Source organism: Cellulosimicrobium cellulans (assembly GCF_007679345.1).
Lineage (GTDB): Bacteria > Actinomycetota > Actinomycetes > Actinomycetales > Cellulomonadaceae > Cellulomonas > Cellulomonas cellulans_A.
This window is the reverse complement of the sequence record NZ_VEGH01000019.1, coordinates 1-56,335: the sequence shown is the minus strand read 5'-3', so window position 1 is coordinate 56,335 and position 56,335 is coordinate 1. Positions and strand designations below refer to the sequence as shown.

General features: G+C 73.5%; 58 protein-coding genes and 1 tRNA gene (1 of these 59 cut by a window edge). 17 read left to right on the top strand and 42 right to left on the bottom strand.

The annotated features are described in order from the left end of the window. The 6 genes from FS882_RS19280 to FS882_RS19255 all read right to left on the bottom strand — a co-directional run. Positions 1–561: the start of a glycoside hydrolase family 1 protein gene (locus FS882_RS19280; RefSeq protein WP_158375615.1), read on the bottom strand. It extends 894 nt beyond the left edge of the window; 561 of the gene's 1,455 nt are visible here — the first part of the coding sequence; it begins with the start codon at positions 559–561; its stop codon lies beyond the left edge, outside the window. Between the two features lie 308 nt (positions 562–869). Further along, positions 870–3,146, bottom strand: a complete 2,277-nt coding sequence (gene yicI / locus FS882_RS19275) for an alpha-xylosidase (RefSeq protein WP_158375613.1) — start codon at positions 3,144–3,146, stop codon at positions 870–872. Between the two features lie 16 nt (positions 3,147–3,162). After that, complete coding sequence (locus tag FS882_RS19270; RefSeq protein ID WP_158375611.1) at positions 3,163–4,080, bottom strand: carbohydrate ABC transporter permease; 918 nt, start codon at positions 4,078–4,080, stop codon at positions 3,163–3,165. Further along, positions 4,080–5,048: a carbohydrate ABC transporter permease gene (locus FS882_RS19265; protein ID WP_246855010.1), complete on the bottom strand. Its 969-nt coding sequence runs from the start codon at positions 5,046–5,048 to the stop codon at positions 4,080–4,082. The genes FS882_RS19270 and FS882_RS19265 overlap by 1 nt, the downstream gene beginning before the upstream one ends. Positions 5,049–5,118: 70 nt before the next feature. After that, positions 5,119–6,429 carry an ABC transporter substrate-binding protein gene (locus FS882_RS19260; RefSeq protein ID WP_158375607.1) on the bottom strand — a complete coding sequence of 437 codons (1,311 nt, stop codon included), beginning with the start codon at positions 6,427–6,429 and terminating at the stop codon, positions 5,119–5,121. 75 nt (positions 6,430–6,504) lie between these two features. Beyond that, positions 6,505–7,548, bottom strand: coding sequence for a LacI family DNA-binding transcriptional regulator (locus FS882_RS19255; protein ID WP_187365386.1), 1,044 nt, complete (start codon positions 7,546–7,548; stop codon positions 6,505–6,507). 381 nt (positions 7,549–7,929) lie between these two features. On the opposite strand from FS882_RS19255, the gene FS882_RS19250 reads away from it, so the two are divergent. From FS882_RS19250 to FS882_RS19240, 3 genes are all read left to right on the top strand, one after another. Continuing rightward, entirely contained in the window at positions 7,930–8,934 is a 1,005-nt protein-coding gene (locus FS882_RS19250) for a LacI family DNA-binding transcriptional regulator (protein ID WP_158375603.1), read from the top strand. A 127-nt stretch (positions 8,935–9,061) separates the two neighbouring features. Continuing rightward, positions 9,062–10,324 carry a hypothetical protein gene (locus FS882_RS19245; RefSeq protein ID WP_158375600.1) on the top strand — a complete coding sequence of 421 codons (1,263 nt, stop codon included), beginning with the start codon at positions 9,062–9,064 and terminating at the stop codon, positions 10,322–10,324. A 77-nt stretch (positions 10,325–10,401) separates the two neighbouring features. Next, positions 10,402–11,658 (top strand): hypothetical protein, encoded by a 1,257-nt coding sequence (locus FS882_RS19240; RefSeq protein WP_158375599.1) that lies wholly within the window; start codon positions 10,402–10,404, stop codon positions 11,656–11,658. 72 nt (positions 11,659–11,730) lie between these two features. On the opposite strand, the gene FS882_RS19235 is transcribed toward FS882_RS19240, so the two are convergent. The 17 genes from FS882_RS19235 to rpmE form a co-directional block, all read right to left on the bottom strand. Next, positions 11,731–12,993: an N-acetylglucosamine-6-phosphate deacetylase gene (locus tag FS882_RS19235; RefSeq protein WP_158375597.1), complete on the bottom strand. Its 1,263-nt coding sequence runs from the start codon at positions 12,991–12,993 to the stop codon at positions 11,731–11,733. Between the two features lie 121 nt (positions 12,994–13,114). Beyond that, the gene (gene nucS / locus FS882_RS19230) at positions 13,115–13,810 is read right to left on the bottom strand and encodes an endonuclease NucS (RefSeq protein WP_158375595.1); all 696 of its coding nucleotides are present in this window, start codon (positions 13,808–13,810) and stop codon (positions 13,115–13,117) included. An 18-nt stretch (positions 13,811–13,828) separates the two neighbouring features. Next, entirely contained in the window at positions 13,829–14,251 is a 423-nt protein-coding gene (locus FS882_RS19225) for a DUF2550 domain-containing protein (protein WP_158375593.1), read from the bottom strand. Positions 14,252–14,267: 16 nt separating this feature from the next. Then, a complete protein-coding gene (locus FS882_RS19220) occupies positions 14,268–14,549 on the bottom strand; it encodes a F0F1 ATP synthase subunit epsilon (protein ID WP_158375591.1) in 282 nt (93 codons plus the stop codon). 65 nt (positions 14,550–14,614) lie between these two features. Then, the gene (gene atpD / locus FS882_RS19215) at positions 14,615–16,099 is read right to left on the bottom strand and encodes a F0F1 ATP synthase subunit beta (RefSeq protein WP_147795955.1); all 1,485 of its coding nucleotides are present in this window, start codon (positions 16,097–16,099) and stop codon (positions 14,615–14,617) included. Between the two features lie 64 nt (positions 16,100–16,163). Then, positions 16,164–17,057 (bottom strand): F0F1 ATP synthase subunit gamma, encoded by an 894-nt coding sequence (locus tag FS882_RS19210; RefSeq protein ID WP_158375589.1) that lies wholly within the window; start codon positions 17,055–17,057, stop codon positions 16,164–16,166. Positions 17,058–17,060: 3 nt separating this feature from the next. Continuing rightward, complete coding sequence (atpA, locus tag FS882_RS19205; RefSeq protein ID WP_158375587.1) at positions 17,061–18,689, bottom strand: F0F1 ATP synthase subunit alpha; 1,629 nt, start codon at positions 18,687–18,689, stop codon at positions 17,061–17,063. An 84-nt stretch (positions 18,690–18,773) separates the two neighbouring features. Continuing rightward, on the bottom strand, positions 18,774–19,586 hold the full coding sequence (locus tag FS882_RS19200) for a F0F1 ATP synthase subunit delta (protein WP_158375585.1): 813 nt from the start codon (positions 19,584–19,586) through the stop codon (positions 18,774–18,776). Beyond that, on the bottom strand, positions 19,586–20,170 hold the full coding sequence (locus tag FS882_RS19195; RefSeq protein ID WP_410053301.1) for a F0F1 ATP synthase subunit B: 585 nt from the start codon (positions 20,168–20,170) through the stop codon (positions 19,586–19,588). Before FS882_RS19195 ends, FS882_RS19200 begins: the two co-directional genes overlap by 1 nt. After that, a complete protein-coding gene (atpE, locus tag FS882_RS19190; RefSeq protein WP_276509384.1) occupies positions 20,167–20,421 on the bottom strand; it encodes an ATP synthase F0 subunit C in 255 nt (84 codons plus the stop codon). The genes FS882_RS19195 and atpE overlap by 4 nt, the downstream gene beginning before the upstream one ends. Before the next feature lie 104 nt (positions 20,422–20,525). Then, on the bottom strand, positions 20,526–21,395 hold the full coding sequence (gene atpB, locus FS882_RS19185; protein ID WP_410053300.1) for a F0F1 ATP synthase subunit A: 870 nt from the start codon (positions 21,393–21,395) through the stop codon (positions 20,526–20,528). Between the two features lie 41 nt (positions 21,396–21,436). Further along, complete coding sequence (locus tag FS882_RS19180) at positions 21,437–21,943, bottom strand: hypothetical protein (RefSeq protein ID WP_158375583.1); 507 nt, start codon at positions 21,941–21,943, stop codon at positions 21,437–21,439. Beyond that, entirely contained in the window at positions 21,940–23,325 is a 1,386-nt protein-coding gene (locus tag FS882_RS19175; RefSeq protein WP_316043657.1) for an MraY family glycosyltransferase, read from the bottom strand. Before FS882_RS19175 ends, FS882_RS19180 begins: the two co-directional genes overlap by 4 nt. After that, positions 23,322–23,981, bottom strand: a complete 660-nt coding sequence (locus FS882_RS19170) for an L-threonylcarbamoyladenylate synthase (RefSeq protein ID WP_262348417.1) — start codon at positions 23,979–23,981, stop codon at positions 23,322–23,324. The genes FS882_RS19175 and FS882_RS19170 overlap by 4 nt, the downstream gene beginning before the upstream one ends. Continuing rightward, positions 23,978–24,901: a peptide chain release factor N(5)-glutamine methyltransferase gene (gene prmC, locus FS882_RS19165; RefSeq protein WP_158375633.1), complete on the bottom strand. Its 924-nt coding sequence runs from the start codon at positions 24,899–24,901 to the stop codon at positions 23,978–23,980. The genes FS882_RS19170 and prmC overlap by 4 nt, the downstream gene beginning before the upstream one ends. Positions 24,902–24,945: 44 nt before the next feature. Then, positions 24,946–26,037, bottom strand: a complete 1,092-nt coding sequence (gene prfA, locus FS882_RS19160; RefSeq protein WP_158375581.1) for a peptide chain release factor 1 — start codon at positions 26,035–26,037, stop codon at positions 24,946–24,948. A gap of 150 nt (positions 26,038–26,187) precedes the next feature. Then, a complete protein-coding gene (gene rpmE / locus FS882_RS19155; RefSeq protein WP_154731021.1) occupies positions 26,188–26,403 on the bottom strand; it encodes a 50S ribosomal protein L31 in 216 nt (71 codons plus the stop codon). A 149-nt stretch (positions 26,404–26,552) separates the two neighbouring features. Here rpmE and FS882_RS19150 point away from each other — a divergent pair, with 149 nt between their 5' ends. Together FS882_RS19150 and FS882_RS19145 are read left to right on the top strand one after the other, a co-directional pair. Next, complete coding sequence (locus FS882_RS19150) at positions 26,553–27,320, top strand: hypothetical protein (RefSeq protein WP_158375579.1); 768 nt, start codon at positions 26,553–26,555, stop codon at positions 27,318–27,320. A 67-nt stretch (positions 27,321–27,387) separates the two neighbouring features. After that, on the top strand, positions 27,388–28,578 hold the full coding sequence (locus tag FS882_RS19145; RefSeq protein WP_262348416.1) for a glycosyltransferase family 4 protein: 1,191 nt from the start codon (positions 27,388–27,390) through the stop codon (positions 28,576–28,578). 244 nt (positions 28,579–28,822) lie between these two features. On the opposite strand, the gene rho is transcribed toward FS882_RS19145, so the two are convergent. The 7 genes from rho to FS882_RS19110 form a co-directional block, all read right to left on the bottom strand. Next, a complete protein-coding gene (rho, locus tag FS882_RS19140; protein WP_158375575.1) occupies positions 28,823–30,925 on the bottom strand; it encodes a transcription termination factor Rho in 2,103 nt (700 codons plus the stop codon). Positions 30,926–31,169: 244 nt separating this feature from the next. Next, complete coding sequence (gene thrB, locus FS882_RS19135) at positions 31,170–32,123, bottom strand: homoserine kinase (protein ID WP_158375573.1); 954 nt, start codon at positions 32,121–32,123, stop codon at positions 31,170–31,172. Between the two features lie 8 nt (positions 32,124–32,131). Further along, positions 32,132–33,223, bottom strand: a complete 1,092-nt coding sequence (thrC, locus tag FS882_RS19130) for a threonine synthase (protein ID WP_158375571.1) — start codon at positions 33,221–33,223, stop codon at positions 32,132–32,134. Then, positions 33,223–34,545, bottom strand: a complete 1,323-nt coding sequence (locus tag FS882_RS19125) for a homoserine dehydrogenase (RefSeq protein ID WP_262348419.1) — start codon at positions 34,543–34,545, stop codon at positions 33,223–33,225. The genes thrC and FS882_RS19125 overlap by 1 nt, the downstream gene beginning before the upstream one ends. Before the next feature lie 339 nt (positions 34,546–34,884). Further along, a complete protein-coding gene (gene lysA, locus FS882_RS19120) occupies positions 34,885–36,276 on the bottom strand; it encodes a diaminopimelate decarboxylase (RefSeq protein WP_158375567.1) in 1,392 nt (463 codons plus the stop codon). Beyond that, the gene (gene argS / locus FS882_RS19115; protein WP_158375565.1) at positions 36,273–37,952 is read right to left on the bottom strand and encodes an arginine--tRNA ligase; all 1,680 of its coding nucleotides are present in this window, start codon (positions 37,950–37,952) and stop codon (positions 36,273–36,275) included. Before argS ends, lysA begins: the two co-directional genes overlap by 4 nt. 54 nt (positions 37,953–38,006) lie before the next feature. Beyond that, entirely contained in the window at positions 38,007–39,305 is a 1,299-nt protein-coding gene (locus tag FS882_RS19110) for an MFS transporter (protein WP_158375563.1), read from the bottom strand. Positions 39,306–39,411: 106 nt separating this feature from the next. On the opposite strand from FS882_RS19110, the gene FS882_RS19105 reads away from it, so the two are divergent. The 8 genes from FS882_RS19105 (at position 39,412) to FS882_RS19075 (ending at position 43,050) form a co-directional block, all read left to right on the top strand. After that, positions 39,412–40,065 carry a FadR/GntR family transcriptional regulator gene (locus tag FS882_RS19105; protein ID WP_158375561.1) on the top strand — a complete coding sequence of 218 codons (654 nt, stop codon included), beginning with the start codon at positions 39,412–39,414 and terminating at the stop codon, positions 40,063–40,065. A 60-nt stretch (positions 40,066–40,125) separates the two neighbouring features. Then, a tRNA-Arg gene (locus tag FS882_RS19100) sits at positions 40,126–40,201 on the top strand. Between the two features lie 195 nt (positions 40,202–40,396). Further along, positions 40,397–41,167 carry a DUF3800 domain-containing protein gene (locus tag FS882_RS19095; protein WP_158375631.1) on the top strand — a complete coding sequence of 257 codons (771 nt, stop codon included), beginning with the start codon at positions 40,397–40,399 and terminating at the stop codon, positions 41,165–41,167. Between the two features lie 183 nt (positions 41,168–41,350). Next, positions 41,351–41,539: a helix-turn-helix domain-containing protein gene (locus FS882_RS19090; RefSeq protein ID WP_187365385.1), complete on the top strand. Its 189-nt coding sequence runs from the start codon at positions 41,351–41,353 to the stop codon at positions 41,537–41,539. Positions 41,540–41,558: 19 nt separating this feature from the next. Further along, positions 41,559–41,708, top strand: coding sequence for a hypothetical protein (locus tag FS882_RS21200; RefSeq protein ID WP_187365384.1), 150 nt, complete (start codon positions 41,559–41,561; stop codon positions 41,706–41,708). Continuing rightward, positions 41,708–41,992 carry a hypothetical protein gene (locus FS882_RS19085; RefSeq protein WP_158375557.1) on the top strand — a complete coding sequence of 95 codons (285 nt, stop codon included), beginning with the start codon at positions 41,708–41,710 and terminating at the stop codon, positions 41,990–41,992. The genes FS882_RS21200 and FS882_RS19085 overlap by 1 nt, the downstream gene beginning before the upstream one ends. A 126-nt stretch (positions 41,993–42,118) precedes the next feature. Then, positions 42,119–42,430 carry a hypothetical protein gene (locus FS882_RS19080; RefSeq protein ID WP_158375555.1) on the top strand — a complete coding sequence of 104 codons (312 nt, stop codon included), beginning with the start codon at positions 42,119–42,121 and terminating at the stop codon, positions 42,428–42,430. Between the two features lie 41 nt (positions 42,431–42,471). Further along, complete coding sequence (locus FS882_RS19075; protein ID WP_158375553.1) at positions 42,472–43,050, top strand: hypothetical protein; 579 nt, start codon at positions 42,472–42,474, stop codon at positions 43,048–43,050. Positions 43,051–43,571: 521 nt separating this feature from the next. Here the strand turns inward: FS882_RS19075 and FS882_RS19070 are convergent. The 12 genes from FS882_RS19070 to FS882_RS19025 form a co-directional block, all read right to left on the bottom strand. After that, positions 43,572–44,348, bottom strand: a complete 777-nt coding sequence (locus FS882_RS19070) for a hypothetical protein (protein WP_158375551.1) — start codon at positions 44,346–44,348, stop codon at positions 43,572–43,574. Continuing rightward, positions 44,345–44,554: a hypothetical protein gene (locus tag FS882_RS21195; RefSeq protein ID WP_187365383.1), complete on the bottom strand. Its 210-nt coding sequence runs from the start codon at positions 44,552–44,554 to the stop codon at positions 44,345–44,347. The genes FS882_RS19070 and FS882_RS21195 overlap by 4 nt, the downstream gene beginning before the upstream one ends. A gap of 3 nt (positions 44,555–44,557) precedes the next feature. Next, positions 44,558–44,875, bottom strand: a complete 318-nt coding sequence (locus FS882_RS19065; protein ID WP_158375549.1) for a hypothetical protein — start codon at positions 44,873–44,875, stop codon at positions 44,558–44,560. Then, complete coding sequence (locus tag FS882_RS19060) at positions 44,872–45,336, bottom strand: hypothetical protein (protein WP_158375547.1); 465 nt, start codon at positions 45,334–45,336, stop codon at positions 44,872–44,874. Before FS882_RS19060 ends, FS882_RS19065 begins: the two co-directional genes overlap by 4 nt. Before the next feature lie 9 nt (positions 45,337–45,345). Further along, complete coding sequence (locus FS882_RS19055) at positions 45,346–46,863, bottom strand: glycosyl hydrolase family 28-related protein (RefSeq protein WP_158375545.1); 1,518 nt, start codon at positions 46,861–46,863, stop codon at positions 45,346–45,348. Between the two features lie 199 nt (positions 46,864–47,062). Continuing rightward, positions 47,063–47,194 (bottom strand): hypothetical protein, encoded by a 132-nt coding sequence (locus FS882_RS21700; RefSeq protein ID WP_262348415.1) that lies wholly within the window; start codon positions 47,192–47,194, stop codon positions 47,063–47,065. Continuing rightward, complete coding sequence (locus FS882_RS19050) at positions 47,191–47,901, bottom strand: hypothetical protein (protein WP_158375543.1); 711 nt, start codon at positions 47,899–47,901, stop codon at positions 47,191–47,193. The genes FS882_RS21700 and FS882_RS19050 overlap by 4 nt, the downstream gene beginning before the upstream one ends. A 4-nt stretch (positions 47,902–47,905) precedes the next feature. After that, positions 47,906–48,109 (bottom strand): helix-turn-helix domain-containing protein, encoded by a 204-nt coding sequence (locus tag FS882_RS19045; RefSeq protein WP_158375541.1) that lies wholly within the window; start codon positions 48,107–48,109, stop codon positions 47,906–47,908. A gap of 339 nt (positions 48,110–48,448) precedes the next feature. Next, positions 48,449–48,823 carry a hypothetical protein gene (locus FS882_RS19040; protein WP_158375539.1) on the bottom strand — a complete coding sequence of 125 codons (375 nt, stop codon included), beginning with the start codon at positions 48,821–48,823 and terminating at the stop codon, positions 48,449–48,451. Positions 48,824–48,933: 110 nt separating this feature from the next. After that, complete coding sequence (locus FS882_RS19035; RefSeq protein ID WP_158375537.1) at positions 48,934–50,049, bottom strand: tyrosine-type recombinase/integrase; 1,116 nt, start codon at positions 50,047–50,049, stop codon at positions 48,934–48,936. A gap of 235 nt (positions 50,050–50,284) precedes the next feature. Then, complete coding sequence (locus tag FS882_RS19030; RefSeq protein ID WP_158375629.1) at positions 50,285–51,271, bottom strand: Gfo/Idh/MocA family protein; 987 nt, start codon at positions 51,269–51,271, stop codon at positions 50,285–50,287. 51 nt (positions 51,272–51,322) lie between these two features. Continuing rightward, positions 51,323–51,625 (bottom strand): hypothetical protein, encoded by a 303-nt coding sequence (locus tag FS882_RS19025; protein WP_158375535.1) that lies wholly within the window; start codon positions 51,623–51,625, stop codon positions 51,323–51,325. 242 nt (positions 51,626–51,867) lie between these two features. On the opposite strand from FS882_RS19025, the gene FS882_RS19020 reads away from it, so the two are divergent. From FS882_RS19020 to FS882_RS19005, 4 genes are all read left to right on the top strand, one after another. Next, positions 51,868–53,115, top strand: coding sequence for an MFS transporter (locus FS882_RS19020; protein ID WP_158375533.1), 1,248 nt, complete (start codon positions 51,868–51,870; stop codon positions 53,113–53,115). Positions 53,116–53,259: 144 nt separating this feature from the next. Then, on the top strand, positions 53,260–53,784 hold the full coding sequence (locus tag FS882_RS19015; protein ID WP_158375531.1) for a YcxB family protein: 525 nt from the start codon (positions 53,260–53,262) through the stop codon (positions 53,782–53,784). Between the two features lie 136 nt (positions 53,785–53,920). After that, a complete protein-coding gene (locus FS882_RS19010; protein WP_158375627.1) occupies positions 53,921–54,718 on the top strand; it encodes a CPBP family intramembrane glutamic endopeptidase in 798 nt (265 codons plus the stop codon). A 171-nt stretch (positions 54,719–54,889) separates the two neighbouring features. After that, the coding region (locus tag FS882_RS19005; protein WP_158375529.1) for a DUF222 domain-containing protein at positions 54,890–56,335 on the top strand (1,446 nt) is incomplete at its 3' end.

Genomic DNA, 56,335 nt, shown 5'->3' with positions numbered 1-56,335 from the left:
CGGGGCGTGCACGCCGGAGGCGTAGCCCAGGTACGCGGAGCACCACGGCTCGTTGAGCGTGGTCCAGACGGTGACCTTGTCGCCGAGCACCTCGGCCAGCTTGCGGGCGTAGTCGGCGAACCGGTAGGCCGTCTCGCGGTTCGTCCAGCCGCCCTCGTCCTCGAGGGCCTGCGGCAGGTCCCAGTGGTAGAGCGTGACGACGGGCTTGATGCCGGCGGCGATGAGTCGGTCGACCAGGTCGGTGTAGAACGCGAGGCCCTCGGCGTTCCACTCCCCCGACCCGGTGGGCTGCACCCGCGGCCAGGCGATGGACAGGCGGTAGGCCTGCAGACCGAGGGACTGCATCAGCGCGACGTCCTCGGGGACCCGGTGGTAGTGGTCGGCGGCGACGGCGCCGGTGTCGCCGTTGAGCACGGCGCCCGGGCGCGCGGAGAACGTGTCCCAGATGGACGGCGCGCGGCCGCCCTCGGTGGCGGCCCCTTCGATCTGGTAGGCCGCGGTGGCCGATCCCCACAGGAAGTCGGCGGGGAACGTGCGCCCGGAGGGGCGGGATGTGGTCATCAGGAGCTTCCTCGGTTCAGGGTGAGCCGCGGGACGGCGATGTCGAATCGATACGATACACGAACGTGGGAGCGCTCCCGCGCCCCCTCGCCCACGGCCGCCCGCTCCGCTCCGCCGACACCGCCGGCGTCGCCGACACCGCCGGCGTCGCCGCCGCCGACACCGTCGCCGTCGCCGTCGCCGAGTCTCCGGTACGGAACTGTGTCGCACGGCATGGACACAGACGCGAGACGGAGACTCGGCGACGACTGGCGGGCGAGGGCGGGCGGAGCGGGCGTGGGCGGGCGGAGCGCGCGAGCGCGCGCGGGTCAGGCGGCGGGGAGGGTGAGCTCCGCGCGGTCGCCCACGGCCGCCCGCGGCGTGCCCAGGGCCGCCGCGACCTGCCACTCGGCCGGGACGGCGCCCGTCGCCTCGACGGTGACCGTCGCGCCCGAGCGGCGGGCCACGAACTCCACGTCCCCCGCCGTGCCGCGGACCGTGGTCCGCGCCTCGGCGCCGTCCGCCAGGCCGAACACCCGCAGCGTGACGCCGTCGGCGTGGTCGTAGTCCGGGCGGTCGGTGCGCGCGCCGACGGGCAGCAGGGTGCCGGGCCGGACCAGCACGGGCAGCGAGTCGAACCCGTGCCGCTGCCGGTGCCACCGCGGGCCGGACACCGTCGAGCCGTCGAGCAGCGACGTCCACTCGCCCTCGGGCACGTAGACGTCCACGTCGCCCTCCGCGGTGAACACGGGCGCGACCAGCAGCGACGGGCCCAGCGCGTACTGGGTGTCGACCGTCGCGGCGCCCGGGTCGTCCGGGAACTCGAGGAACAGCGGCCGCATGACCGGCAGCCCGTCCGTGTGCGCCTCCCGGCCCACCGCCGACAGGTAGGGCATCAGCGACAGCTTGAGCTCGGTGAACCGCTGCGTGACCTTGACTGACTCCTCGTCGAACGCCCACGGCACGCGGTACGACGACGAGCCGTGCAGCCGGGAGTGCGAGGACAGCAGGCCGAACGCGAGCCAGCGCTTGAACACCGCGGCGTCCGGGGTGCCCTCGAAGCCGCCGATGTCGTGCGACCAGTAGCCGAAGCCGGACGACGCCAGCGACAGCCCGCCGCGCAGCGACTCCGCCATGGACACGAACGTCGACTCGCAGTCGCCGCCCCAGTGCACCGGGAACTGCTGGCCGCCGGCGGTGGCCGACCGCGCGAACAGCACGGCCTCGCCCTCGCCCTTGACCTCCTCCAGCAGCTCGAAGACCGCCTTGTTGTACAGGTGCGTGTAGTAGTTGTGCATCCGCTCGGGGTCCGAGCCGTCGTGCCAGACGACGTCCGTCGGGATGCGCTCGCCGAAGTCGGTCTTGAAGCAGTCGACGCCCATGTCGAGCAGGGCCCGCAGCTTCTCCTTGAACCAGGCCGTCGCGTCCGGGTTGGTGAAGTCGACCAGGCCCATGCCCGCCTGCCACATGTCCCACTGCCACACCGAGCCGTCGGCGCGCTTCACGAGGTAGCCGAGCTCGGCGCCCTCGGCGAACAGGTGCGAGCGCTGCGCGATGTACGGGTTGATCCACACGCACACCTGCAGGTCGCGGTCGTGCAGCCGCCGCAGCAGGCCCTCGGGGTCCGGGAACGTCGCCGGGTCCCACACGAAGTCGCACCAGTGGAACCGGCGCATCCAGAAGCAGTCGAAGTGGAACACCGACAGCGGCAGACCGCGCTCGGCCATGCCGTCGATGAACGACATGACGGTGGCCTCGTCGTAGTCCGTGGTGAACGAGGTCGACAGCCACAGGCCGTAGGACCAGTCCGGCACCGCGGCCGGGCGGCCCGTGAGCGCGGTGTACCGGCGCAGCACGTCCTTCGGGTCCGGCCCGGCGATGACGTAGTACCGCAGCCGCTGCCCGGCGACGCTGAACTGCGTGCGGGACACGACCTCGGAGCCGATCTCGAACGAGACGTGCCCGGGGTGGTCGACGAACACGCCGTAGCCCGCGTCGGTCAGGTAGAACGGCACGTTCTTGTACGACTGCTCCGAGGACGTGCCGCCGTCCGCGTTCCAGATGTCGACGGTCTGCCCGTTCTTCACGAACGGGGTGAACCGCTCGCCGAGGCCGTAGACGTGGTCGCCCACGCCGAGGCCGAGCTGCTCGCGGACGAACGGCCGGCCCTCCGCGTCCGTGACGACGCCGACGCCGCGGGAGGTGGCGCCGGTGACGACCCGGCCGTCGACCTCGACGTCGAGCGCCCACTCGCCCGTCGTCGACACGCGGGCGGTGAGGTTGCCCGTGGTCAGCGAGGCGCGGGGGTCGTCGTCGGTCGGCCCGGCGACCACGACGTGCGGCGCCGCGTCGGCGAGCCCGAACGCGGGCCCGTGGTCGACGCCGCCCTGGTGGTGCTCGATCGTCACGCCGAGCACCCCCTCGGCGGGCGAGTCGAGGGTGATCGTGATGAGCGGGTGGTTGAGGGTGTCGCCGCGCGTGGCGAGGCGGCCGGTGCCGGCGTAGGCGGTGAGCGACCGCTCGCCCAGCACGACCTCGTCGACCGCGCGCGGGCGCTGCACCGTCACCCCGGGGAGGGTCTGCCAGTAGCCGTCGGTGAACTTCATGGATGCTGCCCTTGCCTTACTTGACCGCACCCGCGGTGATCCCGCGGGTCAGCGTGCGCTGGAAGATGAGGAAGAAGACGATCGCCGGGATCATCGAGACGAGCGCGCCCGCGTTGGTCGTGGGGGCGTCCATCATGCGGTCGCCCTGCAGCGAGGCGAGGGCCACCGGGATCGTCTGGGTGGCGTTGGTCGTGAGCATGACCAGCGGGATGAAGAACTCGTTCCACGTCCAGATGAAGAAGAAGATCAGCAGGACGCTGAGCGTCGGCCGGACCACCGGGAACACGACGCCCCACAGGGTCCGCCATCGGCCCGCGCCGTCGAGGGACGCCGCCTCGAGCAGCGCCTTCGGGAACGTGCCGAGCACCGAGGACAGCAGGTACGTGCCGAACGCCGCCTGGATGACCGTGAAGATGATGATGACCGACCACTGGTTGTTGGACAGCCCCACCTCCTGCGCCATCTGGAACAGCGGGTAGACCAGCACCTCCTGCGGCAGCATGTTCGCGAGCAGGAACAGCGTGACGATCGACATCCGCCCCTTCACCCGGCCGACGCCCAGCGCGTACGCGCTGAACAGCGACAGCACGACGGCGAAGACCGCGACCGCGCCGGAGATCCAGACGGAGTTGACCAGCTTCTCGGGGAAGTTGACCCGGGTCCAGAAGTTCCGCAGGCCCTCGGTGTAGAACTCCGCCGGCCAGGACAGCGGGCCGTTCTGCGAGTAGTCCGCCGGGGCCTTGAACGCGTTCAGCACCATGATGACGAACGGCACCAGCATCACCACGGCGACCAGCACGGCGGCGGCGAGCACGAACCAGCGCGCGGTGCCGCGGCGGTGCCGACGGTCGGTGTCGGTGGCCTTCGCGCGCGGCGGGCGCGGCGGGCGTCCCGCGGCGACGGGCGTCGGCAGCGTCTCGATCGGGGCGGCCATCAGCGACCCTCCTCCTCACGGCGGGCGCTGCGGGCCTGCAGCACCATGATGACGACGGCGATCAGGATGATGAGGACCGTCAGGACGTTCGCGATCGCGGCGCCGTAGCCGACCTTCGACTTGTCGAAGAAGTTCAGGTACGAGTAGTACGACGGCACGAGGGTCGACGACTCGGGGCCGCCGCGGGTCAGCACGTAGATCGGGCCGAACACCTTGAGCGCGGCCACGGTGCAGGTCAGCGTGATGACGAACGTCTCGGGCTTGATCTGCGGGATCGTGATGGCGCGGAACCGGTGCCACCAGCCGGCGCCGTCGAGCTCGGCGGCCTCGTACAGCTCGGGGTCGACCCGCTGCAGCGCGGACATGAAGATGACGACCGGGTAGCCGATCTGGATCCAGATCAGCACGAGCATGACGGTCGGCAGCGCGGTGTCGGTCGAGCCCAGCCAGTTGGGCGGGTTCGCGACGCCGATCTCCCTCAGGATCACGTTCACCGCGCCGGTCTGGGAGTTGAGGATCCAGTTCCACAGCACGCCGGCGACGGCGACCGGCAGGATCTGCGGCAGGTAGTAGGTGGCGCGCAGCACCGAGGCCACGCGCGGGCCGAACCGCTTGCCGAGCACGTCGAACAGGGTCGTCGCGAGCAGCAGGCCGATCAGCGTCGGCACCACCACCATCGCGAGGATCATCGCGATCGAGTTCCGGAACGACGTCCAGAACTGCTCGTCCGCGAGCAGGTCGGTGTAGTTGCCGAGCCCGTACCAGCGCAGCGGGGCGTTGCCGCCCTTCCACTTGTGCAGGCTGTACCAGATGTTCATCCCGAACGGGATCAGGATGACGACGGTGAAGGCGATCAGGCCGGGCAGCAGGTAGGGCAGGTACCCGACCCAGTCGCGCGAACGGCGGCCGCGGCGGCTGCCGCGGGTGCGCGGCTCCTGCGGCGGCGCGGCGCGGTCGACGGTGGTCAAAGCGGCTCCTCGCGAGGTGGGGCGCCCGGGCCGGCGGCGTGCACCGCCGGCCCGGGCAGGGGGTGGGGGCTCAGCCCTCGAGCAGGTCCGTCTTGCCGTCCTGGTAGGCGGCGGACAGGCCATCCAGCACCTCGGACGGGGACTTCGACTGGTTGACCAGCGACTGCAGCTCGCTGACGATCACGTCGTAGTAGCCCGGGACCGGCCAGTCGGGGTAGAACGCCAGGCCGTCCTCGTCGAGGATCGACTCGAAGTTCTCGGTCATCTCCTTGGTCTTCTCGTCGGTGATCGACGAGGAGTCGCCGGCGACCGGCAGGCCGCCCTTCTGGCCGAGGATCTCCTGCACCTCGGGGCGCAGCGTGATGTCGATGAACTCGTACGCCAGATCCTTGTTGGCGGCGTTCTCCGGGACGACCCACAGGTTGCCGGAGGAGCCCGGGTGCATGGTGTTGTCCGGGAACAGCGCCTGGGTCCAGGTGAACGGGATCTCCTCGACCAGGCGGCCGAACCACCAGGAGCCGGAGACCATGATCGGGTAGGTGCCGTTGATGAACGACACGCCCATGTCCTCGGCGGTCAGCGCGGCCGAGTCGGACGCGATGTAGCCGGCCTTGATCCACTCGTCGAGCTTCTCGGTCGCCTGCGTGAACGCCTCGTTCTGGAAGTCGACGTCGTCGGCGAACAGCTGGTAGTCGTCGATCAGGTCGCGGTCGCCGTAGTGGAGCACCAGCTCGTACCAGAGCTGGCCGAGCGGGTACTCCGCGCCGGCCTCGGCGAGCGGGGTGATGCCGGCGGCCTTGAACGTGGCGAGCGCGGCCTCGAACTCCTCGAAGGTCGTCGGCTGCGCGATGCCCTGCGCGTCCAGCATGTCCTGGTTGTAGTAGACGCCGACGAACTCGCCGTAGTTCGGCACCCCGTACCAGTCGCCGGAGCCCATGAGGCCCTGCTCGTCGTACATCGCGGTCGTCTGGATCGAGTCGGGCAGGGTGTCCGCCCAGCCGCGCGAGTCGGCCTCCTCCGTCAGCGGGGTGATCAGGCCCTGCGAGGCGAGCTGGCCCGCGGTCGCGTTGCCCTTGTTGTACTCCATGACGTCCGGCACGTCGTCGCCGGTGAGGAAGATCTTCGCGTTCTTCTGGATCTGCTCGAACGTCTGGTTCTCGACGTTCACCGTGACGTCCGGGTTCTCGTCCTCGAAGATCTCGATGGCCTTGGCCCACGCCTGGCCCATCGCCGAGTCGTCGTTCTCGTAGTGCCAGACGGTCAGCGTGTCGCCCTCCGAGCCACCGCCCCCGCCGCTGCTGTCTCCGCCGCACGCCGCCAGGGCGAGCGGCAGGGCGAGCGCCAGGGCGCCGGCCACGTACCGCTTCCGCTGAGATGCCATCACACGTCCTCCTCGTCGAGTTCCTGCTGTGCTGCTCGGGGCCCGGCGGTCGCCGGCGCCCCGTCGTCGATCGGTCTAGGGGGTCCCGGCCCCGGCGAGCGCGTCGGCTCCGCGGGGCGCGGGTCCGGTGCTGCCGAGGTCCACGAGCCGGCACGGCTCCAGGACGGGCGCCGGCACCTCGCCGGTGCCGAGGAGGGCGAGCAGGGCGTCGACGCCCGCCCGCCCGAGCTGCGCGCCGGGGGCGTGCAGCGTCGTGAGCGGCGGCACCGTCTGCCCGGCGACCGCCGGGGACGACACCACCGCGAGCACGGACAGCTCCGCGGGCACGGCCACGCGGCGGACGGCGAGCTCGGCGGCCACGCCGAACGTCGCGTCCTCGTTCATGGTGATGACCGCCGTGGGCGCCGGGGTCGCGTCGAGCAGACCCGCCAGCGCGGCCCGGCCGCCCGCCACCGACTCCTCGGCGTACACCTGCACGGGGTCGAGGCCGCGGGCCAGCATCTCGGCCGTGTAGGCCGCGGCGGCGCGCACGGTCGGGCCGTGGCCCTCGGCGAGCCGGTGCTCCGCGTGGTTCACGAACGCGATCCGGGTGTGGCCGAGCCCCGCGAGGTGCGCGACGGCGTCGGCGAGCGTGGCGGCGAAGTCGACGTCCACGGTCGGCACCTCGGGGTCCGCCTCGTCCGCGGTCCGGCCGATGAGCGTCACCGGGACGCCGGCACCGCGGAGGGCGGCGACCCGGGCGTCCCAGGCGTGCACCTCCATGACCAGCACGCCGTCGGCCAGCCCGCGCCGCGCGACGTCGAGCACGCCGTCGGCGTCCTCGGCCGCGAACGGCCAGAGCACGAGCTGGTACCCGCGCTCCTGGGCGACCGTGGCCGCGCTGAGCACGAACTCGGCGGACGTCCGGCTGAGGCCCGAGTCCGCGACGGGGTAGGTGAGCGCGAGCACCCGGCTGCGGCGCGTGGCCAGGCCGCGGGCCAGGGCGTTGGGGCGGTAGCCGAGCTCGTCCATCACGGACTCGACCCGGGCGCGGGTCGCGGCGGACACGGGGCGGGCGCCGGTGAGGGTGGCCGACACGGTGGACAGCGCGACGCCGGCCCGGCGTGCCACGTCCTGCATCGTCACCATCGTCGTGCGGCCCTCTCCCTCGAGTGTCCGGCGGCACCTCGTCCGTGAGGTGTCGAAGCGCTTCGCGCGGTCGTCACTGTAGGCCCGTCCTAGCGGACGCGTCCAGTGCCTGATGTCTCGAATCGATCACGGTGCGTGTCGAATCGCTTCGATACTATGTGCGGCGCATCGTGGCACGTCAAGGCCCGTGATCGCGCGGATGCTCGCATCGAGCGCCGACACCGGACCTGACCAGCGTGATTACCATGTCGAATCGCTTGCACAGTGCGAAGCGCTTCGCTCCGGGCCCGCCGTGTGGCAGCCGCGACCGGTGCCGCCCACGGCCCCGCCCACCTGCGCACCGACACCCCGCACCCCCACTACCCTGGGCGGATGGCGACCATCGGGGACGTGGCCCGCGCGGCGGGGGTGTCCGTGTCGACCGTCAGCTACGTGCTGAGCGGCAAGCGCACCATCTCCGGCCCCACCCGCGACCGGGTGCAGCGCGCGATCGCCGAGCTCGGGTACCGCCCCCACGCCGGCGCCCGGGCCCTGGCGTCGAGCCGGAGCAACGTGATCGCCCTGATGGTGCCGTTCCGGCCGGGGATCAACGTGCAGATCATCATGCAGTTCGTCGGCGGCGTCGTGACCACCGCGCGCGAGCACGACCACGACGTCCTCGTGCTCACCCAGGACGACGCCCAGGGCATCGACCGGGTCGCGGCGAGCTCGACGGCCGACGCCCTGATCGTGATGGACATCGAGTCCGAGGACGCCCGGCTCCCCGCCCTGCGCGCGCTCGCCCTGCCGAGCATCCTCATCGGCGTCCCCGACGACACCACGGGCCTGAGCTGCGTGGATCTCGACTTCGCCGGGGCGGGTCGGCTGGCGGTCCGCGAGCTCGCCGCCCACGGCCATCGCCGGCTCGTCCTGGTGGGCGCGTCGCAGGACCGGCTCGACCACCGCGCCAACTACGCCGTGCGGATGCGGCAGGGCGTGCTGGAGCAGGCCGCCGCAGCCGGTGTCGAGGCCGCGGTCGTGCCCGCCGAGCCGACCTTCTCCGGCGGCGCCGCCGCGCTGGACGCCGTGCTCGCCGAGCACCCGGGGACGACCGGGCTCGTCGTGCACAACGAGGCGGCGCTCGGCGGGCTGCTCGCCCGGGCGGCCGAGCGCGGGCTCCGCGTGCCCGAGGACCTGTCCGTCGTCGCGGTCAGCCCGGCCGAGATGGCCGCGGGGCTGCCCGTGCCGGTGTCGCTCATCGAGGTGCCCGGCGAGCGGATCGGGCGGATCGCGGTCGAGATGGTGATGGCCCGCCTGTCCGGCGAGGACCTGGCGGAGACCCGCCTGGTCTCCCCCGCCTATGCCGACCACGGCAGCGTGGCGGCGCCCCGCGGCTGACCTGCCCGAACGCCCGGAACTGGCGTTGACACGGGCCCGTGCGGGTCCCCTAGCCTCGTCACCGTCGCCACCGCCCGGTGACGATCAGCCGCGCCGCACACCGACTCCGCCCCCGGAGGGTTCGCGCATGCGACGCACCACCAGGACCGCCGTCGGCCTGACCACCGCTGTGGTCATGGCAGTGACCACAGCGGGCACCGCCCAGGCGACCGACACATCCGCCCGTGAGGCCCGGCAGGCCGCCGACGCCACGACCGGGCTGCTGACCGAGATCACCCGCACCGAGTCCCTGCTGGGCGAAGCCGGACTCTCGCTGCTGGACTTCGCCGGCGTCGAGGAGAAGAGCCCGGAGTTCCTCGCCGAGCTCGAGCGGCTGCTCGACGACTGGGAGCCGGAACCGGCACCCGAGCCGGAGCCGGAGCCCGACGAGGCCCTTCGGTTCGACGCCCTCCCTCTGTGCTACCGGTGGTATCGGGACGGCAGGTTGGAGCAAGTGCCCTGCCCGATCACCACGCCCTCTGAGCAGGCCCCCCCGCCCGCTGAGCCCGACCGCACCTGCGACTTCTACACGGTCGACGGCGAGTGGATACCGATGCCCTGCCTCTCCGCTCTGGCAGCGGAACCTGCCACGACCGCGAGCGGGTCGGACGCCGCTCGGGCCGAGATGATCGCCCAGTGGCTCGCCCACGCGTACACGATGGCCGAGGTCAACTCCGCCCGCGACCGCGATGCGCGCGACATCGGCACCGAGACGGTCTACATGTACCTCTCGCACTACGTCGACCTGCCCCAGGACCCGACCCAGTACCCCGTCGACCACAACTCCAACGCGAACCGGTACGCCGCCTGGATCACCCCCGACGACCGCCGGGTGTTCGACCAGTACCTGCGCTACGACCGGCACGTCGAGATGGCGTACCAGGTCACCCAGCTCGGCGAGGCGCTGCGCGGTCTGACGGGCGTGCAGGGCGCGGCAAGACACGCGTGGCAGAACGCCCACAGGTGGGGCGCCAAGATCCTCGGCCTGACCTCCGTCGGATGGAACGCCGGAATCGACGGCGTCTCGGGACAGGAGGTGAAAGCAGTCCTCACCGACGCGTGGAACGCCACCGACGATCCCGAGGCGGCCATCCGCATGGTCGAGGAAGGGCTGAAGAGCCAGTACGGAACTGCGATCGGCACGAAGGAGATGACCGGTCTCATGCTGGCGGCGGCCGCGACAGTGGCCGGCGCGCCCGTCGGGCTCGTGGCCGCGCTAGTCACCACGTCGCTGACCGTGAGCCTCGCGAGGATGAAGGACGTCGTCGACCAGGCCATGCTGGCCGGCCTGCTCGCCACCGCCAGCAGCCGCGTCACCCTGCGCTACTTCCGTTCCATCGGGATGGACTGACGCAACGGGTGGTCGCTGCTCGCCCGGCCCGGCCCTCCCCGCGGGATCGCACGTGCGAGGAGGGCCGGGTACTGCTCGTGCTGGAGTCGGAACGGCTGCGGAGCCTGCGCCGCGCGCGCGTGCGCCTCGGCGCCGCGCTCCTGCTGTGCAGTGTCCTGTCGATCTCGTTCGCCCAGCTCTTCCTGCCTCGCGGCATCTCGCTCCGGACCGGCGGCGCGTCCGCTGAGTGGGCGATGTTCGCCGTCGCCGTCGCCGTCGTCCACCTCATCGCGGGCGGGCTCTTGGACTGGTGGTCCCGTGCTCGGTCACACGTCGTCGCCGGGTTCGCTCTCGCCGTGCTGGCGGCGTCGGCCGCCTGCACGGGCGCGTGCACGCTCGTGCTGATCGCCTTGGACCCGGACGACGGCCGGCAGCGCATCGAGCGCTGGTTCGGCCCTTCGCCGCCCAGGCATCCCCCCGCGGTCGGCCCTGAGACGGTGGCCGCTCTGCGCCCCGCGCTCGTCGTGCTGCTGCTCGTCGTCCTCCCGCTTCTCCTGACAGGGATCGGCGCCGTGCTGACCCGCCGGGATCGCCTGCGACTCGAGCGGCTCGAGGACGACGTCCGCCTGGCGGGGGGCGATCCGGCGCGCCCGCCGGGCTCCGGGAAGTCCAGCGCCGAGAACGCCGATCTCGCCCGGTGGGCGGCCGAGGCCCGGGCGCACGCGAACCGGGGGCCCCGGACACGGTTGGGAAGGCCGGTGGCGCGCGTCCGTACCCGGGTCCTCGTCGTGCTCGTCGCGCTCGTGACCCTGGCCGTCCACGTCCTCGCCATGCCGCGGGCGGCCGGGTTCCGGCCGGCAGACCTCGGCGGCACCGTCTACCTGCTGACGGCCGGGTTCACCGCGCTGGCCGCCTTCCTCATCCTGCACGGCTGGGCACGCAGCCGGTCGGCGTCCCGCCGGGGCCTCGTCGGCGCGCTGCTCGGCACGGCGACGATCGGGGCCGCCGGGTGGTGGCTCACGTCGTCCGTCATCGCGGGCGTCCACCTGCGGCCCGACGGGCTCGGCTACCTCGCCGACCCCGAGCTCGTGGCGGAGCTCGACTCGCTGTACGCCGCCCCGGCGCTGGTGGAGCACACGTCGTGGCAGCAGTCCGTGCTCCTGGCCCTGCCGTACCTGGTGCCCGTGGTGCTGGCCGCGTGGAGCGCGCGGCGCGACCGCCGGAACTGGGAGGCCCTGCGGCGGCGCGAGGACGAGACCCTCTCGGGCGCTGCGCCGGGCACGGTCGCCGGCGCGGGGGCAGCTCGGCGGGCTCCCGCCCAGCCTGCCGCCGACCCGTGGGAGGACGGCCGCTGACGGCGGGTCCCGGTCCCCCACCCACTCCCCTGGGCGAGGACGAACCGCCCTCTCCCCCCCGGGGCCACCACGTCAGGCCGTGACCAGCCGCCCCGCGCGGTACACCGCGACCGGCGCCAGGTCCTCGTCCGTCACGACCACGTCCGCCCGGCGACCGACCGCCAGCGCCCCGAGGTCCGGCCGGCCGAGGACCTCCGCGGGCGTCGTCGCCGCGGCGCGCACCGCGGCCACCAGCCCGATCCCGGCACCGACCACCGTCCGCACGACGTCCAGCAGGTGCGCCGTGCCGCCCGCGATCGCGCCCGCCGAGCCGTCCTCGGCCAGGATGCGCGCGACCCCGCCGCCCACCCGGACCGCCATCGGGCCGAGCCGGTAGTCGCCGTCCGCCATGCCCGCCGCGGCCATCGCGTCGGTGACCAGCGCGATCGAGCCCGGGCCGACCAGGTCGAAGACGGCCCGCACGGTGCCGTCGGCCAGGTGGGTGCCGTCCGCGACCAGCTCGACCACCAGGTCCCCGCGCGCGGCGGCGGCCAGGCAGGCGGCGATCGGGCCGGGGTCGCGGTGGTGCAGCGGGCGCATGCCGTTGAACAGGTGCGTGGCGGTGGGGCGCGGCGACCGGCCCGGCGCGCCCAGGCGCCCGGTCAGCAGGGCCCGCGCCCGGTGCACCGCGACGTCCACCTGCTCGGCGGCCGCGTCGGTGTGCCCGACCGACGGCACCGCGCCACCGGCGACCAGGGCCGCGAGCACGTCCCCGCTCCCGGCACCGGCGCCGTCCGCGACGCCCGGGACCTCCGGCGCCACCGTCATCGTCACCAGGTGCCCCCGCGCCGCCGCGACCAGGTCGGCCACCAGCGCCGGGTCGCCCGGCAGCATGTCCGCCGGGTTCTGCGCCCCGCACCGGTCGGCGGACAGGAACGGCCCCTCCGCGTGGATGCCGACCAGGTCGCCGGACTCGACCAGGTCGGCGAGCAGGGCGGCGCGGGCCAGCAGCACGTCCCGGGGCGCCGTGACCAGCGAGGCGACCAGGCTCGTCGTGCCGTGCCGCAGGTGCTCGCGCACGGCGACCAGCGCCTCGTCGCGGGTCGTCGCGTCGGGGAAGCTCGACCCGCCGCCGCCGTGGTCGTGCAGGTCGACGAGGCCGGGGAGCAGGGTCGTCCCGGGTGCCGGGGCGGGCGGGACCTCGTCGGCCCAGCGCCCGGGGACCTGCGCCGCGGGTCCGACCCAGGCGATGCGGCCCTCGGCGAGCACGACGGCCCCGTCGGGCACGACCTCGGTCGGCGTCACCACCTCCCCGCGCAGGACGACGGCGGCGGTGGCGGTGTCGGCGGTGGTCACGGCCCCATCATGGCGCACGTCCCGCGCCCCGCGGGGCCACCTGGAGTGGCGACGGGTGGAGTGTCTCGCCCGACACGCCCCGGCGTGTCCGGCCGAACGCTCCGCACCAGCGGGAACCCCGTCAGAACAGCCGGGAGTCCACGTCGTCGACGCCGCGCATGGCGTCGTAGTCCAGCACCAGGCACGCGATGCCGCGGTCCGTCGCGAGGACGCGCGCCTGCGGCTTGATCTCCTGCGCCGCGAACACGCCCCGCACCGGCGCGAGCAGCGGGTCGCGGTTGAGCAGCTCCAGGTAGCGGGTCAGCTGCTCGACGCCGTCGATGTCGCCGCGTCGCTTGATCTCGACCGCCACCGTCGCGCCGGCCGCGTCCTTCGCGAGGATGTCGACCGGGCCGATCGCGGTCGGGAACTCCCGGCGCACCAGCGTGTGGCCCGCGCCGAGCACGTCGATCTGCGCGGCCATGAGCTCCTGCAGGTGCGCCTCGACGCCGTCCTTGATCAGCCCCGGGTCGACGCCCAGGTCGTGGTCGGAGTCGTGCAGCACCTCGTGCACCTCGATGACCAGGCGGTCGTCGCTCTTGGTGTGCTGGACGGTCCACACCTGGGCCACGCCCCGCTCGAGCGCCTCGCCGGCGGCCTCCTCCGTGCGGAGCGTGCACGGCGGGCTCATCCAGTTCAGCGGCTTGTACGAGCCGCCGTCGGAGTGCAGCAGCACCGAGCCGTCCGCCTTGACCACGACGAGGCGGGTGGCCAGGGGCAGGTGGGCGTTGAGCCGGCCGCTGTACCGGGCCGAGCAGCGCGCGACGAGCAGGCGCATGGGGTGGGACCTCCGCGGTCAGATGACGTGGTGCGCGACCGGCGGGGCGGCCTCCAGCCAGGACGTGAGCCCGGCGTACGCCTCGGGCGTCATGACGAGCTCGACCTCCTCGGCGCCGCGCGGTCCGCCCACGCGGCACCGCACGAGGTACGGCCCGCCGACCACCGTAGCGTCCATCGCGGTGCGCTCCAGGACCTCCATGCCGCCCCGGGACCAGACCTGCTCGGGGCGCGGCGCGAGCGACCGGAGCCGCCACCAGTACAGGTGCCGGGCGCCGTAGTGCGCGATGCCACGCGACCAGCGGCCGCGCACCCGCAGGGCGCACCGGAACGACCCGACCCGCCGGGTCAGGCTGCTCCACCGGGACAGCCCGAGGCCCACGACCACGAGCGCGGCCACGACGAGCAGCAGCGCGAGGAACGCGATCTGGTGCCCGGTCACGGCCTGCCCGCCGACGTCAGCGGCCGGACGTGCCGGAGGCCACCGCCTCGGCCGCGTCGACGACGACGGTCACCTGGTCGCCGTCGACGGAGAGGAAGCCCCCCTCGACGGTCCACCGGTGGACGGACCCGCCGGCCTCGATCACCCGGACCTCCCCGCGCCGGAGCACGGAGAGGACCGGGGTGTGCCCGGCCAGGATGCCGATCTCGCCGTCCGAGGCGGGCGCGCTCACCTGACGCGCGTCGCCGGACCAGATGGTGCCGTCGGTGTCGACGAGGTCGACCTCGAGCTGGGCCATGGGACGAGAACCTCCTGGAAGGGGGTGGATCGGGGTCGTGCGGGGTGGAGCGACGGGCGTCCGTGTCAGACGCCGTACTCCTTCTGGATGCGGGCCCAGTTGCGCTCGAGGTCCTCGAGGCCGCCGATGTTGAAGAAGGCCTGCTCCGCGATGTGGTCGAACTCGCCGTCGGCGATCTTCGCGAACGCCTCGACGGTCTCGGACACCGGGACCGTGGAGCCCACGACGCCGGTGAACTTCTCCGCCATGTAGGTGTTCTGCGAGAGGAACTGCTGGATGCGGCGGGCGCGCGCGACGACCGTCTTGTCCTCCTCCGACAGCTCGTCGACACCGAGGATCGCGATGATGTCCTGGAGCTCCTTGTTGCGCTGCAGGATCGACTTCACGCGGGTGGCGACGTCGTAGTGCTCCTGGCCCACGTACCGCGGGTCGAGGATGCGCGAGGTCGACGCCAGCGGGTCCACCGCGGGGTACAGACCGCGGGACGCGATCTCGCGGGAGAGCTCCGTCGTCGCGTCGAGGTGCGCGAACGTCGTGGCCGGGGCCGGGTCGGTGTAGTCGTCGGCCGGCACGTAGATCGCCTGCAGCGAGGTGATCGAGTGGCCGCGGGTCGAGGTGATGCGCTCCTGCAGGAGGCCCATCTCGTCGGCGAGGTTCGGCTGGTAGCCCACCGCGGACGGCATGCGGCCGAGCAGCGTGGAGACCTCGGAGCCGGCCTGCGTGAACCGGAAGATGTTGTCGATGAACAGCAGCACGTCCTGCTTGGCGACGTCGCGGAAGTACTCCGCCATCGTCAGGGCCGACAGGGCGACGCGCAGACGCGTGCCCGGCGGCTCGTCCATCTGGCCGAAGACGAGGGCGGTCTTGTCGAAGACGCCCGCCTCCTCCATCTCGACGATGAGGTCGTTGCCCTCGCGGGTGCGCTCGCCGACGCCGGCGAACACGGACACGCCGCCGTGGTCCTGCGCGACGCGCTGGATCATCTCCTGGATGAGGACGGTCTTGCCGACGCCCGCACCGCCGAACAGGCCGATCTTCCCGCCGAGCACGTACGGCGTCAGCAGGTCGATGACCTTGATGCCGGTCTCGAACATCTGGGTCTTCGACTCGAGCTGGTCGAACGCCGGCGCCTTGCGGTGGATCGGCCAGCGCTCGGTGACCTCGAACGTCTCGCCCTCGGCGAGGTTCAGCACCTCACCGGTCACGTTGAAGACGCGGCCCTTGGTGACGTCGCCGACCGGCACCGAGATCGGCGCGCCGGTGTCGGTGACCTGGGCGCCGCGCACGAGGCCGTCGGTGGGCTTCAGCGCGATCGCGCGCACCAGCGAGTCGCCGAGGTGCTGCGCGACCTCGAGCGTCATGTCGAACCCGCCGGACTCCTCGCCCTCGCCCTGCGACGACAGGTCGATGTGGACGGTCAGCGCGTTGTAGATGTCGGGGATCTGGTCCGCGGGGAACTCGATGTCCACGACGGGCCCGATCACACGGGCGACGCGGCCCACGCCCGGCGTGGCCGTGGAGTCCTTCGCGTCGACGGTGGTCGCGGTCATGTCTGCCTGCCTTCGGTCGTCCGCCGGTGTCCGGCGGGCTGGTTCGGGTCGTGCGTCGGGCGGTTCAGGAGGCGAGCGCGTCGGCGCCCGACACGATCTCGCTGATCTCCTGGGTGATCTCGGCCTGGCGGGCCTGGTTCGCCAGCCGCGTGTACGTGCGGATGAGGTCCTCGGCGTTCTCCGTCGCGGTGTGCATCGCACGCTGCCTCGCGGCGAGCTCCGAGGCCGCGGCCTGCAGCAGGCACGCGAAGATCCGCGTGCGCACGTACCGCGGGAGCAGCGCGTCCAGCACCTCGGCCGGGTCCGGCTCGAAGTCGTACAGCGGGAGCGCCTCGTGCTCGCCGGCGGGCGCGACGCCCTCGACGACCTCGAGCGGCAGCATCCGGATGACCTGCGGGCGCTGGCTCACCATGTTGACGAACTGCGTCGACACGATGTGCAGCTCCCCCACGCCGCCGTCCGCCGGCGCGGCGTCGAAGGCCTCGAGCAGCGTGCTCGCGATCTCCTCCGCCAGATCGGACGTCGGGGCGTCGGACTGGCCGGTCCACACGGCCGCGAGCTCGCGCTGGCGGAACCGGTAGTAGGACTCGGCGCGGCGGCCGCTGACGTACAGTGCGACCTCCTTGCCCTCCCCCTCGAGCCGCTCGATCAGCCGCTCGGTCTCGCGGATGACGGACGCCGAGTAGGCGCCCGCCATGCCGCGGTCCGAGGCGATGAGCAGCACGGCGACGCGGTTGGTGTCGTCGCGCTCCGCCAGCAGCGGGTGCGAGACGTCCGAGTGCGTCGCGACCGCCGAGACCGCCCGCGTGATCGCGCGGGCGTACGGCGACGCGGCGGCCATCCGGTCGCGGGCGCGCCCGATGCGGGACGCCGCGATCAGCTCCTGCGCGCGGAACATCTTCTTCAGCGACTGGGTCGACCTGATCCGCTGCCGGTAGACCCGCTGCTGTCCGGCCACGCGTCAGGCCTTCTTCTGCCGGACGATCTGCTCCTGCTCGACCGGCGTCTCGTCCTCGGGCTGCTCGGCGCCGACCAGCGCCGTGCCGTCACCCTTGAGGAAGCCGTGACGGAACTCGTCGACGGCGGCGGACAGCTTGTCCTCCAGGTCGTCGCCGAGCTTGCCCGTCTCCGCGATCGTGCTGAGCACGTCCGTGTTGCGGCGCAGGTGGTCCAGCAGCTCCGACTCGAACCGGCGGACGTCCTCCACCGGCACGTCGTCCAGCTTGCCCTTGGTGCCGGCCCAGATCGACGCCACCTGCTCCTCGACCGGGAACGGCGAGTACTGGGGCTGCTTGAGCAGCTCCATCAGGCGGGCGCCCCGGGTCAGCTGCGCGCGGGACGCGGCGTCCAGGTCGGACGCGAACATCGCGAACGCCTCGAGCGACCGGTACTGCGCCAGGTCGAGCTTCAGCGTGCCGGAGACCTGCTTCATCGCCTTGACCTGCGCGGCACCACCGACGCGGGACACCGAGATGCCGACGTCGACGGCGGGGCGCTGGTCCGCGTTGAACAGGTCGGACTGCAGGAAGATCTGGCCGTCGGTGATGGAGATGACGTTGGTCGGGATGTACGCCGAGACGTCGTTGGCCTTGGTCTCGATGAACGGCAGGCCGGTCATCGAGCCGCCACCGAGCTCGTCGGACAGCTTCGCGCAACGCTCCAGCAGGCGGGAGTGCAGGTAGAACACGTCGCCCGGGTACGCCTCGCGGCCCGGCGGGCGGCGCAGCAGCAGCGACACGGCGCGGTACGCCTCGGCCTGCTTCGACAGGTCGTCGAACACGATGAGGACGTGCTTGCCGCCGTACATCCAGTGCTGGCCGATGGCCGAGCCGGTGTAGGGGGCGAGGTACTTGAAGCCGGCCGGGTCGGACGCCGGGGCCGCGACGATCGTCGTGTACTCCAGGGCACCGGCCTCCTCGAGCGCGCCGCGCACGGCCGCGATCGTGGAGCCCTTCTGGCCGATGGCGACGTAGATGCAGCGGACCTGCTGCTGCGGGTCGCCCGTCTCCCAGTTGGCCTTCTGGTTGAGGATCGTGTCGATCGCGATCGCGGTCTTGCCGGTCTGGCGGTCGCCGATGACGAGCTGCCGCTGGCCGCGGCCGATCGGGATCATCGAGTCGATCGCCTTGATGCCGGTCTGCAGCGGCTCGTGCACCGACTTGCGGGCCATGACGCCCGGCGCCTGCAGCTCGAGGGCGCGGCGCGCCTCCGGCTCGATCGCGCCCAGGCCGTCGATCGGCTGACCCAGCGGGTCGACCACGCGGCCGAGGAAGGCGTCGCCGACCGGGACGGACAGGACCTCGCCCGTGCGGCGGACCTCCTGACCCTCCTCGATGCCGGTGAACTCGCCGAGGACGATGACGCCGATCTCGCGGACGTCGAGGTTGAGCGCGAGGCCCAGCGTGCCGTCCTCGAAGCGGAGCAGCTCGTTGGCCATCGCGCCCGGCAGGCCCTCGACCCGGGCGATCCCGTCGCCGGCCAGGGTGACCCGTCCGACCTCCTCGGCGGCGGCGCCGGTGGGCTCGTACGTCGTGACGAAGCTGTCCAGCGCGGCGCGGATGTCCTCCGGCCGGATCTGCAGCTCGCTCATGGCATCTCTCCTGTCGTGCAGCACGCCCGCGGCATGCGGTACCACGTGGGTGAACTGGTCGTTGACGGCGGGCCGTCGGGCCCGTCAGCTGGCAAGTCGTCGGCGTGCGTCCGCCAGCCGTGCGAGCACGGTCGCGTCGATCACCTCGGGGCCGACCTGCACGCGCAGGCCGCCCAGGACGTGCGGGTCCACGAGGACCTGCACCTGGATCTCGCGCCCGTAGGCGCGACCGAGGATCTCGGCGAGCCGCGCCCGCTGGGCGGGGCCCAGGTCGGCCGCGGTGGTGACCGTGGCGACCGTGCGGCTCCGGCGCTCGGCGATCAGGTCGCCGAGGTGCCCGAGGGTCGCGACGTACCGGCGGCCGCGCGGCGCCACGGCCGCCCGGCGCGCGAGCACCTGCGTCACGCGGGCGCCCGTGCCGTTCAGCAGGCGGTCGACGAGCTGGCCGCGCGCCTCGGCGTGCAGCGTGTCGTCGTACAGCCGGCGGCGCACCTCGCGCTGCCCGGCGAGCGCGCGGCCGATCCGGAACAGCTCCTCCTGGACCTGCCCGATCGTGCCGTCCGCCTCCGCCGAGGCGAGCACGGCCGAGAAGGCCAGCTGCTCGGCGGCGTCGGCGAGGTCGCCCTCCTCCGACCACCGCGCCCGCACGAGCCCCTGCGCGGCCTCGGCCGCGCGGGGGTCGGCGCCGGCCAGCAGCCGGGTCACGAGCGCGGCCTTGGCCTCGCCCGCGGCCGACGGGTCGGTGAGGGTGCGCCGCAGCGAGCCGGACGAGTCCAGCGCGTCGACCAGCGCGAACAGCTGCTCTCCGAGCAGCAGCCCCTCGGCGCCGGCCGTGCGCAGCACCGGCTCGAACCGGCCCTCCGCGGCGGCCAGCGACGCCCGGCTCGTCCCTCGCATCAGTTCCCCTTACCCGCGGTGGCGGTGGTCTGCGCGTCCAGGTCGTCGAGGAACCGCTCGACGACGCGCGAGCGACGCGCCTCGTCCTCCAGCGACTCGCCGACGATCTTCGACGCGAGCTCGGTGGCCAGGGAGCCGACGTCCGCACGCAGCTGCACGGCGGCCTGCTGGCGCTCGGCCTCGATCTGGCGCTGGGCCGTCTCGGCGATCCGCGCCGCCTCGGCGGTGGCCTTCTCGCGCGCCTCGGCGACGATCTGGCCGGCCTCGGAGCGCGCGTCCTCGCGGATGCGCGCCGCCTCGGCGCGGGCGTCCTGGAGCTGCTGCTCGTACTCCGCCTTCGCGGCGGCAGCCTCCTCCTGCGCGCTGGCGGCCTTCGCGAGACCGCCCTCGATCTTCTCGGTCCGCTCGTCGAGCACCGCCTGGAACTTCGGCAGCACAAGCTTGTAGAAGACGACGCCGATCACGATCAGGACGACCGACGACCACAGGATGTCGTAGCCCGCGGGGATGAGCAGGCGCCAGCCCTCGACCTCTTCGGTCTCCGCGGCCAGGATGCTCGCCGCGGGGAGCGCGGCGGTGATCACGAGAAGAGGAAGCCGGTGATCAGGCCGAGGAGGCCGAGGACCTCGACGAAGCCGATACCGATGAACATGGTGGTCCGGAGCTGGCCGGCGACCTCGGGCTGGCGCGCCATGCCCTCGACGGTCTTGCCGATCAGGATGCCGAGGCCGATGCCCGGGCCGAGAACCGCGAGGCCGTAGCCCACGGTCGCGATGTTGCCCGAGATGGCGTTCTCGGCCGCAAGGATGACGCTGGGGTCCGCGAGAAGAGACACGCTGTGCTCGTTCCTTCCGTTTGGCCGCCGACCGGTCGGCCGGCGGTCGTCTGGTGACGAGGGCCCGTCGAGGCCCCCGTGGGGGTGGTGCTGGTCAGATCAGGTCAGTGCTCGTCCTCGATGGACTGGCTCAGGTACACGGCCGTCAGGACGACGAAGATGTAGGCCTGCAGCGCGGCGACGAACACCTCGAACAGGGTGATCGCGAAGCCGCCCGCGAGGGTCAGCGCGCCGAAGGGCTTCAGGCCGCCGCTCGCCTCGAACAGCAGGAACTGGGTGGCCGAGAAGCAGAGCACCAGCATCAGGTGCCCGGCGACCATGTTGGCCATGAGCCGGATCGCCAGCGTGACGGGCCGCAGGACGAACACCTGCAGGAACTCCACCGGCGCCAGCAGGATGTACAGCGGCCACGGCACGCCCGGGGGGAACAGGCTGGTCTTGAGGAAGCCGCCCACGCCGTGCGCCTTGACGCCGGCGCCCAGGTACATCACGTAGACCCAGAGGGCCAGCATGACCGGCAGGCCGATCAGCGAGGTGCCCGCGATGTTGAGGAACGGGATCACGCCCGTGATGTTGAAGGCGAAGATCGCGAAGAAGATCGTCGTCAGGAGCGCGACGTACTTCGGCGCCTTCTCCTTGCCGAGGATGTCCTGGGCGACGTTGATCCGGACGAAGTCGAGCAGCATCTCGGCCATGTTCTGGCCGCGGCGCGGGACCAGGCGCGCCCGGCGCGCGGCGATGACCATGACGGTCAGCAGCACCGCGACCGCGACGAAGCGCACGACCTGGATGCGGTTGATCTCGAAGATCGTGCCCTCGAACCAGATGGCGGGAGGGAAGAACTCGGCGATCGACGGCTTGTGGAACCCGGACTCGCCTTCGGCAGCGAGCGGCAGGATCGTCGCAAGGCTGGACAGAGCAGTCTCCTGTAGGTCGAAGGCTCGCGGCGTCGGGTGCCTCGAGGTGCGGGTCACCGCGCCGGGACCCGGCCGTCGTGGGTGGTTCGGCTGGAAGCCTAGCCTACGGAACGGGTCGACCCGTCCGGCTCGTCCCCATTCGGGACCTTCGACCCAGCACCAGTGGGCGACACATAGGGGACCCTGCCCCGCGCGACCGCCCGGTAGTCGAGCAGCGCGGAGCCGATGACGGCGACCGCCACGACCACGGCGAGCACGTACCGGTCGTAGAAGTCCATGCCGCGCAGCACCGCGAGCACCACGATCACGACCACGAGCTTGCCCAGCCAGGTGCCCATGATGACGGCCATCATCCGGCCCGGGGCCGACGCGTCCGTCTTCAGCATCGACAGCGTCGTCGTCCCGGAGAACACCAGCGCGATGGCCGCGCCGATCAGGGCGCCCCAGACGCCGGGCAGGCCGGCGACCAGCCAGCCCACCGCGACGCCGAGGACGGTCACGCCGGCGACGAGCCAGATCATGTCGCGCAGCGCGCGGCGGAACACGGCGGCCACCTCGGGGCTGTCCCCGCGGCGGGGGGTCGGCTCGGCGGTGGGGTCGGTCATCGGTCCGTCCTCGGGTCGGCGTCGTGCAGGGCGTCGGTCAGGCGGGTCAGGGGGTGCGCGGCGGCGGGTCCGGCGGCGGCGCGGCCGCCGGGGAGGGCGTGACCGCCGGCGACGGCGGGCCCGGCGGACGGGGCGTGCCAGGCGTGGCGGCGCGCGTCCGCGGCGTGCCGGGCCGCGGCGGCGCGGTGCTCGACCGCGGGGTGGGGCCCGGGTGCCGGTCCGGCCGGGGGCGTCGGCTCGGGTCCGGCCGGCGGGCGGAGGCCGGGTCCGCCGCCGGGGGTGCCGCCGCCTGCGGTGCTGCGGCCGCGCAGCGGGCCGAGGGTCAGCGCCAGCGCGGCCAGCACGCCGACGGCGAGGCCGATGAGGACCGCGGTCGTGGAGAACCAGACGAGCGCGGTGGCGGCACCGGCGAACACGAACGTCCACACGTACAGGATGATCACGGCGCGCCGGTGCGAGTGGCCCAGCGCCAGCATCCGGTGGTGCAGGTGCATCCGGTCCGGGTGGAACGGCGACTTGCCCGAGCCGACCCGGCGGATCACCGCGAGCCCCATGTCCAGCAGCGGCAGCAGCAGCACCGCCAGCGGCAGCAGGATCGGCAGGAACGCGGGGAACGACTGCCGGGTCGAGGCGACCGCCGGGTCGATCTGCCCCGTCACCTGGATGCCCGCAGCGGCGATGACCAGGCCGATCAGCATCGAGCCGGAGTCGCCCATGAAGATGCGCGCCGGGTTGAAGTTGTGCGGCAGGAAGCCCAGGCACGCCCCGACCAGCAGCGCGACGACGAGGGTGGCGAGGTTCGAGTAGTCGCCCGGGCTCGCCTCGCGGGTCAGCTGGTACGAGTACAGGAAGAAGCCGGCGCCGCCGATCGCGATCAGCCCGGCCGCCAGCCCGTCCAGCCCGTCGACGAAGTTGACGGCGTTCATCGCGACGACGACCACCAGCACCGTCAGCCCGAGCCAGATCCGGTCCGAGCCGAGGACCACCCCGTCGATCGGCAGCTGGTAGAGCTGCACGCCCATCGACGCCATCACGAACGCGGCGAGCACCTGGCCCACCAGCTTCGTCATCCAGTCCAGGTCCCAGATGTCGTCGGCGACGCCCAGGGCGCACACGATGGTGGCGGCGGCCGCGATGCCGATGATCGGCTCCGGGCGGTCGAAGACGTCGCCGAGGAACGGCAGCTGGCTCGCCATCAGCAGGCCGACCATGATCCCGGCCCACATCGCCAGCCCGCCGAGGCGGGGCGTCGGGATGGAGTGCACGTCCCTGCTCCGCACGGCCGTGATCGCGCCCCAGCGGAGCGCGCACCACCGCGCCAGCGGCGTCAGCACGTAGGTCGCCGCCGCGGCGATCAGCAGGAGCAGGAGGTACGCCCTCACCGGCCGGCGTCACCCTCCCGGACGGGGGCGACCTCGCGGAGGCGCTCCAGGGAGATGGCGCCCTGCCGGACCACGCGCAGCTCGTCGCCGGTGGCGTCCACGATCGTCGAGGCGACCTGCCCCGGGGTGCGGCCGCCGTCCAGGTACGTCTGCACGCGGTCGCCGAGCTGCTCGTAGGCCTCGCCCACCTCCAGCGCCGACGGCTGGCCCGTGCGGTTCGCGCTGGACACCGCCATGGGGCCGGTGCGACCGAGGAGCGCGAGCGCGACCGGGTGGTCCGGCACCCGCAGGGCGACCGTGCCGTGCGTCTCGCCCAGGTCCCAGGCCAGCGACGGCTGCGCGACCAGGATGATCGTCAGGCCGCCCGGCCAGAACGCCTCCGCGAGGTCGCGCGCCGCGGGGGGCACGCCCATGGCCAGGCCGTCCATCGTGCGCGCGTCCGGCATCAGCACCGGCGGCGGCATCTGGCGGCCGCGACCCTTCGCGGCGAGCAGCGCGTTCACCGCCGCCGGCGTGAAGGCGTCGGCGCCGATCCCGTACACCGTGTCGGTCGGCAGCACGACGAGACCGCCGCGGGAGACGGTGTGCACGGCGGCGTCGAGGGCGGGGCCCCAGGTCGCGGGGTCGGTGGCGTCCAGCACGGCGTCGGCAGTCACGGCTGCGAGTCTCCCACGCCCGGCTGGGCGTCCGGACGCGGCTCGCTGGCGGTGACCTCGGCGGCACGCCGCCGGGCGACGAGCATCCGGGGCCGGCCGGTCAGGTCCGGGCGGGACGCGACCGCCTCGAACGCGCCGGTCGCCTCCGCGGCGGCGCGCGCCGCGGCGTCCTGGACCTCGGCGTGCTCCATCACGAGGAGCCCGCCGGGCACCAGCAGGCGCGCGGCGGCGGCCAGCACCGCGCGCGGCACCTCCAGCCCGTCCGCCCCGCCCCCGTACAGCGCCAGGTCGGGGTCGTGGTCGCGGACCTCGGGATCGACGGGCACCGCGTCCGGCGGGATGTACGGCGGGTTGGACACCACCACGTCGACCGTGCCGTCCAGGTCCGCCAGCAGGGCGGCGTCGCGGACGTCGCCGAGCTCCACCCGGACCCCGGCGGCGCCCACCCGCTCGCCGTTGGCCCGCGTGAGCGCCACGGCGGCCGGGGACGCGTCGACCGCGGCCACCCGCGCCTCCGGGACCTCGGTCGCCAGGGACAGCGCGATGCCGCCCGCGCCGCAGCACAGGTCGACGACGACCGGGGACCGGCCCTCGGTGGCGAGGCGGGCGGCCTCGTCGATCCCGACCTGCGCGACCGTCTCGGTCTCGGGCCGCGGCACGAACACGCCGGGCTCGACGCGCAGCGTGAGGTAGCGGAACACCGTCGACCCGACGATGTGCTGCAGCGGCTCGCGCCGGCGGCGCCGGTCGACCAGGCCCGCGTACTCCTCCGTGAACCCCTCCGGCACGGGCGGCGCCAGCACCAGGTCCAGGCGCGGCAGCCCGAGCGCGTGCGCGGCCAGCTCGGTGGCGTCGTGCCGCGGCGAGCCGACCCCCGCCTCGGTGAGCACCCGGGTGGCGGCGTCCACGAGCACGCGCATGGTCGGCGCGCCGGAGCCCGCGGCGGGCGCCGGGCCCGGGGCCGTCACCGCTCCCCCGCGGCGGCCAGCCGGGCGGCCTCGTCGGCGTCGACCGCCGACTGCACGACCGGGCCGAGATCGCCGTCGAGCACCGCGTCCAGGTTGTACGCCTTGTAGCCGGTGCGGTGGTCGGCGATCCGGTTCTCCGGGAAGTTGTACGTGCGGATGCGCTCGGAGCGGTCCACCGTGCGCACCTGCGACCGCCGGGCCTCGCTGGCCGCGGCGGCGGCCTCCTCCTGGCGGGCGGCCAGCAGCCGGGCGCGCAGCACGCGCATGGCCTGCTCGCGGTTCTGCAGCTGCGACTTCTCGTTCTGCATCGACACCACGATGCCCGTCGGCAGGTGGGTGATCCGCACCGCCGAGTCGGTCGTGTTCACCGACTGCCCGCCGGGGCCCGAGGACCGGTACACGTCGATCCGCAGCTCGTTCGGGTCGATCTCGACCTCGCCCTCGTCCTCCACCTCGGGGAAGACCAGCACACCGGCCGCCGACGTGTGGATGCGGCCCTGCGACTCGGTGACGGGCACCCGCTGCACGCGGTGCACGCCGCCCTCGTACTTCAGGCTCGCCCAGACGCCCTCGGCCGGGTCGGTGACCGCGCCGCGGGCCTTGATCGCGACCTGCACGTCCTTGTAGCCGCCCAGGTCGGACTCCGTCGACTCGAGCGTCTCGGCCCTCCAGCCCCGGCGCTCGGCGTACCGCAGGTACATCCGCAGCAGGTCGCCGGCGAACAGGGCGGACTCCTCGCCGCCCTCGCCGGCCTTGATCTCCAGGATCACGTCGCGGGCGTCGTCGGGGTCGCGCGGCACCAGCACCCGGCGCAGCTTCTCCGCCGCCTGCTCCTCGGCCTCCGCCAGCGCCGGCAGCTCGGCGGCGAACGCGGCGTCGTCCTGCGCGAGCTCGCGCGCGTCCGCCAGGTCCTCCGCCGCCGCCCGCCACGCGCCGTGCGCCTGCGCGACCCGGCCGAGCTCGGCGTACCGCCGGCCGAGGGTGCGGGCCAGCGCCTGGTCGGCGTGCACCGCCGGGTCGGCGAGCTGCTGCTCGATCCGCGCGTGCTCGTCGAGCAGCGGGCGGGCGGCCGCGAACGGGTCGGTCATCGCGGGGATCTCCTGGGGGGCGGGCGCCGCGGCGCGGGGCGTCGCCGGTCGCCCGGCGGCCTGCGGGGACGGCGGACCCGGCCCCGGACACGCGAAGACGCCGGTGCCCGGCGGTCCTCGGGGGACCGCCGCGCACCGGCGTCAGGACGGCTAGTTCGCCGAGCGCTTGCCGTAGCGCGCCTCGAACCGGGCCACGCGGCCGCCGGTGTCGAGGATCTTCTGCTTGCCCGTGTAGAACGGGTGGCAGGCGCTGCAGACGTCGGCGCGGATCTCGCCGGAGGTCTCGGTGGAGCGCGTGGTGAACGTGTTGCCACAGGTGCAGGTCACCTGGGTCACCACGTACTCGGGGTGGATGTCAGTCTTCACAGGTGTTCTCCTCGGGTTGGGCCTCCGGGTCGTGCGCGCGAGCCGCGCACGTGAACCGCAGACCGACGGAACAGTCTGCCAGAACAGCGGGCGGGGCGGAAATCTTCCCGGCTCGCGGACGCCACCGCGCCGACCTAGCGTCGACGGCGATGAGCACGCGACGCGCCCCGCTGACCCTGTCCGCCCTGGCCGCCACGGCCCTGCTCCTCGCCGGCTGCGGCGGCGAGGACGACCTGGCGTCCGGCACCCCGACGGTCACCGCACCGGCCACCACGCCCGCGGCACCCTCCCCCGGCTCCCCCGGCGGCACGCCGCAGCCGAGCGCCCCCGCGACCGGCTGCACCGGGACCGGCGGCGTGGCTCCCGCCACCGCGGCCACCGTCGGGACGATCGACCTCGACGGAGACGGCGCGGGCGACGAGCTGTGGATCGCGGACGACGCGGGCGCCCGCACCGTCGGCGTCACCACGGCGGGAGGGGCGACGCTCAGCCACCCGATCGACCTCGCCGGCCCCGCCGGCGCCACCGCGTTCGCGCTGCGCCCCGACCCTGCCGGGCCCGCGATGGTCCTGGTCTCCGACAACCGGGTCGCCGACCTCCTCGTCGTGCAGGACTGCGCGCTGGTCGACGCCACCGACACCCGCGGCGAGCCGTGGCAGTTCGACCAGGGCTTCGCCGGCCAGGGCACCGGCGTCGGCTGCGTCGACCTCGACGGCGACGGCACCCTCGACCTCGTCGGCCTGAACCTGGTGGACGACACCGTGACGCGCACCCGGATCCGGGTCGACGGGACCGTGGCGTCGGCCGGGGCGTCGGACCAGGTGTCCGCCGGCACCGACGCCGCGCGGGCGTCGGCCCGGGCGATCACCTGCGGCGACCGCACGCTGGCCGCCGACGGGGTGCACGAGCCCGCCTGAGGCGGCGCGGGTCGCCCGGCGTCGACGCCGGGGCCGGGCCCGGGGCGGCACCCCTACGATGGCGCGCATGCTCCGCATCGGCCTGGTGATCGACGACGGCCTCGACAAGCCGGACGGGGTGCAGCAGATCGTGCTCACGCTCGGTCGGCGGCTCGCCGCCCTCGGCCACGAGGTGCACTACCTCACCTCCACCACCGAGCGCACGGACCTGCCGCACCTGCACGTGCTGGGGCGCACCGTCTCCGTGCGGTTCAACGGCAACCGGCTGCGCAGCCCGCTGCCCGCCCGCCGCGGCGACGTCCGCCGGCTGCTCGCCGAGGTCCCGTTCGACGTCCTGCACGTCACCATGCCGTACAGCCCGCTCCTCGCCGGACGGGTGGTCTCCGCGGCGTCGCCGCGCACCGCCGTCGTCGGGCAGTTCGTGATCTACCCGCAGGACCGGGCGACCCGGTGGGGCATCCGGGCCCTCGGCCTCCTGGAGCGGCGGCGGCTGCGGCGGTTCGACGCGATCAGCGCGCTGTCCGAGGCGGCGCGGGAGTCCGTGCGGGAGGGCTACGGGCGGGACGACGCGCCGATCATCGGCGGTCCGGTGGAGCTGGGCGGGCCCGGTGGGCGGGTCGGGCCGGGCACGCCGGGCGGCACCGTGGAGCCGGGCGAGCCCGGGGACCCGGGCGGCCCCGGGGACCGCCCCGTGCGGATCGTGTTCCTCGGTCGGCTGGTCGAGCGCAAGGGGCCGCGCGAGCTGCTCGCCGCCGTCGCCGCGATGCCGGCCACCCGCCCGTGGACGCTCACCCTCGCCGGCCGCGGCCCCCTCCTGGAGGACCTGCGCGAGCGCGCCCGCGCCGCGGGGATCGCCGACCGGGTCGACTTCCCGGGCTTCGTCGCCGAGGAGGACAAGGCCGGCCTGCTCGCCGGCGCGGACGTCGTCGCCCTGCCGTCGACCGGCGGCGAGAGCTTCGGCATGTCGGTCGTCGAGGCCCTGGCCGACGCCGGCGGTGTCGTGCTCGCCGGCGACAACCCCGGCTACCGCACCCCGATGGCGGGCCTGGAGGACCAGCTCGTCGACCCCCGGGACACCGCGACGTTCGCCCGGACCCTGGCGCGCTGGGTCGACGACCCCGGGGCACGGGCGGCGGCCCGCGCGCCCCAGCGCGTCGCGGCGCAGCGGTTCGAGGCCGGCGAGATCACCGCCCGGACGCTGGCCTGGTACGAGGCGGCGATCGCCGCCCGCCGCTCCGGCGCCCGCGCCCCGCGCTGACGCGCACGCCCGCACGCCCGCCGCACCCCGCGCCCTCCTGCGCGCCTGGCGCCCTCCCCGCGCCCTCCGCGCGCGCACCCCGCGCCCTCCCCGCACGCATCTCGCCGAGTCTCCACTTCTCGCCTGTGTCCGACAGTCCCGGCACAGGCGACAAACGGAGACTCGGCGTCCGGGCCGCCGGGGGCGCCGGGGGACGCGCGACGGGGCGGCACCCCCGGAGGGTGCCGCCCCGTGAGGTGCGTGGTCAGACGATCGCGCGGGTCTGGGCCTCGTCGTGGTGACCGTGGCCGTTCTGCGCCGGGGTCGTCTTCTGGACCTGGAGCAGGAACTCGACGTTGCTCTTGGTCTCGCGGAGCTTGCCGAGCAGCAGCTCGATCGCCTGCTGCTGGTCGAGCGCCCCCATGACGCGGCGGAGCTTCCAGATGATCTTGAGCTCGTCCGGGGCGATGAGGATCTCCTCGCGGCGGGTGCCGGACGCGTTGACGTCCACCGCCGGGAAGATCCGCTTGTCCGCGAGCGACCGGGAGAGCCGGAGCTCCATGTTCCCGGTGCCCTTGAACTCCTCGAAGATGACCTCGTCCATCTTGGAGCCGGTCTCCACCAGCGCCGAGGCGAGGATCGTCAGCGAGCCGCCGTGCTCGATGTTGCGCGCGGCGCCGAAGAACCGCTTCGGCGGGTAGAGCGCCGAGGCGTCCACGCCGCCGGACAGGATGCGCCCGGAGGCCGGGGCCGCCAGGTTGTACGCGCGGGACAGCCGGGTCAGCGAGTCGAGCAGCACCACGACGTCCTGGCCGAGCTCGACCAGGCGCTTGGCGCGCTCGATCGCCAGCTCGGCAACCATGGTGTGGTCCGAGGCGGGGCGGTCGAAGGTCGAGGCGATGACCTCGCCCTTCACGGTCCGCTCCATGTCCGTGACCTCCTCGGGGCGCTCGTCGACGAGCACGACCATGAGGTGGACCTCGGGGTTGTTCGCGGTGATCGCGTTGGCGATCTGCTGCATGATGATCGTCTTGCCGGCCTTCGGGGGCGCGACGATGAGGCCGCGCTGGCCCTTGCCGATCGGGGCGACGATGTCGATGACCCGGGGCGTCAGGTGGTTCGACTCGTTCTCGAGGCGGAGCCGGTCCTGCGGGTACAGGGGCGTCAGCTTGGTGAACTCGGGGCGGGTGCGCGCCTGCTCGGGCGCCATCCCGTTGACGGTGTCGAGCCGCACGAGCGCGTTCGCCTTGTTCGGCCGGCCGGCGCCGCCCTGGCCCTGCGGCTCGCCCTCGCGGGGAGCGCGCACGGCACCGGTGATCGCGTCGCCGCGACGCAGGCCGGCCTTGCGGACCTGCGCGAGCGGCAGGTACACGTCGTTCGGGCCGGGCAGGTAGCCGCTGGTGCGGACGAAGGCGTAGGAGTCCAGCACGTCGAGGATGCCGGCGACCGGGACGAGGACGTCGTCCTCCGCGATCTCCACCTCCTCGTACGGCAGGTCGCCCACGCCGCCGCGCTGACCGCGCCCGCGCTTGCGGCCGTCGCGGTCGCGGTACCGGTCGCGCGAGCGCCGGCGGCGACCGCCGCGCTCGTCGTCGTCCTGGCCGGCGTCCTGCTCGGACGCCTGGCCGGCCGGACGCTGCTGGTCCTGCTGCGGGCGCTGGCGCTGGCCGTCGGGCTGCTGCTCGCGCCGCTCGCCACGCTCCGGGCGGTCGCCGCGCTCGCCCCCGGAGGTGGGGCCCTCGGGCAGCGTCACGTCGACCGTGGGCGCCCCCGCGCCGCGGCCCGCGCGACGGGAGCGGCGCTCGCCGGTGACGGTGCCGACCGCGTCGGCCGCGCGCGCGGCGCGGTCGTCCGCCTGGTGCCGGGAGTCGAGCGAGCGCTCGACGGCCTCGAGGCCGGCCAGCACGTCGACGACGCGCCCGCGCCCCTCGGCGGACCCGTCGGCGGCCGGGGCGGACGCCTCGGGCGCGGCGGCCTCGGCGCGCCCGGAGCGGCGGCGCTGCCCGCGGGGCGCGGCGTCGTCGGCCGGGGCGCTCGCGGCCGGCGCGGTGCGCTCGGACGGCGCGGTGCTCCCGGCCGGGGTGGTGCTCGCGGCCGGCGCGGTGGTCTCGGCGGCCGGCGCGGAGTCGGCGCGGCCCGCGTCGCGCGTCGCGGCACGGCGGGTGCGGCCCGCGGGGCGCTCGCCGCCGCCGGCGCGCTTGGCCTGGATGGCGTCGACCAGGTCGCTCTTGCGCATCCGGGACGTCCCGGTCACGCCGAGCTCGGCCGCCAGGGCCTGGAGCTCCGGCATGCGCATGGCGGACACGGCGCCACCACGGGCGGAGCCGCCGGAGGCGCTGCTCACGGCCGGCTCGATGGTGTCTGTCACGAAGGACCCTTCCCCCTCGTCGGGGACCGCCGCCCACGGTCGGGGCGCGCGGTCCGCGTCCGGCCCCGTCTCGGGGCCGTCGCGTCGGTGAAGCCGCACGGGTCGCGCCGATCGCGTCGACTCGCGTGGGCTGGATCGCTCCCGGGCTCGGATCTCCTGAGCGACGCTGCACCGGAAAGAGGCTGAGCGGATGTCAGGACGAGGCCCGGGGAACGGCGCCCAGCATACCACCGGGCCGCCTCGATCACGGCAGTCTCCGGGCCTCCGCGCCGGTGGTGTCGATCGCGAGCGGGACGATGCGCCAGCCGCCCATCACCCCGCCGAACACCTGCTGCAACGCGGCGTCCGCGTCGGTCGGCCGGCCGCCGTCCGCACCGGGCTCCCCGGCCGCGCGGGCCAGCACGAGCACCGTCGGACCCGCCCCCGAGACGACCGCCGCCACGCCCCGGGCGCGCAGCGCGTCCACGAGCGCCAGGCTCTCGGCCATGACCGGGCGGCGGTAGCCCTGGTGCAGCCGGTCCTCGGTCGCCGGGAGCAGCAGGTCCGGGCGGCGGCCGAGCGCCTCGACCAGCAGCGCCGCGCGGCCCGCCTGGAACGCGGCGTCGCCGTGCGGCACCTGCGCGGGCAGCACGCCCCGGGCGTGCGAGGTCGACAGCCGGGTCGACGGCACCACCGCGACGGGCGCGACGTCCGGGTGCACGGCCAGCCGTGCCGCGCGCACCGCGTCGTCGCCCTCCGACCAGGCCACCGTCGCGCCGCCGAGCAGCGCGGGCGCGGCGTTGTCGGGGTGACCCTCGAGCTCGGTCGCCAGCCGGAGCACGACGTCGTCGTCCAGCGACTCGGGCTCCGCGACCAGCGCCCGCGCGGCGAGCAGGCCCGCGACCACGGCGCCGGCCGACGACCCGAGGCCCCGCCCGTGCGGGATCCGGTTCCGGCACGTCAGGTGCAGTCCGGTCTGCGGTGCGCCGACGTGGTCGAGGGCGTGCCGCATCGCGCGGACGACGAGGTGGTCGTCGCCCGAGGGCACCTCGTCGGCGCCCTCCCCCACGACGTCGACCACGACGTCCGCCGAGCCGAGCGCGCGCACCTCGACCTCGTCGTGCAGCGCCAGAGCGAGGCCCAGCGCGTCGAAGCCCGGGCCGAGGTTCGCGCTCGTCGCCGGGACGCGCACCCGCGCCCGGTCGGCTCCCAGTCGCACGGCGAGCCTCAGCCGAGGCCGAGCGCGGTGGCGATCTCCACCACGTCCGGGCGCACCCGGGTGGTCTCGACCTCGGTGCCGTCCGCCGTGCGCAGCGCCCACTGCGGGTCCTTGAGGCCGTGCCCGGTGACGGTCACGACGATGCGCGCGCCCGCGGGCACGCGGCCCTCCTGCGCGAGCCGCAGGATCCCGGCGACGCCAGCGGCCGACGCCGGCTCGACGAACACGCCGACCTGCGAGGACAGCACGCGGTGCGCGTGCAGGATCTCGTCGTCCGTGACGGCCTCGATGAGGCCGCCGGACAGGTCGCGCGCGGCCTCGGCCTGCGTCCAGGACGCGGGGTTGCCGATCCGGATCGCGGTCGCGATCGTCTCGGGCTCCATGATCGGGTAGCCGTGCACGATCGGCGCGGCCCCGGCCGCCTGGAAGCCCCACATCGCCGGCGTGTGCGTCGCGACCGGGTCGAGGTCCGCCCCCGCGTCCAGGCCCGCGTACTCGCGGAAGCCCTTCCAGTACGCGGTGATGTTGCCGGCGTTGCCGACGGGCAGCGCGTGGATGTCGGGGGCGTCGCCCAGGGCGTCGACGATCTCGAACGCGCCGGTCTTCTGGCCCTCGATGCGGTCCGGGTTGACGGAGTTCACGAGCTCGACCGGGTACGCCTCCGCGAGCTTGCGCGCGGCGACCAGGCAGTCGTCGAAGTTGCCGTCGACCTGCAGCAGCGTCGCCCCGTGCGCGACCGCCTGGCTGAGCTTGCCCATCGCGATCTTGCCGTCCGGCACCAGCACGGCGCACACCATGCCCGCGGCGGTCGCGTACGCGGCGGCCGAGGCGGAGGTGTTGCCGGTGGACGCGCAGACGACGGCCTTCGCGCCGCGGCCGGCGGCGGCGGACATCGCCGTCGTCATGCCGCGGTCCTTGAACGACCCGGTCGGGTTCATCCCCTCGACCTTGACGAACACCTCGGCCCCGGTCAGCCGCGACAGCGCGGGCGCCTCGACCAGCGGCGTGCCGCCCTCGCCGAGGGTGACCACGCGCTGCTGGACGTGCGCGGGCAGGCGGTCGGCGTACTCGCGGATCACGCCGCGCCACTGGTGTGCCATCAGGCTCCCTCGACTCGCAGGACGGAGACGACCTCGCGGACGGAGCCGAGGTCGCGGATCGCGGCGACCGTCGCCGCGAGCGCGGCCTCCGGCGCCTCGTGCGTGGTGATGACCAGGCGGGCCACGCCGGGGGCGTCGCCGTCGGCGCCGGTCGCGTCGGCGGGCGCGGCGTCGGCGGGCGACTGCCGGACGGCCTCGATCGACACGCCGTGCTCGGCGAGCACCGCCGACACGTGCGCGAGCACGCCGGGCTTGTCGTCCACGTCGAGCCGCACCTGGTAGCGGGTGCGCGCCGACTCGGCCGGCAGCACGGGCAGCGCCGCGTACCAGGACTCCGCCGGGCCGCGTCCGCCGTGCACCCGGTGCCGCGCGGCCGACACGACGTCGCCGAGCACCGCGCTCGCCGTCGGGACGCCGCCCGCGCCGCGGCCGTAGAACATGAGCTCGCCTGCGGCCTCCGCCTCGACGAACACCGCGTTGAACGCACCGCGCACGCCCGCGAGGGGGTGGCTCAGCGGCACCAGCGCGGGGTGCACCCGCACCTGCACGCCCTCGGCGCCGTCCGCGGTCGCGCGACGGTCCGCGATGGCCAGCAGCTTGATCACGTGGCCGGTGCGCGCCGCCCACGCCACGTCGTCCGCCGTCACCTGCATGATCCCCTGGCGGTCGACGTCGTCGATCGAGACCCGGGTGTGGAACGCGAGCGAGGCGAGGATGGCGGCCTTCGCGGCGGCGTCGAAGCCCTCGACGTCGGCCGTCGGGTCGGCCTCCGCGTAGCCGAGCGCCTGCGCCTCGGCCACGGCGTCGGCGAGGTCGAGCCCCTCCGTCGCCATCCGGTCCAGCACGTAGTTGGTCGTGCCGTTCACGATGCCGAGCACGCGGTGCACGCGGTCGCCGGTCAGCGACTCCCGCACGGGGCGCACCAGCGGGATCGCGCCGGCCACGGCGGCCTCGAAGTACAGGTCCACGCCGGCGGCGTCCGCGGCCTGGTAGAGCGTCGGGCCGTCCTCGGCGAGCAGCGCCTTGTTCGCGGTGACGACCGCGGCACCGTGCTCGATCGCGCGGAGCAGCAGCCCGCGGGCCGGCTCGATTCCGCCGACGACCTCGACCACGACGTCCGCCTTCGCGACCAGCCCCTCGGCGTCGGCCGTGAGCAGCGCGCGGTCCACGACCGGGTCGCGCGGCGCCTCGACGTCGCGCACGGCCACCCCGACGACCTCCAGCGGCGCCCCGACCCGCGCGGCGAGGTCGGACGCCTGCGTCGTGAGCAGCCGGACGACCTCCGTGCCGACGACGCCGCAGCCGAGCAGCGCGACGCGCACCGCGGGGCGGGCGGTCGCGCCCGGGGCGGGCGAGGTGGGGCTGACGGACTCGTCGCGTGCGGTCACCGCGTGCACCTTCCGATCACGCCCGGTCGGATCCGGGCCTGCTGGGGTGGGGTCCGGCGCAGGGGCGCCCGACCGGACCACAGGATAGGGGCGCCGCATCGGCGGGCCGCCCGGTATCCACACCGTGGGCGTGGCGGTCCGGCGGGCAGATGCCCGTCAGGTCTCCGGCTCCGGTCGAGCCACGAGCGCAGAGCACCCAGCCCGGACCCGGTCACCCACGCAACGCCGTGCCTGCCGCGCGGTGCGAAGCGTCCCCGAGCGCGAGCGCGGCGGTCAGCCCAGGTCGAGCGCCAGCAGGTCGTCCTCGGTCTCGCGCCGCACGAGCACCCGCGTCGCCCCGTCCCGCACGGCGACCACCGGCGGCCGCGGCACGTGGTTGTAGTTGGACGCCATCGACCGCCCGTACGCCCCGGTCGCGGCGACCGCGAGCAGGTCCCCGGCGGCCACGTCGGCGGGCAGCTGCACCTCGTGCACGACGATGTCGCCGCTCTCGCAGTGCTTGCCGACCACCCGCGCGAGCACCGTCTCGGCGACACCCTCCCGGGACACGATCGCCGCGTGGTAGTGCGCGCCGTACAGCGCCGGGCGGATGTTGTCGCTCATCCCGCCGTCGACGGAGACGTACAGCCGGGACCGGCCGTCGTCGAGCGACACCGGCTTCACGGTGCCGACCGTGTACAGCGTGAGCGTCGTGGGACCGACGATCGCGCGCCCCGGCTCGAACGACAACCGCGGCAGCGGCGTGCCGAGCGCGGCGCAGGTCGCGTCGACCGCCGCGGCGATCTCCTTCGCGATCCGGTCGACGTCGAGCGGCACCTCGCCGGGCAGGTAGGCGATGCCGAACCCGCCGCCGAGGTCGACCTCCGGCACCAGGTACCCGGTCCGCGCGGCCAGGTCGGCGCGCAGCCCGAGCACCGACTGCGCGGCGACCGCGAACCCCGCGGGGTCGAGGATCTGCGAGCCGATGTGCGAGTGGATGCCGAGCAGCCGCAGCTCGGGGTGCCGCAGCACCAGCTGCAGCGCGGTGAGCGCCGGGCTGTCGCCGCCGTCGGCGGGCGTCGCGACGGACAGGCCGAACTTCTGGTCCTCGTGCGCGGTCGAGATGTACTCGTGGCCGCCCGCGTGCACGCCGGTCGTGACCCGGACCATCACAGGAGCCGGCTCGGCGCCGGCGCCGCGCGCCCGGACGGCGGCGGCGACGCGCTCGACCTCGCCGAGCGAGTCGACGATGATCCGCCCCACCCCGGCGTCGATCGCCCGGGCGATCTCCGCGTCCGACTTGTTGTTGCCGTGCAGGCCGAGGTCCGCGCCCGGCACGCCGGCCCGCAGCGCGACGGCGAGCTCGCCGCCCGTCGAGGTGTCGACCCGCAGGCCCTCCTCGTGCGCCCACCGCGCGACGGCGACGGACAGGAACGCCTTGCCCGCGTAGTAGACGTCGACGCCGGCGCCGACCTCCGTGAACGCGGCCTCGAACGCGGTCCGCAGCGCCCGGGCGCGCGCCCGGAAGTCGGCCTCGTCCAGCACGTACGCCGGCGTGCCCTGCTCCGCCGCGAGGTCGCGCAGGTCCACCCCCGCGACGCGCACGGCCCCGTCGGCGCCGCGGCCAGCGGAGGCGGGCCAGGGCAGGCCGAGCGGGGCCGGCGCGGCGGTCGGGCCGCCGGTCACATGCGCTCCGGGGCGCTCACGCCGAGCAGCGCCAGCCCGTTCGCGAGCACCTGGCGGGTCGCGTCGTTGAGCCACAGCCGGGTGCGGTGCACGTCGGACACCTCCTCGTCGCCGAACGGCAGGACGCGGCGCTGGTCGTACCACTTGTGGTACGCCCCGGCGAGCTCCTCCAGGTACCGGGCGACGCGGTGCGGCTCGCGCAGCTCGGCCGCCTGGGCGACGATCCGCGGCAGCTCGGCGATCTTGCCCAGGAGCGCCGACTCCGTCGGGTGGTCGAGCAGCGACGCGTCGAAGCCGTCCTCGCGGCGCACCCCGGCGTCGGCGGCGTTGCGGCCGACCGCGCAGGTGCGGGCGTGCGCGTACTGCACGTAGAACACCGGGTTCTCGTTCTTCGCGCTCGCGAGCAGGTCGAGGTCGAGGTCGATCGACGAGTCCGCGGACGACCGGGCGAGCGAGTAGCGGGCGGCGTCGACGCCGACGGCGTCCACCAGGTCCTCCAGCGTGACGACGGTGCCCGCGCGCTTGCTCATGCGCATCGGCTGGCCGTCCTTGAGCAGGTTGACCATCTGCCCGATGAGGATCTCCAGGTTGACGCCCGGGGTGTCGCCGAACGCGGCGCACATGGCCATCATCCGGCCGATGTACCCGTGGTGGTCCGCGCCGAGCATGATGATGACGCGGTCGAAGCCCCGCTCGCGCTTGTCCAGGTAGTACGCCAGGTCGCCCGCGATGTACGCGGCGTCCCCGTCGGACTTGATGATGACCCGGTCCTTGTCGTCGCCGAAGTCGGTGGTGCGCAGCCAGGTGGCACCGTCCGCCTCGAAGATGTGGCCGTTCTCGCGCAGCCGGGCGACGGCGCGGTCGACGGCGCCGGTCTCGTGCAGCGTGTCCTCGTGGAAGTACACGTCGAAGTCGACGCCGAAGTCGTGCAGCGCCTGCTTGATCTCGCCGAACATGAGGTCGACGCCCCGCGCACGGAACGCCTCCTGCGCCTCGGGGTCGGGCAGCGTGCGCGGGTCGGGCTCGCCGGCCGCGGCGGCCTGGGCGATCACGGCGTCGGCGATGTCGGCGATGTACTGGCCGCCGTAGCCGTCCTCCGGCGCCTCCTCGCCCCGCGCGCGGGCGAGCAGCGAGCGGGCGAACCGGTCGATCTGCGCGCCGTGGTCGTTGAAGTAGTACTCCCGGCCGACGCGCGCACCGGACGCCTCCAGCACCCGCGCCAGGCTGTCGCCCACCGCGGCCCAGCGCACGCCGCCGATGTGGATCGGGCCGGTCGGGTTCGCGGAGACGAACTCGAGGTTGATCGACTCGCCGGCCAGCGTCTCGTTGCGGCCGTATGCCGGACCGGCCTCGACCACCGAGCGCGCGAGCCCGCCCGCCGCGGCGGCGTCGAGCGTGATGTTGAGGAAGCCGGGCCCGGCCACGTCGACCTTCGCGACGCCCGGCGCGTCCGCCAGCCGGCGGGCGAGCTCCTCGGCGAAGGCGCGCGGGTTGGTCCCGGCCTTCTTCGCGAGCTGCAGCGCGACGTTGGTCGCCCAGTCGCCGTGCTCGCGCTGCCGGGGTCGCTCCACGTGCACGGTGGCGGGCAGGTCGGCGGCGTCCAGGGCGAAGGTCCCGTCGGCGACGGCGCCCGCGAGGGCGGCGCGCAGGGACTCGGAGAGCTCAGCGGGGGTCACCGGACAAGCGTATAGACACAGGGGCGTTCCCCCGACCGCGACAGCGCCCCCGGCTCAGGCTGCGTCTGCGGTACCCGCCTGTCCGCCGGCCGGCCGCCGCGGCCCCCAGGTGTCCTCCAGCATCACCGGCCGGCACGCCACCGTCGCGGCGCCGAGCAGCACCACCAGCGTCCCCAGCAGGAACAGCAGCGCCGCCGTCCACGTCCCGGTCGCGTCGTACAGCGCGCCGACCAGCAGCGGCCCGGTCCCGGCGATCGCGTACCCGACCCCCTGCGTGAACCCGGACAGCGAGGCCGCGCCCGCCGACGTCCGCGTGCGCAGGTTGATCAGCGCCAGCAGCACCGGGAACGCGCCCGGCCCGATCCCGCCGAGCAGCACCCACAGCCACACCGGCCCGCCCGGGGACACCAGCAGGCCGACGTACGACACCGCCCAGCAGGTCACGAACACCACGACCAGCCCGATGGGGTTCCGCATCCGGGCGGCGGCGATCGGCGCGATCAGCGCGGGCGGCAGGCCGAGGATCGCGAACACCGACAGCCACACCCCGGCGGCGTGCGCCGACGTCCCGCCGTCGACCAGGATCTGCGGCAGCCAGGCGAACATCACGTACGAGTCGAGCGAGTTCATCGCGAACGTGATCGCCATGCCCCACGCGAGCGGGCTGCGCCACACCCGGCCGCCCGACCGGTGCCGTGACGTCAGCGCGGGCGTCGTCGCCGGCGCCCGGCGCAGCAGGCCGGACAGGTGCGCCCGCGCGGCCGTGGACCGGACGATCACCACGACCCACGGCACCGCCGCCAGCACGCCGACCACCGCCCACACCGACAGCGCCGTCCGCCAGCCCAGGCGCTCCGCCACCGGCAGCGCCAGCAGCGCGGGGAGCGCCGTGCTGAACGACATCGTCACCGAGTAGATCGAGGTGACCACGCCGATCCGGTCCGGGAAGTACCGCTTCACCACCGGCGGGAGCAGCACGTTGCCCATGCCCATGCCGGCCAGCGCGATGACCGACCAGCCGAGGAACCCCGTCGCCGACGTCGACGCGGACCGCACGACCTCGCCGGTGACCGACAGCAGCATCGCCGCGACCAGCAGCGGCTCCAGCCCGACCCGGCGCGCGAGCACCGGGGTGAGCGAGCCGAACGCCGCGAACGACGCCACCGGGATCGTGCCGAGCAGGCCCGCCTCGGTCGGCGACAGCGCCACGTCGGCGCGCACCAGGTCGAGGATCGGCGACACCGACGCCACCGCGATCCGCAGGTTCAGCGCGACCAGCACCACCCCGAGGAGCACGACGCGGCGGCCGCGCCAGGGTGCGGCGGATCCGGCGGACGGGGCGGTGGACGACATGCGGCCTCGGTTCTGCACGGGAGACTGCGCGCGTCGGCGGGCGCTGGCGGACGGGTGCCCCGGTCGTGTTGAATCGCGGCACAACTGACCAGGGAGACTACCCCGCATGACGCGACGCACCGGACTCATCGACGCGACGGTGGCGCAGCTCCGAGCGCGCATCACCTCGGGCGACTGGCCGGTCGGCACCCGCATCCCGCCGGAGCCCGCGCTGGTCGAGCTGCTCGGGGTCGGCCGCAACACCGTCCGCGAGGCGGTCCAGTCGCTCGTGCACGCCGGGCTCGTCGAGCGGCGGCAGGGCTCGGGCACCTACGTGCTGTCCACGTCCGAGCTCGCCGTCAGCATGGGCCGGCAGATCGCGGACGCCCGGCAGCGGGACGTGATCGAGGTCCGGCGCAGCCTGGAGGTCGAGGCCGCCCGGCTCGCCGCCCGCCGCCGCACCACCGCCGACGTCGCGACCATCACGCGCCTGCGCGACCAGCGCGCCGAGGCGTACCGGTCGGGCGCGCTCGACCGGATGGTCGCGGCCGACCTGGCGCTGCACCGCGCGATCGCCCGGGCGGCACGGAACCCGGTGCTCCTGTCGCTCTACGAGAACCTGATCGACGCGATCACCGACAACATCCGGTTCAACTTCGCGCAGATCCTGCAGGACGGCGACAACCACGACGGGCTCGTCGAGGCGATCGCGGCCGGGGACGACGCGCGCGCGGTGGCGGAGACCAGCGTCTACCTCTCGGGGCTGCTCGGGGAGGACTGAGAGCCTGGTAGTCTCGTGCACCGCGCCGCTGGTTCGCCGGTCGGCGTGCGGCGGTACCCCGCCCTCGTAGCTCAGTGGATAGAGCGTCTGCCTCCGGAGCAGAAGGTCGTAGGTTCGAATCCTATCGAGGGCACCATCTGACCTGCGGGTCTGCGCCCCCGTGTCACACACGTGTCACGGGGGCGTTTGCGTTCTATCAGGCGGTGCCGCATGGAGGGGGCTCAGTGCAGGTGGGCAGGGTCGTCGCGTCTCATGAAGAGGCGGGACCGCACACCGTGCGCTCCGCCAGCCAGCTGCCGGCCAGCGCGGGGGTGCTCCGGTGCCTGGTGTGATGCTGGCCTACGTTGATGAGACCGGCGATACAGGATCAGTGACGGAGACCAAGGGCGCCACCAAGTGCTACGGCTTGGGTTGCGTACTGGTCCCCGTGGATCACTGGCCCGCCGCGTTCAACGGGCTCACTGAACTGCGCCAGGCACTCCGCCACGCCTACCGGTTGCCCGTCCGCGCGGAGGTGAAGGCGAACTACCTCATCCGCGGCGGAGGACCTATTCGGCCCCTGGGGCTGTCCCCGAGGGAGCGCCACCTCATCTACCGAGCACACCTGCGCTCACTGCATGACCTCAGCATGCGCGCCTTCTCGATCGTGATCGACAAGGAGCAGGCCGGCATCTCGGGCCGCGAATGCCTCGAGATGGCATGGCAGACGCTGCTGCAGCGCCTCGAGCGACTCTCCACGTCCGAGGGCGTCGCGATCATGGTCGTCCACGACGCGGGCGAGAACGACGAGATCCGGAAGTACTTCCGGAAGGCTCGCCGCTTCCTCACCGCAGGCCGAGCCGCCGGCGGCGGAGGCTTCCAGTTCGCCGCAGACCGGTTCATCGACGATCCGACCCCTCGGGACTCGGCCGCGTCGTACTTCATCCAGATGGCTGACCTCGTCGCCTACGCCGGATGGCGCACGTATCAGCGTCCGGGTCGAGGCGTCGCGGCGGTGGTGCCGCACGACATGTGGGACGAGCTCGGGGCTGCCAACCACCGCGTCGTGAACTACCTCAAGCCGAACGGCTCCGTCCCCGGAGTGGTCCTCCGGACACGCTAAAGCCCCCCGGACGCACTCTCTGGCGTCGCGGGGGGCCGGGAAGCACCTACCCCGAGCAGAGGCTCGGATCAGCGCTTACCCGACACCCTACCCACGTGGAACCGGTCGCGCAGTGACCTGCTCAACATTCGCACCTGCGTGTTGTCGGCCAGGAGTCGGTCCCCGATGGGGTACGCCAGGCGTATGCCACGACTCACCCCGCAGCAGCTCGTCTACACCCGCGAGGAGGCGGCTCAGGCGCTTCGCACCTCCAAGGACCGCATCGACAAGGCGATCCACTCCGGGCAGCTGCAGGCCAAGCAGCTTGGCCGCCGGATCGTCATCCCGGCCAAAGCGCTCGAGAAGTACCTCGACGAGCTCCCCGACGCCTAGAGCCCTGCAGCACGGCGGCGTGCAGCCGTCGGCCGCCGCCGCCGTCACGCTCGCCGTCCTCACCATCGTGTTCGCCGACCGGTACCCCGGCGCCTGGATCGCGCTCTGGGCCGTCTGGGCCGCGACCACGGCGGCCGCGGTCACCAACGCCGCGCGGAGGGCCGGCTGATGCCGCGCCCCGGCCCGCGCCGCGAGCTCGTCGGCGCCAAGATTCTGCCCGACACCGTCGCGCGCCTCGACGCGAACGCGGTCGCCGGCGCCGGTAGCCGCTCGGACGTCGCGCGCCTTGGGATCGAGCTCGCCGCAGCTGGCATCGTCAACCGCCGACCCGGACTGTGCCACCTGCACAACCAGCGGGAGGACGCGATGTTCGTCCTCGTGCTGCCGAACGACGACGAGTGGTGGTTTTGCGAGACCACGCAGCGGCTCACCCAAGGTACGGCGGTGCCGTAGGGCCCAGACGTCACCCGAACGGCTGGTGCGCTGGTGCGCACGAGAGTGAGATCGTCAGCGCCGACTCGGATTCAGCGATGCTGCTCCCGATCTAGGGCATGACGAGCAAGGGGGCGCAGGTACCGCATGGCTGACGACAATCGGTTCCTCCTGGTCGTCCTGTCGATCACTAGGGTGGCAGGATGGCTGATCCTTGCCGGTGCGGCGTGGCTCGTGATTCACGAGCTCCGTCCCCTGGTCGAACTGGTGGCCGGCCGGGAGACGCTCGTCAGCGTGAGTCTGTCGACGACGATCAGCGTCGGCCTGAACGTTGCAGGCCTGGCGGCGATCATGAAGCTCCGCTCGGACAACACGAAGTTGCGGGGCGAACTACAGCAGCGTAAGTCGCAGAAGCGCATCAGTTCACAGCGAAATCAGCGCGCTCGGCCCAAGAAGTAGCCGTAGAGTCGAACCGATCAGACACTCCGGGGGTGTGGTAGATGGATGTCGGACAACTGTGGTCCCTGTTCGCGATCCTCTTCAGCGTGGTCTTCGCGGGGACTCTTGTGTTCGTGGTCGTCCCGGAGATCGCCAGGAACCGCCTCACCCTCCGAGGTGCGGCGGTACTCGATGCGATTGCCGAGCTCGAAGACCTGAGGCTCACGCGGGTCGAGCGCGGCGCGCTTACCAACCTCGGTGACCGGGGCCGGCGTCTCATCCAGATCGGGGCTCCGCCCGCGAGCTTCGTGGTTGCCGGCGCCGCGGTGTATCGGCGTCAGCACCGACGTGGTTCGCACGTGGATGAACTGGATCCGGTGTGGGCGGCGTTCGAAGCGAGCGACGACTGTCCCAACCGAACCGCAATCGAGAACCTCGAGAGGGAGCTCGTTCGGGAGACGTTCCGAGCCACTGTGTTCTGCGGCAGGTTCTGGCTCATCTTGTGGCCCGCTTGGCTAGTCATCCGGCACGCGTTCGCCGCCACGGCACAGCCCGTTGCGACCACCGCCTCCGAAGCGCGCGTGGAGTTCGCGGTCTTCGAGGCGCTGGAGATCAAGTCGCGCGCGCTGGTCCCCGCGTAGCCGCCCTCACTGCCGTATACCCCTTCGCGACAGCGCCCCCGCCCTCCCGGAGGAGGACGGGGGCGCTGTCGTGTGCGGGTGTCGCTACTCCCCGCCTCTGGGGTGGCATCGCCGGCGCCGTCCTGGCTGCGCACCCGAGGACCCGCTCCGTACAGGCACGGCTCGGTGATGACGGTGACCGCGTGCGTCCCTCCAGGGGTACGCACTGAACGCGTACCTCTCGTCGGGGCCCAGGCACCGGGTCTTCTTCTCGGCGTGGACGACCACCGATCTGTGAGACTGTCTCTCCCTCTCGCGCGCGCGTGCGCGCGACCCCCCTCAGCAACCCCGGGGAGAGAGGACGGCTCCCCCCGGCAGTCGGCCCCCCACGGGCCTGACCGGCTTTTTTGGGGGCGAGGACGTGCCGGCAGCAACATACCGCCAGCACGTCCTCGCCGTTGCGCCCGAGTGCGTGGTGCTCGTCCGAAGCTCGCTCTCGGGCATGTGCGGCGCCCGGCTCCCAACCGAACCGGGCGCCACGTTCAGGCCGCCCGCCCCGAGATCTTGGCCTCGACCTCGCTGGGGGTATTGAGCCGCAGCCCGCCGGCGGCGAGGGCGAACCAGTCGATGCCCCCCTGGGTGCGCTGCTCGATGTGGTAGCCGCCGTTGTCGGACCAGATCTCGCCAGCTGCGAAGTAGGCCGAGAGGTCGGGCGGGTCGCCGATGGCGCGGTTGCGCGGGTCAAGCGGTGTCGCGATGTCAAGGGCAGCGAGCAGGTCGCGCAGGCCGCGCTCGATGCGGACGAGTGCACGCCATGCAGGCCGGGTCTCGCGGAGCGCACGAACGGCGTCGGGGTTGTCCATGTCGATGACGTCGTTGGCGGTCGTGTTGTAGGTGAACCCGAACTCCTGGACGGCCGTGACCATCACGTCGGCGGCCATGTCGAAGTCGCCGCGGACCTCGGCGATCAGGTCGGGCACGCGGCCTCGGACGTCGGCGAGCAGCTCGACCACAAGCGCCCGCTTGAACGTCTCGAAGCCTGCCTCCGCACCGACAGGCGGTGACATCTGCAGAGGAGCGTGGGAGACGTGCGCGCGCCACGAGCGCTGGATGATGTTCTCGGCGACATGATCGTCGGTGAGGCTCAGGACGCTGCCGGCCTCCTGGTCGACGAAGGCCTGGCCAGCCAGCAGAAGTTGCTCGGCGCGAGCGATCGAGTCGGGAACGGTCGCTCCGAACTGTTCGATGGCAGCGCGGAGAGTGCTGATGCGTCCGACGTGGAACTCGGGACGGTAGTCGGACTCGAGCCATCCGTTCATGCGGGAATCTCCTGGACCAGGTCGACTGCCCGGAGGTGCTCGAGGCAGTCCGGACGGGTGTTGGTGGGGATGAGCGCGCCGCGCTCGAGGTAGGCCCTCCCGCCGCCGATGAGGTCGACGATGACCATGCTGCCAACGACCTGGTAGCGGGTTCGGGGAGCGATGGCGTAGGGCTGAGCCTGATGAGTCGTGGTGGGCAGTCCCATGGCTCAGGCGACCTTGGTGCCGTAGATAGCGGTGTAGAGCTGGTCCTCGGTCTGCGTGGTGAGGGCCACGGAGCACGTGGGCCGCCTCGCGGCGGGCTCGCCGTAGATCGCCCGGTAGATCGCGTCCTCGGAGCTCGCGGCTCGGGAAGGAGTGGTGCGCCCCGCGGTCGTCGCGGGATGCGCCGAGGGTTCCGCTTCGGCGCGTTCGGCCTTCTCCGTGAGTGACGCGGCGATCGCTACGTTCAACGTGGTGGGGTTGTCGACGGCGGCCGCGCGTGCGCGCGCAGCGCGCTCGGCGAGGGTGAGGGTGCTGCGGGTCATGGTTCCTCCATGAGCGGTGTAGGTGCACGCGGGCCGCTGGCCTGGGGCGTGTCCTCCGCTGGAGGTGAGGGCTCGGACTCGGGCACCACGGGTGCGGTCGAGTCCGGCGCCTTCGAGTTTACCCTGAAGAGATGTGGTTTGCGGCGTCGTAGGTCACCGATTCGAAGGGTGAACTCGCGGACGTTGAGAGAGCCGTCGGGGCTCGTGATGGCGTCCATGCCGATGAAGGCGTGGAAGTCGTCGACGTCGGTCAGTTGCTCCTGGAGGAGAACGGTGACGATGACGCGGTTCTGCTCGGCGATGATCTCGCGAGCACGGCGCAGCTCCACGCGTTGGCGTGCGGCCTGCCGCGAGGCGCGCAGCGCACCGGTCTGCCCGGCCCGGGTCGTCGTTCCGGAGGCGGCGACAGCCGAGGTCGCGACGCCGTGCGGGTGGAGCTTCGGGGCGTAGGTGTCATCCATCGCGCACCCTCAACTCGTGCGGTTGTTGGCGACCACGGAGGCAGTGAGGGCGACACCCGCGCCGGTCGCCGCGCCGCCCGAGCTCCACCCGCCGAGGTCGTTCCCGACGACGAGCACACTGTCGACCGTCGTGTACTCACCCCACTGCTGACCCCATGCGGTGCACCCCGTCATAGTGAGCCGGCCGGCGCCGTTGTAGACGGCCGCGTTGTGGTCCGCGCCGGCCACCGCGTTCTGGCCGTTGCTCTTGAACAGGACGCCCGAGACGTTCGTTCGGCCAGCGGCGGTGTAGATACCGCAGTCGGCGTTCGCGACGATGAATCCCCCGCTGATGCCGACGTCGGTGTTGTTCGCGCTGATGACGATGCCGTGTCCGACACCGGATGCGGGCGTTCCGAAGGCCGGGCCCGTCGTCCGGGACCCCGACAGCTCGATGAACGGCGCGATGATGATGTGGTTGCCGCCGTAGGTGTCCAGGGCGATCTCCCCGCCGTTGGCGCACCCGTCCTCGCCGATGAACGCGTTGGCAACACGAATGTCGTTGATCGGTCGGCCGGCGCGACCCTCGAACGAGAGTCCGGATCCGGTGCACGCGAACGTCGCGACGTTCGTCCACTGCCCGAGCGTGATCTGCGGGGCGCCCGTGGTCTGGGAGTAGACGCGGAACCCGGCTCCAGCGGCGCGCTGGACGAGGATATTCGTCAGCTGCCACTGGCACGCGCCGTTGTCGTTGTTGTTCGTGATGAAGACGCCGTCGGAGTTGCACACGTCGACGATCACGTTGCGGACCTCGGCCCAGGTCGCAGGGCCGAGATAGAGCGCACGGAAGTGCTGGTAGAGGAACACGTCCCGGATGGTCATGTGGTTCGCGGCCCCGGTGTTCGAGAACACGTAGATTGCGGCCCCGGAGGTCGCGACGGACGGCCGCCTGACCGTCATCACTGCCACCGTCGTGCGCGTAGCAGTGAGGGCGATCTCGATCGTGTTGCCGGTTGTCCCGGAGTGGACGATCTCCGTGGCGCCCATCCCGGTTCCGATGAGGGACACGTTGGCGCTGGCGATCGTGAGGCCGGCGTCGATCAGGTAGCTGCCGCGCGGGAGGTACACGAGGCCGCCGCCGGCGGTCGAGGCGGCGTCGATCGCGGCCTGGATCGCGGCGCGGTCGTTCGTCGACCCGTTCCCGACGGCGCCGAAGTCGCGGACGTTCAGGAACAGCGCGCCGGCGCGGACCACGCCGCGCCCGGAGCCGTCGACCGCGGTCGCGTACCGGCCGTCGAGCGCGGTGCGCGTCGCCGAGGACGTCCCGACCAGCGTGGCGACCTGCGCGTCGGTCGGGGCCTGGGCGTCCTCGGCGGCCTGCCTCGCCTCATCGGTGTACACGGCCACCTGGTCTCGAAGCTCGCGGTACTTGGCCTCCCGCGCGTTGAGTGTTGTGGCGGCCAGTGGAGTCGAGGGGTCCCCGATCCCCGTGCGGGGGTCGTAGTCCTTCCAGAAGGTGCCGAAGTCTTCGAACATCTCGGTGCTCATCACGCCTCCGCGTGGGTGTCGAGGGAACGGGCGGTGTGGGTCTGTCAGTTGTCCCTGTGCCGGGTGAGGCGGACGGCCCCGCAGGTGGGGCACGTCAGGACATAGAAGCCGCGGATGCTGGCGGGCCGAGAGGTCCAGCCGGGCATCGTGCAGCCATGGCGGTGCTCGAATCCGTGAGCGTCGAGCTGAGGTGCGCGGTTCATCGGCCGGCCACCACGACTCGGGCGGCTGCCTCCAGGTCTGCTCCGCGCCCGATGCAAGCGGCGCCGCGGGCGTGGAATGCGGGCTCGAGGATGTCGAGCACGGTCTCGTCGTGGTGGAGCTCAGTCATGCGGCACCTCGTGTGCTGAGTCGGGAAGCCGCGAGGAGGATCGCCTCGCGAGTGGTTGCGTCGGGCTGCTCGCGTCGCGCCGCGGCGATCAGGTCTCCCGCAAGAGCCCCTGCACGGTTCAGTGCTTCTCTCGCGGCGGCATAGTCGTCATCGCCTTGCGAGTGCTTCGTGCCCTGGTGAGGTGTGGGAGAAGGCGCTGATCTTCCTGTCCTGTCTCCTGTACCTGGTTCCTCCTCCTCCTTGGAGGGGTCTGAGGTGTCCCCCAGTCCGGACCTCCTAGACCCCCCTCTAGCGGGGTCTGAGATGACCCCCTCCGAGGGGTCTGAGGTGACCCCCACTGCGGTCCTGGCCGGTCGGCGTGAGGGGTCTGAGGTGTCCCCCAGTCGGCCGGCGAGATGGAGGTGGTACTCGGCGTTTCGACCGGAGAAGGCGCGACCGTCTCTGGTGAGGAGGCCGGACATCTCGAGCTCCTTCACGAGACGCCGAACATGCCGCCGTGCGCTCTCGCGCCTGGGCATGCCCTCTGAGACGTCCGCGAGGGGGTATCCGATGGCCTGTGCGAGCAGTTCCCAGCCGGCGAAGTACCGCGGTGGGTCATCGTCGTCCTTGGCGGTGACCGCCATCCTGACGAGGATGAGTCGCGCGGGAGCGGGAAGGGTTGCCTGCTCGGCGGCCACGAACGCCCTCAGGACGTTGGTGGCTCCCACCCGCTCAGGCTGCGGCGACCGGGTGCAGCAGCGCGTCGACGTCGGTGCGGCGGATCCGGATGGCCTTGGCGCCGACCTTGACGGCGGGGAGGTCGCCGCAGGCGATGCGCTCGCGGACGAAGCGCTCGGTGACGCTGAGGGTGCGGGCGACGGCGGCGACGGTGACGAACTCGGGGCCGTCGTCAGCGGGGCGGGGGTGTGCAAGCATGGGCGTGCCTCTCTAGCCGGAGGTTGCGGCCCCCTCCCGTCAGTTGGCGCTGACGGAATGCGAGGGGGCCGCTTTCGTTGTGGTGGCGGGTAGCGATTCCGCTTGCATGAACCATAAGTCCGCATGGGGTGTCTCGGTACCGACGGTTGACGCGACGGTGCTGGTCAGAGCGCTAGGCGCCTATCACCCTGGCGTGCTGGCGTCTACACAAGGCCTGACAACTGGACACCGAGGAACCGAGCGCTGACCTCGCGCCTTGCGGGGGTGCACGTGACAAGTGGACACCGCGTTGTCTACACATCGAGGCCCGCGCGCCTACCAGACCCCCGGCGGGTACGTTCACCCGAACGGAGTAGTCAGAGTCGACTTGCTCGGGCCGAGTTCGCCCGTGTCCGCAGCGCCTGCGGGGTCGACGATGTCGGCAGCCTGCAGGATCATGCGGGCGACGAGACGAGCCTCAGAGGGCGTCGCGGCCTGCATGTTGTAGCTGATGTTGACCGTCGCCCACGGCGAGAGTGGGTTCACCTTCGGACCGATCTCGTGGCGGATCCAGATCCGGTCGGAGTCGTCGATCCGGTTGAGAGCCTCGTGCCAGACCGCCTTCACGAGAAGCGAGTGTCGGTGCTCCTCCGCGCCGGGAGACCACACGGCGTGGTCGGTGCACCAGGCGGGGTGCTGGGTCGTGTCGGTGGTGCGTGCGATGATGTCGTTCATGGGGATGACCTGCTCCAACAGGTTGTCACCTAGGCCTCGTTCGGTGCTCCAACACCGGGCGAGGCCGCTGTCGTTGGAGGGTACGCGCTTAGCGAGTACCCTCCGCGTCGCTACCCATCACCTCCTGTGGCGAGTCGCGAGAGCGCGTCGGCGATGACGCGGTCACGGTCCGCGGCGGCGTGCTGGTAGCGCATCGCCATCGCGGGGGTCGTGTGCCCGAGCCGGGCCATGAGCTCGGCGATGGTCGCGCCGGACGCGGCCGCGAGCACGGCGCCGGTGTGGCGCAGTCCGTGGAACGTCAGGTCCGGGCGGCCGGCGGCGCGGCAGGCGCGCTTGAACGGGCCGCGGAAGCGGTGCGGTGAGAGGTGCTCGTCGGTCCCGGGCTCGGCTGGGAACAGCAGTGGGTCCGGCGGACGGACGGACTCCGGTGAGCGGAGACCCTTGAGGTGCTGCTCAAGCAGCGGCACCAGGTGAGGCGGGATCGCGACGTCACGGCTCCCGGCTTCGGTCTTGGGGGTGTCGATCAGCGCGCGTCCGGTCTGCCAGTTGGCGGCTCTGCGGATCCGCAGGACGCGGTCAGCCAGGCTGACGTCACCAGTTCGCAGCTCGGACACCTCCCCGAACCGCAGGGCGCACCAGGCGGCGAGGAGGACCATCGGTCGCAGCCTCTCTTCGACGTTCGCGACGATGACCTCGAGCTCGGGGATCGACGCCGGCCGGATGGTCTTCGCGCGGCGCACGGATCCGGCTCCCTCGACACGGCACGGGTTCGTCGGGATCAGGTCGTCCCGGACCGCGGTGTTCAGGATGGTGCGCAGGAGCGCGTACACGTGCGCGCGCTCGGTGGGGCGGTCGGGCAGCAGCGTCGAGTGCCACTCGCGCACGGCGCCTGGGGTGATGTCGGGGAGGCGCACGTCGCCCCACTGTGGGAGGAGGGCGCGGTCAAGCTGGCCGCGGTACAGGGCGCGCGTCGACGTCTTGAGCGTGCGACCGGCGAGCCAGGCGTCTGCATACTCGCCGAACGTGGTGCGGGTGGCGGTGGGGTTGATCTTGCCCTCGGCGATGAGGGTCTGCTGCTTCGCGAGCCAGGTCTCGCCGGCGCGCTTCGTGTCGAACGTGGCGGGGGCGTTGACCCACTGCTGTTCCGCGCCGGGTGCGGTGTACCGGGCCTGCCATCGCCCGGAGGGCAGCTTGCGCACCTGCCCGAAGCCCCGTCGACCAGCCATGCCCTGCCCCTCGTGTCACTACCGTGTCACCTCGTAGTGACACGTTGTTGATCTGGATTCACGGTACGTCACGCGATAGGACAGCGCCAACCCTGCTCAGATGCATCCTGCGGGTGAACTGTGCATCGTGGTTCATATGGCGTCGCCTAGGTTCGAATCCTATCGAGGGCACCAGCACGCAGGCCCGGCCCCGTCGAGGGACCGGGCCTTCGTCGTCCCCGCGCCGGGCGTCCCGTCAGCCGTCCGCTGGGAACCGGATCCCGGCGCCCAGCCGCGCCGCCGTCTGCACCCGGATGACCGCCACGCTGCGGTCCAGCCACGCCGACGCGGCGGCTCGGTCGTCCTCCTCGACGGCCCGGACGAACGCCCGGAACTCCGTCGCCAGCCGGTCCCCCGCGAGACCGTCGTCGACCGTCTCCACCGTCCCGTCGGCCAGCTCGAGGGTCACCGCCCCGACCAGGTTCGGCGAGGTCGACGTCGTGATCCGGCCCGCGGTGCCCTGGATCAGCCCGCCCTGCGGCCCGGCCGAGTCCTTGGCCTGCGTGCACGTCGCGACGAACCCCGGGTAGCGCAGGACCAGCACGCCGCTCGTGTCGATCCCGCGCTCGACGTTCGCGGTGTAGGTCGCGCGCTCCGGCTCGCCGAACAGGCCCAGCACGAAGTGCAGGTTGTAGAGCCCGAGGTCCATCAGCGCACCGCCGGACTGCTCCGGGTCGAACGCCGGCGGGACCTCCCCCGCCCGGAACGCGTCGTACCGCCGCGAGTACTGGCTGTACTGGCTCTGCACCAGCTTCACGTCGCCGATCCGCGGCAGCCACGCCCGCACCTGGGCGAAGGCGGCCAGGTGGATCGTCGTGATCGCCTCGAACAGGAAGAGCCCGCGCTCCTCGGCCAGCCGGCGGAGGCCCAGCGCCTCGTCGACGGTGCTCGTCATGGGCTTCTCGACCACCACGTGCAGCCCGCGCTCCAGGCCCTCGCGGGCGTAGGCGACGTGTGCGGCGTTCGGCACCGCGACGTACAGCGTGTCGATCCCGGCGGCGCAGAGCTCGTCGAGGCGGTCCGTCACGAGCGGCACCCCCGTGCGGTCGGCGAGCTCCCGGGCCCGGTCCAGCGACCGCGGGCGGGCGAGCACGCCCGCCACCTCCAGCCCCGGCACGCGCGGTGCCGCGCGCTCCAGGAACTCCGCCACCATGGCACCCGCACCGACGACCCCGAGACGCATCACCCGGAGATCATCCCCCGGCCGCGAAGGCCGTCCGGACCTCCGCCCGGGTCAGCGCGGGGCGCGCGGGAGCGAGCGGGTCGCCGGCTCGCTGAACTCCAGGGTGATCCGCAGGTGGCGCAGCTCGCGCTGGTCGAGCACGCGGCCGGCCCCCTCGTAGTGGATCGACTCGCCGTCGATGAGCTCCAGACGGGCCATCGGCGCGTCGACCAGCAGCGTCTCCGTGGTCGCGTCTTCGACGCGCAGGCTCCCCCCGGTGCCCTCGATGCGGACCGTGTGGCCGCGCAGGTCGACCGCGCGCAGCAGGGCGCGGCTGGCGCCGTCGCGCAGCAGGATCCGGGTCGGTCGCAGCACAGGGGGTCCTTCCGGGAGCGATGTCGGCGGGCGCGCAGGGGAAGCGCATGCCGACCGTTCGTACGATCGGCCGCCACCAGGGCAGTTGTGAGGACTTCGGCGCCGGCCTGACCGGCCGCCGTGGTCGGGTCGGCGGCCCGCCCGCGCCCCGACGTGGCCGTGCCGCCGAGCCGCGCGCCCGTAGGCTGCGGGGGCGGCGCCGCACCGGTCGCCGACCGCACCGCTCCCGGAGGACCCGCACCGTGCCCCCCGCCTACGCCGCGACGAAGCGCGCCAGCTACGCCGCCTACGTCGTCCAGGCCGTCGTCAACAACCTGGCACCGCTGCTGTTCATCGTGTTCCACACGCGGCTCGACATCCCGGTGGCCCAGCTCGGTGCCCTCGCGGCGCTCAACTTCGGCGTCCAGCTGCTCACCGACCTCGCCGTGATGCGGGTCGTCGACCGGGTGGGGTACCGCGTCCCGCTGGTGCTCGCGCACGTCCTGGCCGCGCTCGGCCTCGTCCTGCTCGCCGTCCTGCCGTTCGTCACCCCGGACCCGTTCGTCGGGCTGTGCGCGGCCGTCGTCGTGTACGCCGTCGGCGGCGGGCTGCTCGAGGTCCTCGTCAGCCCGGTCGTCGAGCACCTGCCCACCCCGCCCGAGTCCAAGGCCGCCGGCATGGCCCTGCTGCACTCGTTCTACTGCTGGGGGCAGCTCGCCGTCGTCGTCGGCACCACCGCCCTGCTCGCCGTCCTCGGCGAGGGCCTCTGGCCCGTGCTGCCCGTGCTGTGGGCGGTCGTCCCGCTGGTCAACCTCGTCGCGTTCCTCCGCGTGCCCCTGCCCGACACCGTCGCCGACGAGGACCGGACGCCGCTGCGGTCCCTGCTCGGCACGCCGCTGTTCCTCGCCGCCCTCGCGCTCATGATGACCGGCGGCGCCGCCGAGCTGACCATGGCCCAGTGGTCGTCGTTCTTCGCCGAGCAGGGCACCGGCGTGAGCAAGCAGGTCGGCGACCTGCTCGGTCCCGGCCTGTTCGCGCTGCTCATGGGCGCCGGGCGGTTCGCCTACGGCATCTGGGGGCAGCGCGTGTCCCTCCGGCTGCTCCTCGTCGTGTCGTCGGCCGGCGCCGGCATCTGCTACGTCGTGGCCGCGACCGTCGCCGTCCCCGCCGTCAGCCTGCTCGCCTGCGCGCTGTGCGGCCTGTGCGTCGCCCTGCTGTGGCCCGGCACCTTCTCCCTCACCGCTGCGCGGTTCCCGATGGGCGGCGCGGCCATGTTCGCCCTGCTCGCGCTCGCCGGTGACGCCGGCGGCACCCTCGGGCCGTGGGCCGCGGGCGCCGCCGCCGGGGCCGCCGACGGGTGGCTGGCGCCGCTCGCCGCGGCCCTGCCCGGCGACGGCGGGACCGGGCTGCGGCCCGCGCTGCTGCTGTGCGCGGCGATCCCCGTGGCGTTCTGCCTGACCGTCGCGCGGTTCCGGGCCTCGCGGCCGGCGGTGGAGCCGGTCGCGGCCTGACGGCTGCCCGGCGCGGCCGCTGTCCTCCCGGCCCGTCCGGGCGCGGCCGTCCGGGTGATCCGGGATCGTCCGACCACGCCGCGCCGCCGGCCACGGGCACACTCGCGCGGGAGCGGCGACCGCCGCCGAGCAGGAGGAAGACCCGTGACCGGAGCCGCCGCCCCGCCGACCCTGACGCTGGAGTGGCGCCCCGAGCGGACCGAGCTCGCCGAGGCGCTCCGGGCGCTGATGCGGCTGCGCCGCGGACGGCGGACCGCCGCCCTCCTCGTCGGCGGCCTGGGTGTGGCCGCCGGGGCCTGGGCACTGGGGCAGCCGGTCCTCTCGTGGCTGCCGGTCGTCGCCGTCGCGGCGGCGCTCGTGCTGCTCCCGATGCACCGGCTCGCGGCGTGCCTGGTCTGGCGGCGGGATCCCCGCCAGCACGACGAGCACACCGCCCAGGTCGCGCCGGGCTCCGGCGTCACCCTGACCATCGGTGACGTCACCTCGACGTTCCGGTGGTCCGCGTTCTCCGGCGTGCTCGAGACCGATCGCCTGTACCTCCTCACCCTGCCGCGGGGCCGGCGCACGTCCGTCCTCCCGCTCCCCCGACGCGCCGCCGAACCCGACGACGCCCGGGCGCTGCGCGCCGTCCTCACCGCCGAGCTCGGCGAGCCCGTCCGCGTGCGCTGACCGGACCGCTCACGTGGCCGGGACCGGCCGCCCGTGACAGGGTGCCGACGTGACCCCCTCCGCCGCGGCCACACCCGCGACACCGCCCGCCGCCACGCACGGTGCTGCCGCGGCCACCGGACGGAGGCCGTGGGACATCGGCTCGCCGGCGCGTCTGCTGGCCGCCGCGCTCGTCTGCGGTGCCGCCGTCCTGATCTTCGCCGTGCACGTCCGGCCCCTCGGCTACGTCCCCCTCCTCGCGGGCGTCGCGCTCGGCCTCGTCGTCGACCGCGCGTTCGGACGCGACCTCGCCCTGATCGGCACCGGCATGGCTATCGTCTCCGCGATCTCGTTGGAGGCCGACCTGTCCGACGCGGGCATGACGCGGTTCACCGTCGTCCTGTCCCTCGCGGTCCTCGTCCCGTGGGCGCTCTCGCGGTACCTGTTCCGGCAGCGGACCATCCGGTTCCCCGTCGCCACGGGGCGGCGCTGGGCACGCTGGCAGTGGATCTACCTCGGCGCCGTCGTCGTGATCGGCTACCTGGTCCTGCCCTTCTACTTCATCGGCTCCGGCGCGTACCGGAACTGGCCCGACCTCGACGGCGGCCAGGACATCGCGCGCCTGTTCGTCGGGGTCAACGCGGTGGGCATCTGGGACGAGTTGTTCTTCATCTGCACCGTCTTCGCACTCCTGCGGCAGCACCTCGGGCTGTGGACCGCGAACGTCCTGCAGTCCGTGGTCTTCGTGTCGTTCCTGTGGGAGCTCGGCTACCGCGAGTGGGGGCCGCTGCTGACCGCGCCCTTCGCCCTCGTGCAGGGCTGGATCTTCGCGCGCAGCACCTCCCTGTCATACGTCGTCGCCGTGCACCTGCTGTTCGACCTCGTCGTGTTCGGCGTCCTCGTGCACGCGCACCACCCGGAGCTGGCCGACGTCTTCCTCACCGCCCCGGACTGAGCGCGGGGCGGGTCGGCCGGGCGCGCTGGGGCGACGCGGACGACGGCACCGGACGGGGTGGCCGCTCGGCAGGCGGGCGGCGAGTCCTCCACAGGGCGCGGGGCGTGCGTGGTCCCCAGGGCGCGCGGTCGGGCCGGGGGTGGTGTCGGTGGTCGCCGGTAGCGTTCTTGCATGGCTGACCTGCAGGAACACCCCCGGGGCGACACGGTCGCCGACCCGGTGCTGCCGGTCTACGCGGCCGACGGGGTATGCCTGACCGACTACGGCCCGGACCCGGTGGTGGCGTTCGGCGGGGCGGCGCGCACGGGTGAGCAGCGGCAGGTCGAGGCCATCGCCGCGTGCCCGCCGGGGCCGGTACTGGACGCCTGGCTGCGCGGGCTCGACCTCACGGTTCTCGCCCCCGCGATCCTCGTGGAGGTCGTGGCGGCGCGGGCGCGGATGGAGGCCCACCAGCACGCCGCGATGCTCGACGCCGTCGCCGAGCTCGCCCGTCGCCCCGAGATGCACCCGCAGTGGTCACCCCTCGCGGGCGCCCCACCGACGCAGGGCTGCGTGGCCGGGGACGAACTCGCGATGCGGTTGGGCTGGTCGCTGATGACCGCGAACAAGGCCGTGCACCGGGCACTGGTCCTGGACGGGATGCTCGCCGCCACCCGGGAGGCGCTGGAGGTCGGGCACATCGACGCCGGAAAGGCCGAGGTCCTGGCCAGCGCGCTGATCGACCTGCCCTACCAGGCCGCGCACGCCGTGGAGGACGCGGTGCTGCCCGACGCCGCCCAGTGCTCCCGCCGGCAGCTCGAGCAGCGCGTGGCCCGGGAGGTCCGGATCGCCGACCCCCAGGGCGAGGCCAGACGCCACACGCTTGCCCGCCGCGGTCGGCGGGTCACCCGACCGCGGCGCCGCCCGCACGGGATGGCCGCGATGTGGGTGGTCCTGGCCGCCGAGGACGCCACCCGCGTCGACGGGGTCCTGCACCACACCGCCCGCACCGCCAAGGCCCTGGGCGACCCCCGCACCCTGGACCAGCTCCGCGCCGACGGCCTGCGCGACCTCGTCGTGGGAGACGTGCCCGAATCGGACGGGCCGGCGTTCGAGGTCCACCTCGACCCACCCGCGCCGGTCCCCACCCAGCGCAGCGGGGCGCGCCGGTGGCCGGAGACCACCACCCGTGGCGCACCCGTCCGGCCTGCCGAGCCGATCCCCACCGCCACCCTCACCCCGGTGGGCCATCCCGAGGCCAGCACGGCACCGACCGAACCCAAGCCGACCGCACCCACGCCGAGCGAGGCAAGGCCGAGCGAGACAGCGCCCACCGGGTCCACGCCGACCGCGGCCACCCCCAGCACCACGCCCGCACCCAGCAGCACGTCGTCCGCAACCAAGACCGCCACCACTGCGGTGCCGAGCAGCGCGTCGGCCGTTCCTCCTGCGAACACCGCGCCGACCCCACCCCCTGCCAGCACCGCACCCACGCCCAGCACCACGCCGACCGAGCCCGCACCGGCCGTGCCGGTTCCGGGCGTGCCCGCGACCGACCCCACGACCGCCGCCGCGCGTCGCAGCTGCACCCGCTGCGCGGGGCGCCCCGGCGCCGAGGTCAACCTCACCATCGCCGCC

What these genes read in the sequence shown, in the direction of transcription:
- yicI (WP_158375613.1), bottom strand. Translation starts at nt 3,146, where the DNA reads ATGAAGTTCACCGACGGCTACTGGCAGACCCTCCCCGGGGTGACGGTG.
- FS882_RS19270 (WP_158375611.1), bottom strand. Translation starts at nt 4,080, where the DNA reads ATGGCCGCCCCGATCGAGACGCTGCCGACGCCCGTCGCCGCGGGACGC.
- FS882_RS19260 (WP_158375607.1), bottom strand. Translation starts at nt 6,429, where the DNA reads ATGGCATCTCAGCGGAAGCGGTACGTGGCCGGCGCCCTGGCGCTCGCC.
- FS882_RS19255 (WP_187365386.1), bottom strand. Translation starts at nt 7,548, where the DNA reads ATGCAGGACGTGGCACGCCGGGCCGGCGTCGCGCTGTCCACCGTGTCG.
- FS882_RS19250 (WP_158375603.1), top strand. Translation starts at nt 7,930, where the DNA reads ATGGCGACCATCGGGGACGTGGCCCGCGCGGCGGGGGTGTCCGTGTCG.
- FS882_RS19245 (WP_158375600.1), top strand. Translation starts at nt 9,062, where the DNA reads ATGCGACGCACCACCAGGACCGCCGTCGGCCTGACCACCGCTGTGGTC.
- nucS (WP_158375595.1), bottom strand. Translation starts at nt 13,810, where the DNA reads ATGCGCCTGCTCGTCGCGCGCTGCTCGGCCCGGTACAGCGGCCGGCTC.
- FS882_RS19220 (WP_158375591.1), bottom strand. Translation starts at nt 14,549, where the DNA reads ATGGCCCAGCTCGAGGTCGACCTCGTCGACACCGACGGCACCATCTGG.
- atpD (WP_147795955.1), bottom strand. Translation starts at nt 16,099, where the DNA reads ATGACCGCGACCACCGTCGACGCGAAGGACTCCACGGCCACGCCGGGC.
- atpA (WP_158375587.1), bottom strand. Translation starts at nt 18,689, where the DNA reads ATGAGCGAGCTGCAGATCCGGCCGGAGGACATCCGCGCCGCGCTGGAC.
- FS882_RS19200 (WP_158375585.1), bottom strand. Translation starts at nt 19,586, where the DNA reads ATGCGAGGGACGAGCCGGGCGTCGCTGGCCGCCGCGGAGGGCCGGTTC.
- FS882_RS19180 (WP_158375583.1), bottom strand. Translation starts at nt 21,943, where the DNA reads ATGACCGACCCCACCGCCGAGCCGACCCCCCGCCGCGGGGACAGCCCC.
- prmC (WP_158375633.1), bottom strand. Translation starts at nt 24,901, where the DNA reads ATGCGCGTGCTCGTGGACGCCGCCACCCGGGTGCTCACCGAGGCGGGG.
- prfA (WP_158375581.1), bottom strand. Translation starts at nt 26,037, where the DNA reads ATGACCGACCCGTTCGCGGCCGCCCGCCCGCTGCTCGACGAGCACGCG.
- FS882_RS19150 (WP_158375579.1), top strand. Translation starts at nt 26,553, where the DNA reads ATGAGCACGCGACGCGCCCCGCTGACCCTGTCCGCCCTGGCCGCCACG.
- FS882_RS19145 (WP_262348416.1), top strand. Translation starts at nt 27,388, where the DNA reads ATGCTCCGCATCGGCCTGGTGATCGACGACGGCCTCGACAAGCCGGAC.
- thrC (WP_158375571.1), bottom strand. Translation starts at nt 33,223, where the DNA reads ATGGCACACCAGTGGCGCGGCGTGATCCGCGAGTACGCCGACCGCCTG.
- FS882_RS19110 (WP_158375563.1), bottom strand. Translation starts at nt 39,305, where the DNA reads ATGTCGTCCACCGCCCCGTCCGCCGGATCCGCCGCACCCTGGCGCGGC.
- FS882_RS19105 (WP_158375561.1), top strand. Translation starts at nt 39,412, where the DNA reads ATGACGCGACGCACCGGACTCATCGACGCGACGGTGGCGCAGCTCCGA.
- FS882_RS19095 (WP_158375631.1), top strand. Translation starts at nt 40,397, where the DNA reads ATGCTGGCCTACGTTGATGAGACCGGCGATACAGGATCAGTGACGGAG.
- FS882_RS19090 (WP_187365385.1), top strand. Translation starts at nt 41,351, where the DNA reads ATGCCACGACTCACCCCGCAGCAGCTCGTCTACACCCGCGAGGAGGCG.
- FS882_RS19085 (WP_158375557.1), top strand. Translation starts at nt 41,708, where the DNA reads ATGCCGCGCCCCGGCCCGCGCCGCGAGCTCGTCGGCGCCAAGATTCTG.
- FS882_RS19080 (WP_158375555.1), top strand. Translation starts at nt 42,119, where the DNA reads ATGGCTGACGACAATCGGTTCCTCCTGGTCGTCCTGTCGATCACTAGG.
- FS882_RS19075 (WP_158375553.1), top strand. Translation starts at nt 42,472, where the DNA reads ATGGATGTCGGACAACTGTGGTCCCTGTTCGCGATCCTCTTCAGCGTG.
- FS882_RS19070 (WP_158375551.1), bottom strand. Translation starts at nt 44,348, where the DNA reads ATGAACGGATGGCTCGAGTCCGACTACCGTCCCGAGTTCCACGTCGGA.
- FS882_RS21195 (WP_187365383.1), bottom strand. Translation starts at nt 44,554, where the DNA reads ATGGGACTGCCCACCACGACTCATCAGGCTCAGCCCTACGCCATCGCT.
- FS882_RS19065 (WP_158375549.1), bottom strand. Translation starts at nt 44,875, where the DNA reads ATGACCCGCAGCACCCTCACCCTCGCCGAGCGCGCTGCGCGCGCACGC.
- FS882_RS19060 (WP_158375547.1), bottom strand. Translation starts at nt 45,336, where the DNA reads ATGGATGACACCTACGCCCCGAAGCTCCACCCGCACGGCGTCGCGACC.
- FS882_RS19055 (WP_158375545.1), bottom strand. Translation starts at nt 46,863, where the DNA reads ATGAGCACCGAGATGTTCGAAGACTTCGGCACCTTCTGGAAGGACTAC.
- FS882_RS21700 (WP_262348415.1), bottom strand. Translation starts at nt 47,194, where the DNA reads ATGACTGAGCTCCACCACGACGAGACCGTGCTCGACATCCTCGAGCCC.
- FS882_RS19045 (WP_158375541.1), bottom strand. Translation starts at nt 48,109, where the DNA reads ATGCTTGCACACCCCCGCCCCGCTGACGACGGCCCCGAGTTCGTCACC.
- FS882_RS19040 (WP_158375539.1), bottom strand. Translation starts at nt 48,823, where the DNA reads ATGAACGACATCATCGCACGCACCACCGACACGACCCAGCACCCCGCC.
- FS882_RS19035 (WP_158375537.1), bottom strand. Translation starts at nt 50,049, where the DNA reads ATGGCTGGTCGACGGGGCTTCGGGCAGGTGCGCAAGCTGCCCTCCGGG.
- FS882_RS19030 (WP_158375629.1), bottom strand. Translation starts at nt 51,271, where the DNA reads ATGCGTCTCGGGGTCGTCGGTGCGGGTGCCATGGTGGCGGAGTTCCTG.